At 43.4% G+C, this 57,671-nt stretch carries 51 protein-coding genes and 2 pseudogenes (1 of these 53 only partly in view); 20 read left to right on the top strand and 33 right to left on the bottom strand.

The window, feature by feature from the left end; all coding sequences use genetic code 11:
• Window positions 1–520, bottom strand: partial view of a fructose-specific PTS transporter subunit EIIC gene (locus tag ACXHJ1_RS07260; protein WP_457905847.1) — the beginning only. 1,478 nt of this gene lie to the left of the window's left edge; only the first 520 of its 1,998 coding nucleotides appear in the window; its start codon is at window positions 518–520; its stop codon lies beyond the left edge, outside the window.
• A 169-nt stretch (window positions 521–689) separates the two neighbouring features.
• A complete protein-coding gene (locus ACXHJ1_RS07255) occupies window positions 690–2,642 on the bottom strand; it encodes a BglG family transcription antiterminator (RefSeq protein WP_457905846.1) in 1,953 nt (650 codons plus the stop codon).
• 161 nt (window positions 2,643–2,803) lie between these two features.
• Here ACXHJ1_RS07255 and ACXHJ1_RS07250 point away from each other — a divergent pair, with 161 nt between their 5' ends.
• Window positions 2,804–3,688 (top strand): GNAT family N-acetyltransferase, encoded by an 885-nt coding sequence (locus ACXHJ1_RS07250; RefSeq protein ID WP_019689030.1) that lies wholly within the window; start codon window positions 2,804–2,806, stop codon window positions 3,686–3,688.
• Here ACXHJ1_RS07250 and ACXHJ1_RS07245 read toward each other — a convergent pair.
• Entirely contained in the window at window positions 3,669–4,226 is a 558-nt protein-coding gene (locus ACXHJ1_RS07245) for a GNAT family N-acetyltransferase (protein ID WP_107733889.1), read from the bottom strand. The genes ACXHJ1_RS07250 and ACXHJ1_RS07245 overlap by 20 nt on opposite strands.
• A 247-nt stretch (window positions 4,227–4,473) precedes the next feature.
• Here ACXHJ1_RS07245 and ACXHJ1_RS07240 point away from each other — a divergent pair, with 247 nt between their 5' ends.
• Together ACXHJ1_RS07240 and ACXHJ1_RS07235 are read left to right on the top strand one after the other, a co-directional pair.
• Complete coding sequence (locus ACXHJ1_RS07240; protein ID WP_457905845.1) at window positions 4,474–5,592, top strand: RDD family protein; 1,119 nt, start codon at window positions 4,474–4,476, stop codon at window positions 5,590–5,592.
• Window positions 5,593–5,869: 277 nt separating this feature from the next.
• Window positions 5,870–6,865 (top strand): CdaR family transcriptional regulator, encoded by a 996-nt coding sequence (locus tag ACXHJ1_RS07235; protein WP_049828229.1) that lies wholly within the window; start codon window positions 5,870–5,872, stop codon window positions 6,863–6,865.
• A gap of 175 nt (window positions 6,866–7,040) precedes the next feature.
• On the opposite strand, the gene ACXHJ1_RS07230 is transcribed toward ACXHJ1_RS07235, so the two are convergent.
• A complete protein-coding gene (locus tag ACXHJ1_RS07230) occupies window positions 7,041–8,183 on the bottom strand; it encodes a glycerate kinase family protein (RefSeq protein ID WP_457905844.1) in 1,143 nt (380 codons plus the stop codon).
• Between the two features lie 21 nt (window positions 8,184–8,204).
• Window positions 8,205–9,500, bottom strand: a complete 1,296-nt coding sequence (locus ACXHJ1_RS07225) for a GntP family permease (RefSeq protein WP_016822522.1) — start codon at window positions 9,498–9,500, stop codon at window positions 8,205–8,207.
• A 214-nt stretch (window positions 9,501–9,714) separates the two neighbouring features.
• On the opposite strand from ACXHJ1_RS07225, the gene ACXHJ1_RS07220 reads away from it, so the two are divergent.
• The 3 genes from ACXHJ1_RS07220 to ACXHJ1_RS07210 are packed head-to-tail and all read left to right on the top strand — an operon-like array spanning window position 9,715 to window position 13,350.
• A complete protein-coding gene (locus ACXHJ1_RS07220) occupies window positions 9,715–10,446 on the top strand; it encodes a GntR family transcriptional regulator (protein ID WP_457905843.1) in 732 nt (243 codons plus the stop codon).
• The gene (gntK, locus tag ACXHJ1_RS07215; protein ID WP_457905842.1) at window positions 10,439–11,977 is read left to right on the top strand and encodes a gluconokinase; all 1,539 of its coding nucleotides are present in this window, start codon (window positions 10,439–10,441) and stop codon (window positions 11,975–11,977) included. The genes ACXHJ1_RS07220 and gntK overlap by 8 nt, the downstream gene beginning before the upstream one ends.
• Window positions 11,978–12,003: 26 nt before the next feature.
• Window positions 12,004–13,350 (top strand): GntP family permease, encoded by a 1,347-nt coding sequence (locus tag ACXHJ1_RS07210; RefSeq protein WP_457905841.1) that lies wholly within the window; start codon window positions 12,004–12,006, stop codon window positions 13,348–13,350.
• Between the two features lie 107 nt (window positions 13,351–13,457).
• Here ACXHJ1_RS07210 and ACXHJ1_RS07205 read toward each other — a convergent pair whose 3' ends face one another.
• The 3 genes from ACXHJ1_RS07205 to ACXHJ1_RS07195 all read right to left on the bottom strand — a co-directional run bounded on the left by ACXHJ1_RS07205 (window position 13,458) and on the right by ACXHJ1_RS07195 (window position 15,525).
• Window positions 13,458–13,829 carry a DMT family transporter gene (locus tag ACXHJ1_RS07205; protein ID WP_017426039.1) on the bottom strand — a complete coding sequence of 124 codons (372 nt, stop codon included), beginning with the start codon at window positions 13,827–13,829 and terminating at the stop codon, window positions 13,458–13,460.
• Window positions 13,829–14,380, bottom strand: coding sequence for a TetR/AcrR family transcriptional regulator (locus ACXHJ1_RS07200; RefSeq protein ID WP_016324912.1), 552 nt, complete (start codon window positions 14,378–14,380; stop codon window positions 13,829–13,831). Before ACXHJ1_RS07200 ends, ACXHJ1_RS07205 begins: the two co-directional genes overlap by 1 nt.
• A gap of 188 nt (window positions 14,381–14,568) precedes the next feature.
• Entirely contained in the window at window positions 14,569–15,525 is a 957-nt protein-coding gene (locus tag ACXHJ1_RS07195; RefSeq protein ID WP_013373834.1) for an endo-1,4-beta-xylanase, read from the bottom strand.
• Window positions 15,526–15,674: 149 nt separating this feature from the next.
• On the opposite strand from ACXHJ1_RS07195, the pseudogene ACXHJ1_RS07190 reads away from it, so the two are divergent.
• Window positions 15,675–15,782 (top strand): annotated as a pseudogene (locus ACXHJ1_RS07190) (TetR/AcrR family transcriptional regulator); the annotation flags it as partial.
• A 145-nt stretch (window positions 15,783–15,927) separates the two neighbouring features.
• Here the strand turns inward: ACXHJ1_RS07190 and ACXHJ1_RS07185 are convergent.
• Window positions 15,928–16,338 (bottom strand): YjdF family protein, encoded by a 411-nt coding sequence (locus ACXHJ1_RS07185; RefSeq protein ID WP_016822512.1) that lies wholly within the window; start codon window positions 16,336–16,338, stop codon window positions 15,928–15,930.
• Between the two features lie 285 nt (window positions 16,339–16,623).
• On the opposite strand from ACXHJ1_RS07185, the gene ACXHJ1_RS07180 reads away from it, so the two are divergent.
• A complete protein-coding gene (locus ACXHJ1_RS07180) occupies window positions 16,624–18,069 on the top strand; it encodes a DEAD/DEAH box helicase (protein WP_457905840.1) in 1,446 nt (481 codons plus the stop codon).
• Window positions 18,070–18,131: 62 nt separating this feature from the next.
• On the opposite strand, the gene ACXHJ1_RS07175 is transcribed toward ACXHJ1_RS07180, so the two are convergent.
• The gene (locus ACXHJ1_RS07175) at window positions 18,132–19,211 is read right to left on the bottom strand and encodes an elongation factor G (RefSeq protein WP_243208174.1); all 1,080 of its coding nucleotides are present in this window, start codon (window positions 19,209–19,211) and stop codon (window positions 18,132–18,134) included.
• 241 nt (window positions 19,212–19,452) lie between these two features.
• Here ACXHJ1_RS07175 and ACXHJ1_RS07170 point away from each other — a divergent pair, with 241 nt between their 5' ends.
• Together ACXHJ1_RS07170 and ACXHJ1_RS07165 are read left to right on the top strand one after the other, a co-directional pair.
• Entirely contained in the window at window positions 19,453–20,043 is a 591-nt protein-coding gene (locus ACXHJ1_RS07170; RefSeq protein WP_107733660.1) for an RNA polymerase sigma factor, read from the top strand.
• Window positions 20,004–21,071: a DUF4367 domain-containing protein gene (locus ACXHJ1_RS07165; protein WP_457905839.1), complete on the top strand. Its 1,068-nt coding sequence runs from the start codon at window positions 20,004–20,006 to the stop codon at window positions 21,069–21,071. Before ACXHJ1_RS07170 ends, ACXHJ1_RS07165 begins: the two co-directional genes overlap by 40 nt.
• A gap of 115 nt (window positions 21,072–21,186) precedes the next feature.
• Here the strand turns inward: ACXHJ1_RS07165 and ACXHJ1_RS07160 are convergent, their stop codons facing one another.
• From ACXHJ1_RS07160 to ACXHJ1_RS07150, 3 genes are all read right to left on the bottom strand, one after another.
• Window positions 21,187–21,897, bottom strand: a complete 711-nt coding sequence (locus ACXHJ1_RS07160; protein WP_016822505.1) for an SDR family oxidoreductase — start codon at window positions 21,895–21,897, stop codon at window positions 21,187–21,189.
• Between the two features lie 79 nt (window positions 21,898–21,976).
• Window positions 21,977–22,555 (bottom strand): TetR/AcrR family transcriptional regulator, encoded by a 579-nt coding sequence (locus tag ACXHJ1_RS07155; RefSeq protein ID WP_016822504.1) that lies wholly within the window; start codon window positions 22,553–22,555, stop codon window positions 21,977–21,979.
• A gap of 364 nt (window positions 22,556–22,919) precedes the next feature.
• A complete protein-coding gene (locus ACXHJ1_RS07150; protein ID WP_457905838.1) occupies window positions 22,920–24,419 on the bottom strand; it encodes a malate:quinone oxidoreductase in 1,500 nt (499 codons plus the stop codon).
• A 543-nt stretch (window positions 24,420–24,962) separates the two neighbouring features.
• Here ACXHJ1_RS07150 and ACXHJ1_RS07145 point away from each other — a divergent pair.
• Entirely contained in the window at window positions 24,963–25,319 is a 357-nt protein-coding gene (locus ACXHJ1_RS07145) for a hypothetical protein (RefSeq protein WP_016822501.1), read from the top strand.
• 137 nt (window positions 25,320–25,456) lie between these two features.
• On the opposite strand, the gene ACXHJ1_RS07140 is transcribed toward ACXHJ1_RS07145, so the two are convergent.
• From ACXHJ1_RS07140 to ACXHJ1_RS07120, 5 genes are all read right to left on the bottom strand, one after another.
• On the bottom strand, window positions 25,457–27,019 hold the full coding sequence (locus ACXHJ1_RS07140) for a sigma-70 family RNA polymerase sigma factor (RefSeq protein ID WP_457905837.1): 1,563 nt from the start codon (window positions 27,017–27,019) through the stop codon (window positions 25,457–25,459).
• A gap of 93 nt (window positions 27,020–27,112) precedes the next feature.
• Window positions 27,113–27,976, bottom strand: a complete 864-nt coding sequence (locus ACXHJ1_RS07135; RefSeq protein ID WP_457905836.1) for a hypothetical protein — start codon at window positions 27,974–27,976, stop codon at window positions 27,113–27,115.
• Between the two features lie 94 nt (window positions 27,977–28,070).
• A complete protein-coding gene (gene araA, locus ACXHJ1_RS07130; protein WP_016822498.1) occupies window positions 28,071–29,495 on the bottom strand; it encodes an L-arabinose isomerase in 1,425 nt (474 codons plus the stop codon).
• Between the two features lie 40 nt (window positions 29,496–29,535).
• Window positions 29,536–30,231: an L-ribulose-5-phosphate 4-epimerase gene (locus ACXHJ1_RS07125; RefSeq protein ID WP_031462514.1), complete on the bottom strand. Its 696-nt coding sequence runs from the start codon at window positions 30,229–30,231 to the stop codon at window positions 29,536–29,538.
• Between the two features lies 1 nt (window position 30,232).
• Entirely contained in the window at window positions 30,233–31,846 is a 1,614-nt protein-coding gene (locus ACXHJ1_RS07120; protein WP_107733653.1) for a xylulokinase, read from the bottom strand.
• 290 nt (window positions 31,847–32,136) lie between these two features.
• On the opposite strand from ACXHJ1_RS07120, the gene ACXHJ1_RS07115 reads away from it, so the two are divergent.
• The 3 genes from ACXHJ1_RS07115 to desA all read left to right on the top strand — a co-directional run bounded on the left by ACXHJ1_RS07115 (window position 32,137) and on the right by desA (window position 36,517).
• The gene (locus ACXHJ1_RS07115; protein WP_263560964.1) at window positions 32,137–33,225 is read left to right on the top strand and encodes a GntR family transcriptional regulator; all 1,089 of its coding nucleotides are present in this window, start codon (window positions 32,137–32,139) and stop codon (window positions 33,223–33,225) included.
• 166 nt (window positions 33,226–33,391) lie between these two features.
• On the top strand, window positions 33,392–35,386 hold the full coding sequence (locus ACXHJ1_RS07110) for a serine hydrolase (RefSeq protein WP_457905835.1): 1,995 nt from the start codon (window positions 33,392–33,394) through the stop codon (window positions 35,384–35,386).
• A gap of 135 nt (window positions 35,387–35,521) precedes the next feature.
• Window positions 35,522–36,517 (top strand): Delta(5) desaturase DesA, encoded by a 996-nt coding sequence (gene desA, locus ACXHJ1_RS07105; RefSeq protein WP_107733650.1) that lies wholly within the window; start codon window positions 35,522–35,524, stop codon window positions 36,515–36,517.
• Window positions 36,518–36,803: 286 nt separating this feature from the next.
• Here the strand turns inward: desA and ACXHJ1_RS07100 are convergent, their stop codons facing one another.
• Complete coding sequence (locus tag ACXHJ1_RS07100; protein WP_457905834.1) at window positions 36,804–37,265, bottom strand: phage tail protein; 462 nt, start codon at window positions 37,263–37,265, stop codon at window positions 36,804–36,806.
• A 186-nt stretch (window positions 37,266–37,451) separates the two neighbouring features.
• On the opposite strand from ACXHJ1_RS07100, the gene ACXHJ1_RS07095 reads away from it, so the two are divergent.
• Entirely contained in the window at window positions 37,452–37,691 is a 240-nt protein-coding gene (locus ACXHJ1_RS07095; protein ID WP_457905833.1) for a hypothetical protein, read from the top strand.
• Between the two features lie 106 nt (window positions 37,692–37,797).
• Here the strand turns inward: ACXHJ1_RS07095 and ACXHJ1_RS07090 are convergent.
• Window positions 37,798–38,496: pseudogene (locus ACXHJ1_RS07090) on the bottom strand (SMI1/KNR4 family protein); the annotation flags it as partial.
• A 275-nt stretch (window positions 38,497–38,771) separates the two neighbouring features.
• Here ACXHJ1_RS07090 and ACXHJ1_RS07085 point away from each other — a divergent pair.
• Window positions 38,772–39,152, top strand: a complete 381-nt coding sequence (locus ACXHJ1_RS07085) for a hypothetical protein (RefSeq protein ID WP_107733647.1) — start codon at window positions 38,772–38,774, stop codon at window positions 39,150–39,152.
• Between the two features lie 72 nt (window positions 39,153–39,224).
• Here ACXHJ1_RS07085 and ACXHJ1_RS07080 read toward each other — a convergent pair whose 3' ends face one another.
• The 9 genes from ACXHJ1_RS07080 to ACXHJ1_RS07040 all read right to left on the bottom strand — a co-directional run bounded on the left by ACXHJ1_RS07080 (window position 39,225) and on the right by ACXHJ1_RS07040 (window position 50,151).
• A complete protein-coding gene (locus tag ACXHJ1_RS07080; protein ID WP_457905832.1) occupies window positions 39,225–39,752 on the bottom strand; it encodes a hypothetical protein in 528 nt (175 codons plus the stop codon).
• A gap of 121 nt (window positions 39,753–39,873) precedes the next feature.
• Window positions 39,874–40,515 (bottom strand): hypothetical protein, encoded by a 642-nt coding sequence (locus ACXHJ1_RS07075; protein WP_107733645.1) that lies wholly within the window; start codon window positions 40,513–40,515, stop codon window positions 39,874–39,876.
• Between the two features lie 33 nt (window positions 40,516–40,548).
• The gene (locus ACXHJ1_RS07070; RefSeq protein ID WP_457905831.1) at window positions 40,549–41,109 is read right to left on the bottom strand and encodes a DUF4303 domain-containing protein; all 561 of its coding nucleotides are present in this window, start codon (window positions 41,107–41,109) and stop codon (window positions 40,549–40,551) included.
• Window positions 41,110–41,214: 105 nt separating this feature from the next.
• Window positions 41,215–43,179, bottom strand: coding sequence for a GTP-binding protein (locus tag ACXHJ1_RS07065; protein WP_457905830.1), 1,965 nt, complete (start codon window positions 43,177–43,179; stop codon window positions 41,215–41,217).
• Window positions 43,180–43,404: 225 nt separating this feature from the next.
• A complete protein-coding gene (locus ACXHJ1_RS07060) occupies window positions 43,405–44,622 on the bottom strand; it encodes a DEAD/DEAH box helicase (RefSeq protein ID WP_457905829.1) in 1,218 nt (405 codons plus the stop codon).
• A complete protein-coding gene (locus ACXHJ1_RS07055) occupies window positions 44,570–46,474 on the bottom strand; it encodes an AAA domain-containing protein (protein ID WP_457905828.1) in 1,905 nt (634 codons plus the stop codon). The genes ACXHJ1_RS07060 and ACXHJ1_RS07055 overlap by 53 nt, the downstream gene beginning before the upstream one ends.
• Window positions 46,475–46,668: 194 nt before the next feature.
• Window positions 46,669–48,453 carry a M3 family oligoendopeptidase gene (locus ACXHJ1_RS07050; protein WP_457905827.1) on the bottom strand — a complete coding sequence of 595 codons (1,785 nt, stop codon included), beginning with the start codon at window positions 48,451–48,453 and terminating at the stop codon, window positions 46,669–46,671.
• A 632-nt stretch (window positions 48,454–49,085) separates the two neighbouring features.
• Window positions 49,086–49,454 carry a hypothetical protein gene (locus ACXHJ1_RS07045; protein WP_025679340.1) on the bottom strand — a complete coding sequence of 123 codons (369 nt, stop codon included), beginning with the start codon at window positions 49,452–49,454 and terminating at the stop codon, window positions 49,086–49,088.
• A 70-nt stretch (window positions 49,455–49,524) separates the two neighbouring features.
• A complete protein-coding gene (locus ACXHJ1_RS07040; protein WP_107733641.1) occupies window positions 49,525–50,151 on the bottom strand; it encodes a hypothetical protein in 627 nt (208 codons plus the stop codon).
• 146 nt (window positions 50,152–50,297) lie between these two features.
• On the opposite strand from ACXHJ1_RS07040, the gene ACXHJ1_RS07035 reads away from it, so the two are divergent.
• Together ACXHJ1_RS07035 and ACXHJ1_RS07030 are read left to right on the top strand one after the other, a co-directional pair.
• Window positions 50,298–50,456: a hypothetical protein gene (locus tag ACXHJ1_RS07035; protein WP_165082207.1), complete on the top strand. Its 159-nt coding sequence runs from the start codon at window positions 50,298–50,300 to the stop codon at window positions 50,454–50,456.
• 34 nt (window positions 50,457–50,490) lie between these two features.
• Window positions 50,491–50,913, top strand: coding sequence for a tetratricopeptide repeat protein (locus ACXHJ1_RS07030; protein ID WP_090737553.1), 423 nt, complete (start codon window positions 50,491–50,493; stop codon window positions 50,911–50,913).
• Window positions 50,914–51,707: 794 nt separating this feature from the next.
• Here ACXHJ1_RS07030 and ACXHJ1_RS07025 read toward each other — a convergent pair.
• Window positions 51,708–52,550 carry a helix-turn-helix transcriptional regulator gene (locus ACXHJ1_RS07025; RefSeq protein WP_457905826.1) on the bottom strand — a complete coding sequence of 281 codons (843 nt, stop codon included), beginning with the start codon at window positions 52,548–52,550 and terminating at the stop codon, window positions 51,708–51,710.
• Between the two features lie 142 nt (window positions 52,551–52,692).
• Between ACXHJ1_RS07025 and ACXHJ1_RS07020 the strand changes: the two genes are divergently transcribed.
• Both ACXHJ1_RS07020 and ACXHJ1_RS07015 read left to right on the top strand, forming a co-directional pair.
• Window positions 52,693–53,295 carry an isochorismatase family protein gene (locus ACXHJ1_RS07020; protein WP_107733639.1) on the top strand — a complete coding sequence of 201 codons (603 nt, stop codon included), beginning with the start codon at window positions 52,693–52,695 and terminating at the stop codon, window positions 53,293–53,295.
• A 1,004-nt stretch (window positions 53,296–54,299) separates the two neighbouring features.
• Complete coding sequence (locus ACXHJ1_RS07015; RefSeq protein ID WP_243208181.1) at window positions 54,300–54,731, top strand: hypothetical protein; 432 nt, start codon at window positions 54,300–54,302, stop codon at window positions 54,729–54,731.
• 252 nt (window positions 54,732–54,983) lie between these two features.
• Here ACXHJ1_RS07015 and ACXHJ1_RS07010 read toward each other — a convergent pair whose 3' ends face one another.
• The 3 genes from ACXHJ1_RS07010 to ACXHJ1_RS07000 all read right to left on the bottom strand — a co-directional run bounded on the left by ACXHJ1_RS07010 (window position 54,984) and on the right by ACXHJ1_RS07000 (window position 57,626).
• Window positions 54,984–55,940, bottom strand: a complete 957-nt coding sequence (locus ACXHJ1_RS07010) for a hypothetical protein (RefSeq protein ID WP_107733638.1) — start codon at window positions 55,938–55,940, stop codon at window positions 54,984–54,986.
• A 194-nt stretch (window positions 55,941–56,134) separates the two neighbouring features.
• Window positions 56,135–56,614: a 23S rRNA (pseudouridine(1915)-N(3))-methyltransferase RlmH gene (rlmH, locus tag ACXHJ1_RS07005; protein WP_013312768.1), complete on the bottom strand. Its 480-nt coding sequence runs from the start codon at window positions 56,612–56,614 to the stop codon at window positions 56,135–56,137.
• A 178-nt stretch (window positions 56,615–56,792) separates the two neighbouring features.
• Window positions 56,793–57,626, bottom strand: a complete 834-nt coding sequence (locus ACXHJ1_RS07000) for a DNA-binding protein (RefSeq protein WP_457905825.1) — start codon at window positions 57,624–57,626, stop codon at window positions 56,793–56,795.
• Window positions 57,627–57,671 lie beyond the last annotated feature (45 nt).

The following is a 57,671-nucleotide window of genomic DNA, read 5'->3' as shown; positions in this document are numbered from 1 at the left end:
GAACCGTCTTCCAAAATGAACCGTCCGGTATAACCAGACCGCCTGGTGTCTTCTCACCGCCAATCGTCAACGCAATGGCAATGAGCAATCCTCCAATGACGATAAAGGGTACCATATAAGATACACCATTCATCAAGTGGCGGTAGATAGGATTTTGCTTCGGTTTATTCTCCTGTGAGCTAGCTTCGGAGGTACGTGACTCTGCCTGGTACACAGGCACATTCCCCTTCATCACCCGCTGGATCAATTCTTCCGGACGGCGAATCCCATCCTGTACTCCAACGACCAGCAGTTTCTTGCCGACGAAGCGGTCTTTGACCACCGTCTTATCCGCTGCAATAATAATGCCATCCGCTTCACGGATCTCCTGCTCAGTTAGTTGATTTTCTACCCCAATGGAGCCTTGTGTCTCGACCTTCATCTCGATACCCAGCTTGGCTGCTGCCTTTTGCAAATTCTCGGCTGCCATATACGTATGTGCAATTCCGTTAGGACATGAGGTAATCGCTAATATCTTCATAGTCATTCCCCTTCTCTCTGGTGTTTCCGCTTACATTGATAGTATAACCGCCTTTTTTGCTGTTATCGGGCGAACTTTTTACCGGAACTTTCGGAAAAATAGAATAATACGGACAAAAAAACAGGACTTATCTATAAGTCCTGCTCCAAAGCATGGCTTTTAATTTAGTTTATCCCTTTAGCTTCCCTAATAGTCTCATCGCATCGGTCTCCTTGGATAAAGCATGAACTAGAGCTGGCTGCTCACTGATTAGGGACAACTCCTTAAATAACTGCCGCATTTCTTCCCGCCCATCCTGTTTTACCGCAAGCAAGAACACAAGCTCCACTTTCTCGGTTCCCCAAGTAAGTGGCTTCTTTAAAGTAGCGACTACAATGGCGGACTGCCTTATCCACTCTGAGCCGCCATGCGGGATGGCTATGCCTCCCCCGATCGTCGTAGCCGACATTTTCTCTCGCGCCAATACGCTGTCCACATAACCTGTTTCCACATATCCTTTGTCCTCCAGTATTTGCGCCAGCTTGGAAATCAATTGTTCGGGACGCTGCACTTCTTGCTGGGGAAAGACTAAAAAAGGTGTTGTGTACTTAAAAAATACAGATTCATCTGCGACTCTAGGTTCCGGCTCATCCATTCGTCTGATCACTTGCTCCAGTTGACGCTCATCCTTGGCATCTAGCAATGGAGAGACGAGAATATGCGGAACACTAAGCTCTGGAAGATCCACGGTTGTAATGATCAGATCCACTTCCCGGGTTGCGAGATAGTCCTGGACTTCTGCCTTCGAAAGAGTTGTCTCCACATGTACAGCCGGAAACTTACGTTCCACCTTTGTGCGCAATAGCTGGGACATACCGATGCCCATGTGACACACGATAATGGCCCTCTGAGGATGACTTTCTTTCTGGTGAAGTCGCTCCACAGAAGCCTGAAAATGTAGCGTTAAATACGCCGCTTCCTCCTCGGGAAACGATAACCGAACCAAATTCCCTACCTCTTCCAGCGTAATAATAACCCGGTCGAACATGTAAGGGTACATCTTCTTGATCTCAGTCAGCATAGGATTAGACACCGTCAACCCATATTGAAGCCGATTCAGGGTCGTATATAAGTGGACTTTCAACCCTTTCACCAACATCTTATCCTTGGAAAAGTCAATCATGTTCAGCTCCGACATCCGCCGGACTAACTGCTCAATCAGTTTAGGCAAAAGCGGATGGCTGTCTGCCAGATCGCTGTGTTTCCCCTTGCTATCCTCCTGCTGGTAACGGAACTTTCCGCCCAGCAAATGCAGGGTTAGATAGGCCGTTTCTTCCTTGGAGAAAGGTACGGAAAACAGCTTTTGCAGCTGCCGTAAAAACGCAGTAGCCCATGTAAACTCAACCTTCTCCTGCAAAAAGGCAATGTCTTGTTCGGAGAGAGAAATGGGCTGTCCCAGCTTGGTTCGTTTGACCATTAAGAGAATATGGAGCATGAGACCCTCAAAGGCTTCATCCGTAAAGCTGAGTTCATGATGCTTTTGAAATACTTTTAATTCATGATGGATGGTGGCAATCTCGTGTGGCTCAAACTGCTTGCGCATCATCTGTCCCGTCAACTCAGGACTATCAATCAGCTGATTCATCCGCGCCAAAGCGATCCGCTTGTTTTTCTCAGTGCCTTGAATGGTCAAGCCTACGCGCTGCTTGGTAATCAAGGCAAGATCAAAGCTGTGCAGCCAGTCATCAATCTTTTCCATATCTCTACGGATCACCGTCTTGTTCACATAATACTGAGAGGCCAGATCTTGTATCGTTACAGGCTTGGCATCCATCAAGAGCCGATAGGCGAGATGCAGCACCCTCTCCTCATCCGATTCATGCTGGGCTGTACTATCGCCTGCATACAGCCGGTGAAATAAATCAGCCTGCTCCGCTTCACTGATCTCCAAATAAATGCCACGTCCTGGTCTTCTCACCAGATTGGCATTGGAGTGCTTGACTAAATATTCTTCAATTACTTTTAGATCGTTTCGAATCGTCTTTTCTGAGCAATCCGTCTGATCGGCCAGATCCTGCACTAACCACAGTCGGTTCGATTCAGTTAACAACTTGCGAAAAATTTCTACTTGCCTTTTGTTCATTCCAATCTCCTATCTTCCAAAATAAAGAATGTCCAGGCATACCGGGTTATATTTTGTTAGCCTTATATTAGCTTATCGATATACTCATTGTAACCCTACAGCAACATACGGAGTGTATAATAAGACAATCCCAATATACTGGATTTTCAGGAGGAAGAACAGTGATCACCTATTTGAGATGCAATGAAGTCAGCATGGAGCACATTTTCCAGGCATTTTCGCTCGGATTCTCAGACTATTCCATTCGCCTGACCATGGAACAAGACGATTTCGCGGCACGTTTTTTCGGTCCAGAGGGTAATTCACGGAGCCACTCTTTCCTTGCCATGGATGAAGATCAGCCAATTGGCTTGATTCTAGGCGGTATCCGGCAGTTTGACGGGTATAAGACCATGCGTTGCGGCACGCTATGCATCGGTCCAGCTTACCGTGGCCAGGGTATTAGCAACAGGTTGCTCGAATTGCATAAACAAACGGCCATCTCCGAGAACTGTCAGCAGCTATGGCTCGAAGTCATTACGGATAATGATCGGGCTGTCCAGTTCTATAAAAAGCACGGCTATGAGGTACGCTATACGCTAAAATACTACAACGGTACTGTCCCATCAATCTCTCCCGCTCCCTCATCACCGTACATGTTTAAGAAACTAACATTTGATGATGTCGCAGATTTTCGTACAACTCTTACCGACTGTCACATCCATTGGCAAAGTGACACACCTTATTACGCTAACAGCACACAGGAAGTTTTTCTCGGCATCTATGCAGTGAATCAAACCCGAGTCGGTATGATTGCTATGAGTGCTCAAGGTAAAATCAACTTTCTTTGGGTCGATCCCAAACATCGAAACCAAGGCCTTGGACGTACCCTACTTCATAAAGCGGCAGAAACCCAAAAGGTCGAGAAGGTATATATCTGCCTGTCCGACAATAACTCTCTTGAAGGCTTTATCCAAAAAACAGGCTTCTCGAAGGACCCTATTGAGCAATATGAAATGTGTATACCCCTTGATCCAACTACTTCTCTCATTTCTGAGAACGATTGATATATTCTGATTTAACGAGTGCGCACATGCAAAGATCATCATATTTCCCGGATGTAAATTCATACTGGGACAGGATTCCTTCCTGCCGAAAGCCTGCTTTTTCAAGCAAACGCAAGGATTGTGTATTCTCCGGCTCTACTAGCGCCTGAATGCGGTTCAACGGTAGGGTATGAAATCCATAGTCGATTACAGCTGCAAGTACCTCTGACATTAACCCTTTGCCCCAATAGGCTCTGGACAATTCATAACCCATTTCTGCTCGGTGATGACGTTGATCCCAGTTATGAAATCCGCAAGAACCGATGATTTTACCTTCCTTCGTTTGAAGAGCCCAGCGGATTCCCTGGTCTGTCTCCAAAATCCGATCATACCAACGGATCTCATCCAGTGCCTCCTGTTCAGACTCAAATGGGCTCAGCCCGTAAAACTTCATCACCTGCTCATCTGAAAAGTATTCAAACATATCCTTGCTGTCCGTCGCTACCATTTTTCGTAATACAAGACGTTCGGTTGTTATAACCGGAAACTCACGTTTCATATTTTCACCGCCTTCTCCGTTGTTCACTTTCGCAAGCTTTTCCTTGCATACCTATGCCGCTAAGTTCAATATTCGATGATCATTACTTTCTTCTTCCAATTATAATGTAAATGAAAGAATACCTCTAAAGGGATATTTATAATTAGTTCTTTGTTTATAGAATGTTTTCCTAATCATGGATGATAAAAAGACCGTTATATAAGGAGTGTGTTTTTAAATTATGGATTATTAAAATGAGGTGTACGATTTGGAAGACCAGCACATACCACAGAATTCACAAGTAGCAGCAAGAGAGAAGTACATTCGGCATGGGCAAAACTATGGGGAAACAAACAGAATGGCCGAAATATCAAAAACCTACGGTTCGTCTATTTTGTTTAGACGTTGGGGAGCAACCCTTTTTGATTTTATATTTTTTATAATCGGGTATATTTGTTTCTTTATCTCGGTCATTCAGATAACAGACAGATGGTTGTTGCCCTTAGCGATTGCTTCCCGTTGCATTCTGATTATAGCTTTCTTCTGCTATTATTTGCTCTTGGAAGGTTACACAGGCTATACGCTTGGCAAATTCGTTTTTCGTATTAAGGTGGTTACCCGAGAAGGAAGACCTCCTGGTTTTCTTAAATCACTCATTCGTACGCTGCTCAGGTTAATAGACACCAATCCATTGCTAATGGGTTCACTACCTGCTGGTATCAGCGTGTTAGTAACTGCCTCTAGACAACGAATTGGTGATTTAGCTGCAGGTACATATGTGGTAAAGGTGCGGGACTTGGAGCCGATTAGCAAAAGGACAATGAGACGGTCGCTCTTCATATTTTTTACCGCAATGGTGATCTTGGGAGCCTCGTTTGTAAATGCTATTTTTGTACTGGCAAACAGTTACAAGTCCAGTGAAGCTCCGGTAAGCAAGCAGGAGCAGAGTTTTGTAAGTAGAGATGGACATGTTCAGATCTCCGCTCCGTTAGATTGGTCAACAGACCCGGACCGGGAAGGAAAAGCAGATATTGCGATATTCAATCCCTACATTGAAAAGTCTGTTATCGTACGATCCAATTCGAAGGAGAAATTGGGTAATGTAACGCGCCAGTACTACACAAAGAAAATTCAAAACAACATGACCAAAGAGTTTAATCTCTCTACGGTAGGACCTTCATCCAACACCACGATTCAAGGATATCCTGCCACTCAGTTCACGATTAAAGGGCAGAAAGATATAAACCATTATGTCACCCATGTAGCCATTATTGAGACTGATAATAATTTCTACCAGATCATCGGGTATACGCCTGCATCAAAATATAGCCGTTTAAAGAAAGAAATTCATGATATTACCTATAGCTTTCGTGAGGTTCGACCTTAGACAGCGTGACGGACCAGGACGAATGATGAAAGAATAAGACGCAAAAGACAGGTGCTCCTCGGAGCCCTGTTTTTTCGCATACAACTATTCTTGATATCTATGATAAAATAGGCTGACATGTTCGGCGCCCTGTTTTATTATATTGTTCAGATGCACAACGATTTGAAAGCCCTTTCAATTAATGTGATACAGTAAAACACCTTACATCACTAGATAAAGGAGGAATCCTGATCTGTTTCCGCTCTCCGAAAGACAAGCCCAAGACATCGTAGACAAAATGATGAAGGATATTCCATACAATATCAATATTATGAATGAACGAGGCATCATCATTGGCAGCGGCGAGAGTGAACGAATCGGAACCATTCACCAAGGGGCTGTTCAGGCGCTCGAAACCGGGAAAATGATTGAAGTGTGGCAGGACGGACATTACGAGAAAAAAGGAACCAATGAACCGATAGTCATTCATCATGAGCTAGTCGGTGTCATTGGTATTTCAGGCAATCCTGACGAAGTTCGTCCTTTTTGCAACATTGTTAAAACTACGGTGTCTCTCCTGATTGAACAGCGTATTTCCTTGGAGCACTTGGCCCATGAGGCCAACCGCAAAAAATCCGTACTGGAAATGCTGTTAAATCATCAGGGAGCCTATACCCAAAAAATAAAAAAAGAAGCTGCTCAATATCACATTGATTTGCTTCTCAAAACTTCGGCCGTATATGTAAAGCATCTTCCTTCCGATCCTGCTCATTTCGCCGAATTATCCAATATATTCATGCAGCATCCATCCTTTCGTATGGAGGAAGACAGTTATCTCATCCTGATGCAAAATCAGGAACCAACGACCAAGCTACTGGAACCACTTGTACGCAGCCATCCTGATGTGCTGATTGCCATCAGCAGACAAGAGCACAGCATTGCGGATGTTTATATGCAAGCCAAGTCCGCTATGAATGTTGTACTAGCTCTGCGTCCACCTGTGCAGATTGTCTCTTTTGCAGAAGTCGAATTCTTGGTCAAATTAAGCCAAACCAACCTGACTAACACAATCCACCTGGTCAGCAAGCTGGAAGATACCGTGGATTTGCTGGATACGCTGCGGAGCTTTATTAATCATAATGGCAGTGTCTCCTTCACCGCAGATGAATTAAACATTCACCGGAATACACTGCAATACCGTTTGAAGCGCATCCATACCTTAACTGGCAAAGATCCCCGGAATCTCCTTCAGCTTTTTGAACTTACGCACGGCTTATTGGCGCTGTATCAATGAACAACCGGATCACGCCAGAACATGCTGCGATTATATCCTATTTTCGCTCGCCGTCACTCCCGAATTTCTCCACCAATCTCAGTTGGCTAAAGAAAACCGGGGTTACAGGCGAGCGCTCGTATTCCATTGTAATTATATTATGCCGTTTTATGTTCCTCGCCTATCAATCCGATCATTACTCACTGATTTGAAGCACTCTTGCGATATTCTCGCATGTGCGCTCTACGTTTTGTGGCCCTTCGGCCAGCAACTTACCCAGCTCCGAAGCTCCCGGCACGATGCCAAACACCGCATCTATTCCTTCCTTGTATAGCGTGTCGATCCCTTCCCCGATATAACCTGCAACCGCAATGACCTTCTTGCCCGATTGTTTGGCTGCCTGAGCTACTCCGTACGGAGTTTTACCGAATTTGGTCTGAAAATCAATGCCGCCTTCTCCCGTCAATACGATATCGGCCGTGGCGAGTTTCTGTTTTAAATCGGTGTATTCAATCACAATTTCAATGCCTTTTTGCAGCGTCGCCTGAGTAAAAATCAATAACCCGGCACCTAATCCGCCTGCTGCACCCGCGCCTGGAAGATCGCGCACATCCTTGTCCAGCTGCTGCTTCACCACATCCGCATAATGGGCAAGATTAGCATCCAATTGCTGCACCATTTCCGGGGTTGCCCCTTTTTGTGGGCCGAATACACGAGATGCCCCATGCTCCCCACACAACGGATTTGTTACATCACAGGCTACAATCAATTGTACCTGCTGCAGGCGGTCATCCAATGATGAAATATCAATGCTGTCCAGCTCGCCCAAACTGCCGCCGCCGCGTGGAAGAGTATTGCCTGCCGCATCCAGAAATCTAGCCCCCAGCGCTTCCGCCATACCTGTACCGCCATCATTCGTCGCACTTCCGCCAATGCCGATGATAATTTTTCGAATTCCCTGGTTCAGACACTCACGTATTAACTCACCCGTACCATAGGTTGTTGTCTTTAACGGGTTTTTATTGTCCTTATTAACCAGATGGATTCCGCTGGCAGATGCCATTTCGATTGCCGCAGTGGTGCCGTCTCCCAGCAAGCCATATGCCGCTTTTACAGGTTCTCCAAGCGGTCCTGTCACCTCCATGTAACGAAGCTGCCCGCCTGTCGCATCCACCAGTGACTGCACTGTTCCTTCACCACCGTCTGCCATCGGAACATGGACATAATGGGCTGTCGGATAGACCTTGCGCAATCCTTTCTCCATTGCAATGCACACTTCCTTTGCCGTCATGCTTTCTTTAAAAGAATCCGGTGCCAGTACAAATGTTTTCTCTCTCATTTTGTCACCCCATCGTGAATATTAAAGTATGAATCCATACAATATGGTTGCTACAATCGCCATAGTCCCGCCCACAATAGCTTCATAAGGGATTAATCCCATCCGTTGCTTAATGCTCATTTTCATGCTGTCTGCCGTAACGTGGAAATAGTTGCCCTGTGGTAAGGAATCAATGACGGTAGCTCCTGTATGCACCATCACAGCGGCAGCTAACGGGGCTGTCCCCATGTTCAGAATGGCTTCCCCAAACGAGCCAGTCGCCAAAATAACGCCAGTTGAAGTCGATGCTGTGGCGGCCGCCATCAGAATCCCTGCAAGCGGTGCCAAAAATGTGCCAGAAACTCCCGAAGCTTCAATCAAGCCAACTACCTGAGCAGATAAATTAGACGCAGAAATCAGACCCGCAATCCCACCTGCACCGATCAAGATAAGCACGGTTGCCGTCATTTTATTCAAACCGGAAGCCGAATATTTCAGGATATTGCGCCCTTGTCCCATGGCCAGCATACCTACAATCCCGGCGATCGGCAAAATGTACATCGCGTCGACCTTGAAGTTCGACAGTGCTTCAATGCCAGAGATGGAACCAATCGGGTTAATCATCAGCAAAATAACGGCTACCACCGGGGCTACAATCGCCCGTCCCAATGCTGGGTACTTCGACGTATCGACATCACTATCCATAATATCCTGTTCGGATACCTTCACGCCCTTGTTTTTCAACATAGACGCCACCAGAACCGTCATGATTAATCCGCATATCGCAGGTACCACACCCGCCAACATAACGTGGCTTAAATCCAGATTAAACCCACGCGCCGCCGCAATCGTATTGGGATTCGGAGAGATAATGTTCCCCGCCTTTCCGCCTCCAGACAAGGCCAGCAGAAGAGCCAGCTTGGAAATCCCCATTTTGTTCCCAACCGACAAGGCAATAGGTGCCACAATGAGCACGGCCACGGGAATAAATACGCCTACTGCTGTAATAATCATCGTCGCTAACGCTAGTGCAAGGATCGCTTTACTGCCACCAAACTTCTTTACAATAGCCTGTGCAATTGTCTCCGCTGCCCCAGACTCCATCATCACGCCTGCCAATACACCTGCCGCGAGCACACGAATGACCGTCCCCATCACGCTCTGCGTACCACTAATTAGCACGCTGATCGTCTGCTCCAGATTGGCTCCGCCCAATAAAGCGCCTACAATAGCTCCCAAAAATAAAGCGTAAACCGGATTCAGCTTTCTCAATATCAAAATAATTGCAATAGCCAGCCCTGCTAGAGCTCCTATCCAACTGATCGTTAACCCTTCCATCTGTCTAACCCCCCGGGCAATTTTTGATTACGCTTTCATTATATCGATTGCAGTGTGTGAATTATATTGAAGAACAGACGAAATTGATTGTGCATTTGCACAAAAAGGACCGAACAGGCTTACAAAATCAATTTAATGAATACGCTTGCAAATTTAAAATTTTAGATTATAATACTTGTATACAAGTATACTTGATTAATGAGAAGGTGAATTTATGGTTCTGTCCAGTGAATTCCTATATCCCTCCAAATGGCTTCTTAAAGCCTCTGCTGGGGATCGTGTAACATCCGAGCTTAGAATGCGCATCATTTCTGGCGCAATTGAAAGCGGTACCATACTATCTGAAAATAAATTAGCTGCTGATTTTGCTGTAAGTCGCTCACCTATTCGTGAAGCGTTAAAAATACTGGCCTCCGAAAATATCATCCGACTCGAAAGAATGGGTGCGGTCGTTATTGGTCTATCAGAGAAAGAAATAGAAGAAATTTATGATGTTCGTCTACTTATAGAATCCTTCGTATTTGAACGTCTTATAAAGATGGACACTCATGATTTAGCAAAGGAACTTAGTAAAATACTCGAAATGATGAAAGTCGCAGTCAAATATAGTGATGCCGATGAGTTTTCATATCAAGATGTCTTGTTCCATGAAACGATTATTCGTGCAGTTAATCATTCATACATCCTGATGATCTGGAATAACCTAAAGCCCGTGATGGAAAGTCTCATTCTGTTGTCGATGCGTATGCGCTTCAAAGAAAAGTATGAAGACTTTACACGGATTGTATCAAATCATGAGCTTTATATTGAAGCAATCCAGGCAAAAGATAGAGAACTTATGATTAAGTCTTTACATGAAAACTTTGATGATGTTCAAGGTAAAGTAGAAGACTTATGGATGTCCCAACAACTGCTGTCCAAAGGAGTCGTGCCACAAAATGACTAACTACATGTTAGGTATAGATATCGGAACCACCAGTACGAAAGCCGTTTTATTCAGTGAAAAAGGTGAAGTCATCCAACAAGAAAATATCGGGTACCCGCTTTATACACCAGATATAGCGACAGCTGAACAAAATCCTGAGGAGATTTTTCAAGCAGTCCTACAAGCGACTTCGAATATCATGAAACATCACTCACAAAAAAAACTATCGTTTGTTTCATTTAGCAGTGCCATGCACAGTGTCATTGCCATGGATGAACATGATCAACCACTTACGCCTTGTATCACTTGGGCAGATAATCGCAGTGAAGCGTGGGCACATCAAATAAAAGAGGAGTTGAACGGCCAAGAGGTCTACAGACGAACAGGAACACCCATTCACCCCATGTCACCCTTAACTAAAATAGCTTGGATTGTGAATGACCTTCCTGAAATCGCTATCAAAGTTAAAAAATATATCGGAATTAAAGAATACATTTTCAAAAAATTCTTTGATTTATATGTTGTTGATTATTCCCTGGCTTCAGCCATGGGCATGATGAATCTCGAAAAGCTGGATTGGGATGAAGAAGCCTTAAAAATTGCGGGTATAACCCCTTCTCAACTATCTGAGCTCGTGCCCACAACCAAAATATTTACCGACTGTAATTCAGATTTAGCAAAAAAGATGGGGATCGATCCACAAACACCATTTGTCATTGGGGCCAGCGATGGAGTTCTCTCTAATCTAGGTGTCAATGCGATACGAAAAGGCGAAGTTGCCGTCACTATTGGGACAAGCGGTGCCATTCGAACCATCATAGACAAGCCGCAAACAGATGAAAAGGGAAGAATATTTTGTTATGCCTTAACGGAAAAGCACTGGGTCATTGGCGGACCGGTAAACAATGGCGGGATGGTTCTTCGCTGGATTCGTGACGAGCTTGCCTCATCAGAAGTAGAAACAGCGAAACGACTAGGAATTGATCCATATGATGTGTTAACCAAAATTGCTGAACGCGTAAGGCCCGGGTCTGATGGATTGTTATTCCATCCCTACCTAGCTGGTGAACGTGCACCCTTATGGAATCCAGACGTACGTGGCTCATTCTTCGGTTTAACGATGTCGCATAAGAAAGAACATATGATTCGCGCAGCCTTGGAAGGAGTCATTTACAATTTATACACCGTATTTTTGGCCCTAACCGAATGCATGGATGGTCCCGTGACCCGAATCCAAGCTACAGGAGGCTTTGCAAGGTCAGATGTTTGGCGGCAAATGATGTCTGATATATTCGCATCTGAAGTCGTCGTTCCAGAAAGCTACGAAAGTTCTTGTCTAGGAGCTTGTATTTTAGGCTTGTATGCCGCTGGAAAAATCCAATCATTTGAAGTGGTTTCTGAAATGATTGGCAGTACCAACAAACATGCACCCAAAGAAGAAGCAACCAAGGAATATAGGAAGTTGCTACCGATTTTCATTAACCTATCCAGAGTATTGGAAGAAGATTATACACGGATTGCTCATTACCAAAGAGGCTTAATTAAACACTAAAAGGATAAATACAGGGGGTAATTACAATGCCATTAGTCGTTGTAGGGATTGGAATTTTAGCATTACTCGTTTTAATCATGGGCTTCAAATTAAACACCTTCATTTCCTTAATCATTGTATCGTTCGGTGTAGCCTTAGCCCTTGGAATGCCATTAGAGGAAATTGTCAAAACCATTGAAGCTGGATTGGGCGGAACATTGGGTCACTTAGCGTTAATCTTTGGACTCGGAGCGATGTTAGGGAAGTTGATCGCGGATTCTGGTGGTGCCCAAAGAATTGCCATGACCCTCGTTGACAAATTTGGTGAAAAAAATATTCAATGGGCGGTCGTAGCTGCTTCATTCATTATCGGGATTGCGTTATTTTTTGAAGTAGGATTAGTATTGTTAATTCCAATTGTATTTGCCATTTCAAAAGAATTAAAGGTTTCTATCTTATATCTCGGTATTCCGATGGTCTCTGCTTTATCCGTAACACACGGTTTCTTACCCCCACATCCAGGACCAACCGTTATTGCTGGTGAATATGGCGCGAACCTGGGTGAGGTTTTACTTTATGGCTTCATTATTGCTGTTCCAACCGTCATTTTGGCTGGCCCTGTATTTACGAAGCTTGCCAAAAAACTCGTACCTGCCTCATTTACGAAAACCGGTAATATTGCTTCTTTAGGAGAACAAAAAGTATTTAAGTCTGAGGAAACTCCTGGATTCGGAATCAGTGTATTTACGGCAATGCTTCCTGTCATCTTAATGTCGATTGCTACGATTATTACTTTGCTTCAAAAAACAATGGGGTTTGAAGATAATAGTTTACTGGCCGCGATCCGATTTATTGGTGATGCATCCACTTCCATGTTGATTTCCTTACTGGTTGCCGTTTACACCATGGGGATCGCAAGAAAAATTCCAATCAAAGATGTAATGGCATCTTGTACAACGGCTATTACTCATATTGGGATGATGCTCTTGATCATTGGGGGAGGCGGAGCCTTCAAACAAGTACTGATTAATGGCGGCGTAGGTGACTATGTAGCCGATTTATTCAATGGAACTACATTATCACCAATTCTGCTAGCCTGGATCATCGCTGCAATCTTACGTATTTCCCTGGGTTCTGCAACTGTTGCAGCCTTAACAACCGCTGGTTTAGTGATTCCGATGTTAGGACAATCTGACGTTAATCTTGCTTTAGTCGTGCTTGCCACGGGAGCGGGTAGCTTAATAGCTTCACATGTTAACGATGCCGGGTTCTGGATGTTTAAAGAGTATTTTGGTTTAAGCATGAAAGAAACCTTTGCCACATGGACATTGCTTGAGACCATTATTTCTGTAGCCGGATTAGGATTCATCTTAATACTAAGTTTATTCGTATAAACCATGATTTCAGGGCGGTAGATCCCCCACCTATCTTTCTTAGAATCTCTAAGTCGATAAGTGAGGATCTACCGCCTCTTTACAAACTGGAGTGATATTATACTTTTTCATTTTTGGACGATTGAACTGGTTGCTTCTGTTGTTCCTTTGGCCTCACCATGTCCTGCACCAAATAGGTTCAATACCACCACGCCAATAACAATTAAAGCAATCCCTACCATACTCCCTGTATTGATTTTCTCCTTCCAAATCAATACTGAAATCACCGTTGTAGCAACAGCCCCCACCCCTGACCAAATGGCATACGTCATATTAAGAGGAAGTGTCTTGAGGGTTAGTGAAATAAAGAAGAAAGAGATTACAAACGCGACAATCGTGAATAGAGTCGGATACAGTCTCGTAAAACCTTCTGAAGCTTTAAGCATTGAAGTACCAATAAGCTCACTAGCAATAGAGATTGCCAAGAAAAAATAAGCCATCATTCATTCTCCTTTATATATGTCTTTAATTCTTCTATAATTTTTTGCTTCAATTCTTCATTGGGAAGAGCGAGTCCGAACATTTCGGCAAACCACAAACCGTCTATAGCTAATCGGACAATCGTAGAACGGACCGGGTCCAATTCGTCGTTTTCGATTTTATTTTGGATATTTGCATACTCATCCTGAAGCAGCTTGAGCATTTGAGGGTTCGTAAATTGTGCTGCCGAGAGAGCGGTAAATAGGTCACTTGCGTCCTGATCCCCGGAAAATGACGTATTCATATAAGCACGAGTCCATCTACCTTGGGAATGTGTATCGTTTTCTGCCCTTTCATTAAATTCGGTGATAAAGCTGGTCGATAGCTGTTCAACCATCCCCAGAATCAATTCATCTTTATTCGGAAAATGGTAAAGCAATCCTCCCTTACTTACTCCCGCCTTCTTAGCCACCGCTTCTAACGTTAATTTTTCTACTCCTTCTTCTTGTACAATTATAGAAGCTGCTTTAAGGATTAATTCTCTTTTTAATGTTTTTTTAGTTGTATTCATTCTGATCACCACCCATTTTACTATACCGTCCAGACGGTTTTATTTCAATCAAAAGATACGTTTAAGCTAAATAAAAAGAAGCCTTGGGCGTGTAACATTTCAGCCAAGACTTCTTTAAATAAACAACTACCCAGCCCGGATATTTAGCAAAAGTCCGCATCTGTTGGGTTTTAAGTGCCACCTATAGCTTATCTCTTCAGATACTGTCTCAGCCATTGGAGCGCAGGGCGTTCCGTGCCGTTAGAGTTCAGCAGATGTGTACCATCTTTCCAAGTTTGTCCTTGGATATACCCCCAAAGCGTAACTCCCTTCACTGAGGGGTTTTGCCAAAGGACTGGAAACTTCTCTTTGTATCTGGCAAGTTGGGTGTTATCATCCCCAGTTATATCCAGTTCCGACACATAGATCGGTAACCCGGTCGCCGACAGCTTATTTAGTACAGTATTCATCGTGTTGACTGAGACGTTGTCCATACTGAAATGGTGGCATTGAATGCCAATACCGTCAATCAGGCCTCTACTCTTGAGCTGATTAATAATATTGACATATTGGTCGGCTAAAGAAGGGTCGTTGATAATACCATAATCATTTATATGCAGTTTGGCATTCGGGAAAGCTTGTCTAGCCTGTTGAAACGACCATATGACCCAATCCCATCCGGTCGACCCGTCACCACCAATGGCATTGCGGTAGGACGGCTTCTGATGCAACGGCTCATTCACCACATCTACAAACGCCGCATTCGGATAGCGTTGACCTGCTGCTTTAATCCACTGAGTCACTTCCGCTTTCTGATCAGCAGCCGACAGTCCTTTAACCCATCCTGGCTCCTGGGCACCCCATACCAACGTATGGAACTTGAACGGGAAACCATTGCTACGGGCATAATTGTAGGCGGTATCCGCCTGCGACCAGTTCATGTTGTTACGACTGCCTTCAACCGATTCCCACTTAGTCGAGTTCTCCGGCGTCACTTGATTCCAGTATGTCCCGTAACTAGGAGGGACACTGCCCGCAATGATATTCCCCAGAAATTTGCTTCCATTTGCCAGGCCAGCATCAGCCTGGTTGACCAGAACAGATGATAACAACACACCCGCCAACGCCAAACTGCTCACCAGCTTGCCCACTTTAGTTCTTAACATAAAATCTCCTCCTCACACGTATAGTTTGATAATACTCATCCCTTAATATTTAAGCGCTTATATTTCCAATTATAAGAATGAATAGTCGTTTTCTGCTACATGTGAAAGTATAGAATTAACCCGAAAAATCTTACATCATTGCAGGGCAGCAGGCATTAGTTGTATCGTTAATTGGTCTAACCGTCATGATAAAGTCTCGTCCAGAACGATCATTTATTGATAATACAGTAGAGGTAACACTGACACTGCTTAAGTAAGTTGAATGGATTCTTTTAGCGGATAACAATCTCTATAAGACAGTTTAAAGGGCACCCAGTCGGGTGCCCTCTGTGCGTAACACATGTTTTCACATATGTTGATATAAAACATGCATTACAATTGCGGATAAGGATGGAGGTTTTATTAATGTCCACGATGTTTTTCTTTCGCTTTTTTCTCCTTTAATTCCCTTATCCGTGCCTTCATAGATTCCTTTTGTTGTTTGGAGTAAGTACGTTTCTCCAACTTACGCTTCTCATACTCTAACTTTAAGGCCTCTTGTGCGTTGGAAGAGACTCCCTTTCGCCTTAATTCATACGCTGCCTGCCTTGCTAGCCGCTTTGGATTGATCTTCTTCGTTTCAGACCCCTTTACAGCCACCTCTTGTGACAGCCGACTAACAAGTTCACACATTTCCTCACGGATAAAATGGAGAATTTCTTCGTCTTTAGGCTCTGTACCAAAAATGTACCTGGCTGCCTTCAATTTCCCTTGGTCCTGCTCCTCCACGACTCCAACCCAATACTGTCCATCATGATAAATCGTAAGCTTCATTTGAATCCCCCTCATTTTAAATCGAAACGATGGACATCCCGAGGGGGAAGGTTACTGACATGGCACTCTTGCTAATATAGAGTCGTCCATGCGTCTGGACTACCAACCAGACTGTGTTTTTTCGTCTCAGAAAAAGTATAGTTGCCTTACTGGAAAACAGCAAGTTAATCGCTAATATGTATTAGAGCGAATCTGGATATAGAGTATACTAGATGAGTATAAGTTCGATACACGATGACATGATATATGTAATGGTACTTAAATACAGCGCAGAAGAGGTTGAGAATGAGTCAGAAGCATTTTGCAGATTATCCATTAAGTGAAGAAATTGTGAGGGCTCTGAATAGCTTGGGCTATGAGACGCCAACAGAGATTCAAACGGAGGTTATTCCCGTTGCGCTTGCGAAGAAGGATCTTGTGGCCAAATCGCAAACAGGCAGCGGCAAAACAGCAGCATATGGTATTTCACTTTGTGAGCTAGTAGATTGGAATGAGAATAAGCCCCAAGCTTTAATCCTGACACCAACTCGTGAACTCGCATTACAGGTTACTGAAGACATCACGAATATTGGACGCTTTAAGCGGATCAAAGCAACGCCCCTTTATGGGAAACATCCTTTTCATATACAAAAGGCCGAGCTAAAACAAAGAACACATGTGGCTGTAGGTACGCCCGGACGTGTACTGGATCACATTGAACGAGGCACGCTATCCTTAAATCGAATTGCCTATCTCGTGATTGATGAAGCTGATGAGATGCTGAATATGGGCTTTATCGAGCAGGTTCAGTCGATTATTCAGGCGTTGCCTAGTGACCGGGTTACGATGTTGTTTTCCGCTACTTATCCCGAAGATGTAGCCAAACTATCACGTAAATATATGAACGATCCTGCGGAAATTGAGATTAAGGCGACGGGTGTAACCACAGCCACGATTGATCACTCTCTTATTCAGGTGCGAGAGGCAGACAAGCTGGCTCTGCTACAGGATCTGCTCATTGTTGAGAACCCTGACAGCTGCATCATTTTCTGCCGTACGCAAGAGCATGTAGATACACTATTCAGAGCATTGGCTGACCTCGAATATCCATGTGATCGCATTCATGGCGGCATGGAGCAGGATGAGCGATTTGAGGTAATGAACGCATTCAGAAGGGGACAATTTCGTTACTTGGTCGCAACGGATGTAGCCGCCAGAGGGATTGATATCACAAATATCACCCATGTCATCAACTACGATATTCCCCTTGAAAAGGAAAGCTATGTTCATCGTACAGGCCGTACAGGACGTGCTGGCAAAACGGGGAAAGCCATTACTCTAATCACTCCTAAAGACAGCAACCGATTAGCTGATATTGAAGCATATATTGGATTTGCAATTCCGCAAGTAAAAGCCCCCTCAAAAGAGGCTGTAGATCTCCGCAGAGAAGATTTCGAGCGGAATCTACATGTAAAAACTGTCCTCAAAAACGACAAGCGCGAGCAATTAAACCAACAGATTATGAAGCTCAATTTTAACGGCGGTAAGAAGAAAAAACTTAGAGCTGTCGATTTTGTGGGTACCATCGCTAAGCTTGACGGGGTAACGGCAGATGATATCGGGATCATTACGATTCTGGATAATGTGACAGATGTTGAGATTCTGAATGGCAAGGGCCCACTGGTGCTTGAAATTATGAAGAATACGACCGTAAAGGGCAAGCTGTTAAAGGTACGCAAAGGGCATAAGTAGAAGGTACGCTGCATAAAAAGAGTGAGGCCATCCCGTCCAGAACAGCCGAAGGTTTTTGTAAGCTATACAGGCGGGATGGCCGAGTTCATCTCTTGCTCCTCTAATTCATCTTTCCATTTAGCGATATTATAAATGACTTTGAATTTCTCTTTTAACTGAGTAACACCTTCAACTGGCACATAGCTGTCCAATTGTAGATGGAAGTCTGAAATATCTTTTTTATGGTTATACATCTCTTCTAGAATATCAATGATTGTGGAAAGTCTAGATTTAAACGATAACTTATAATCATCTTCGTCCTCGAGTATACATAGATTTTCTACCCCTCTAAAAAAGGAGTTCTCTTCAAAATATAGCTTGTTACAGATCATATGGGCCTGCATCAATGGTTCGCATATTTGCCAATCTGCTTGCTGCATGGCGGTTTTGAGTGATATATGTGCTCCACTAATGTAATAATAATCTCGATAAAAACACATTGAACAAGAGGCCTTCATTATTTTAATTTTAGAATCTACAGCAGGATACCCTAATACAAATCCTTCAGCTAACAATTTCTTGGAAAAGTAATCTAACGATTTTACGAATAATTGGTATCCAAGCTCCTTACCTTCCTCATCATCTTTATGACAGCAATAATGAATAATATCTTCATTCACTTGTATATTTTCATATCGATATCCCATTCCAGCCTTTAAACGATCAATATGAATTTCGACTCCTGCAAAGAGGTCATTCAAACTTGTTATTCTGGAATGATTGCCTTTCAAATTTATGTTTAAGTCAGCAGTACATTCTCTATAAAGTATGCAGGTGTCTTTGATATTCAGGTTAACGTCTTGTCTATTCATAAAATTAGCAATTCTCTTGAGATGCAAGTAATCCATTCCTATAAAAATTATGTTCTCATATTCAATAGCCCCAGCATCAGATTGATTAAAATGAACAGCAATACAAACGTCCTCATCGTGTGCTATCAATGTCTCAATACTCTCAATCATCCTATTCCGTAGTGCAGCTTGTCGAGGAAATGGCATGGTTAATCCAATGTATTTTGATTCCAGGTTAGGCAGCAGCTTCATTTGATCATGAAGGTAAAGCATCACACGATCAAAATTATATTTCTTAGCACTTTCATTCATTAGAAACCGTAGACCTCCTTCTTATCAATTCTTAATTTCATTTTACCATCCCCCCACTTCCACAATATACCTTTAACTCTATAAAACTAACTACGTGGGTGATAATTGTTCTGCTTTATCGTATTCTCTTAAAGAGTCGCTAGAACACTTAAAAAAATTTTAGACAAGGTGTCCCTTTTGGTCATCTTCGTTTGTTATACAGATATAGTTTGCTTTTTGATCAGAGGGGGTGCCTAAATCCTTGAATGAGGACATCGAATACAGAATCAAACGAGTTCAAGCCGGCGAAATCCAGGATTACGCCTACATTGTAAAGGAGTATCAGCGTCAGATTTTTGTGTACTGCTGGAGGCTATTAGGAAGTGAGCAGGAGGCAGAAGAGGCTGTGCAGGATATTTTCGTCAATGCTTTTGAGAAAATCAGCAGGTACAAGCCGACAGTGGGCTTTTCCTCATGGCTGTATAAAATGGCCTATCATCACTGCCTGAACCTGATTCGCAGGAAGAATCTACAGCGCAAATTTAAACTTACCCTGTTCACCTCAGCTGACATGACTTCAGACAGTGCAGCGCAGGTTATGGAACGTCAGCTTTTCAGTGAACCGCTGAGCCGAGCGTTGAAGCAACTGAACGCGGAGGAGCGTAACCTGCTGGTGCTGCGCATTTTTGAAGAAAAAACGTTTGGAGAAATCGGGGAAATCATGAACAAAAGCGAGGACGCTATCAAGAAAAAATACGGCAGGACAAAAACAAAGCTCAAAAAAATAATGGAGCCCCTAAAGGAGGACCACAAATGCGTGAGTTACAAGACAGAATTCAAAAACAAAGCCTGAAATACACCGATCTGCAAGACAGGGGATTAAAAAACATGGACAAGCTAACCGAGCCAGAGAACGCTTTGAAAATTCAGGCTTTTGACGTCTCTGACAAAGTGATGGAACAGGTCTACCAAAAGGCGATGCCCAAAAAAGGAAATATCGGAAAAATCCATTTTCAGCCTCGCTTGACTGTCCCCATCATGATTTTGCTTTTTGTAGTAGGGGCCTCTGTGACCGGATACGCAGCTTCACAATATCTTGAGTTCCGCAACAGTAAGGGCGCCGTTGTATTAAATACCGCCAAAACACCTACCGAAACGGACGCCTCCAAAACGTATACCTCCACCTACGAACGGTGGAACGAAGAGGTGAAGCGCCGTTTGCAACCAGGAGAATATGCTGCTTATTACGTCAAAGACGATTCCATGAATCAAAACAACCTATCTAATCCGGTCCTGTTTGCGTACAAACCGGCTGAACTTTCAAGTTTCAACAGCTTACAAGATGAAATCAAGCGGACTGAGGCTCCTTTATTCAACAACCCTACTCACCTACCGGATGGCTATCAGTTTGAATTTGGATACGTCTATCCAGTCGCTGCATATCCTGGAATGATGGATAAAAAGGAATATCGCGCTTTAACCGATCAACTGATGCAACAGGCCAAAGCTGCACCGGAGGGTGAAAATCTGTTTATTCAAAAGCTAAGCTGGGACAAGTCAGACTCCTCCTTTGCCCGGTATGCGAGAGGAAACGACTATGTAAACATTACCGTCACCAAATACACTCCTGAAGTCACGAAGACGACCATCATGCAAAATGAACAGGATTCGGCTGAGCAAGTGACAATCAAAGGAACCAAGGTCTATTACATCAGGGCAAGTGAAGCAAGCAAGCCCTTGGAAGCAGGAAAAAACCGACTGGGATGGCTCGATGAAAAAAGACATTTACACTACAACATATCCGATAACCAAGACAGCCCGCTGACCAAAGAAGATTTGGTTAAAATAGCCGAAGATTTGCTTAATGGTTCACCACAATAGCTGCAACGGTAAGATTTAAAAAGAGACTGCCCTTCGCCAAGGGTAGTCTCTTTTTAAAGAATAGTCCCTATACCTTTCCTCACAAACCACTACCGCATACACCATAATCAACGCTTTACCACGGAAGCTGATCATCCATGTAATAGAATCCGCCTGTTGGACCATCCTCTGGCAGGGTCGCCAGTCGGACCGCCGTTTTTGCTCCATCCTCCACCGACAGTTCCGCCTTTTCCCCACCCATCTGCGTTTTGACCAAGCCGGGGTGTACGGAGTTAACCTTCAGATGCGTCCCACTGTTTTTTTGCGCCCAGTAGGCCGTCAGCATATTCAAAGCAGCTTTAGATGCGGCATAAGCCGGGGTAGCAAGCCGCTGCACCCGTTCATTGGAAAGTTGGAACTGAATCGAGCCTATAGCGCTGCTTTGGTTGACGATTCTGCCTGCTTCGCTCTTTAACAGTAATGGCAACAGTGCTTCTGTAATCAAATAGGGTGCGAATGTGTTCACCTCAAAAGTATCTCTGAAAGCATCCCCGTCATAACCCGCTTTTTCTGCCAAAATGCCTGCATTGTTGACCAAAATGTCCAGCCGACCGTAAGTCTTCTCAATGAATTGCGCCAATTCCGCGATATGTGCAGAATTCGTAACCTCCAGCTTCACGCCGACTGCCTGAATGCCATCTTGCAATAGCCCGGCCGCTGCTTCATCTGCTGCTGTTTTTGTGCGCGCAGCAACCAATACCGTTATCCCTTGCCGCCCCAATTGTCTGGCAATCTCCAGTCCGATTCCTTTGCTTGCTCCGGTAATTAACGCGATTTTGTTTGTCATGATTTATTTCCTCCTCATTTTTATAAAATTGAGAATGATCGTTCTAATAACACGAAAAAAATTTGTTTTCGTGTATCGTCTATGTCTCTAAAATACGTAGATTTAACTCGGCTATCCGTTGCAGCTTTTCTTTCGGAACGGAAGTCCGCACCATCACCCTCAGTCCCGCTAAGGCATTTTGCAGATACTCAGCCAATTCCTTCGCTTCGTACTGCTGTGTGAATTCGCCGTTTTGCTGTCCCCACGTTACGATTTCTGCAAGCAGCTCCTCCGATTTTGCAAAGGCCTTCGTCGCTATCGCATCAATCTCCTCATCCCGAGCTGCTAATTCGACAGCCGAATTCACGAACATGCAACCGGGCGGTACGTCCTCTTCACCATTAATGATAAAGTCGAAAATGAACTGAAGTGCCTGCTTAGCCGTCTGGGATTGCTTGATCCCTGCCGACCATCTACCACTAACTCGCTCTCCGAATCGGTCCATCACTTTAAGAAACAGGGTGTGCTTGTCGGTAAAAGTATCATAGATACTTCTTCGATGGATCCCCATGTGCTCGACAAGATCATTCATCGAGGTTTTCTCATACCCCTGCTCCCAGAACAGCTTCATAGCTTTTTCCAGAACAACGTTTTCCTCAAATTCTTTGCTCCTGGCCATCGTAGCTACCCCCTGACCACTTAGAATAGGTTTGGATTAATTTGCATGACCTTTTGGAAACGATCGTTCTACATTGGTCGCTGATATGTCTTTCTTCTCTGTCTGGCTTTATCCTAACATATCGGGAACGATCGGTAAAGAATTACTTTTCCCCCTTTATAGCCCGCTCCATGATTACTGTAATCACTATAGCAAATACCAATAAACACAGAAGGATTACAAAGTTTTGCACTCGTAAGCAAGCATTTTAGCGGTGGGAGCTTCCCACCGCTTCACGTTGTTGCTTATGCGACTTGAATACGTATCGTAAGATTACTTTGTATTTTATAAATATTTGGATGATCGAGTTACTAGCCATGTAAAATTAACGATGCAGCGGTTCTTTTTCGCCCAGACCCAGCACCTCTGTAGTGGTATTGTGGATCTGTTGGTAAAGCTCTGGGCTTTCCGCTAACGACAATCCATAAGAAGGAATCATCTCTTTTATTTTTGGTTTCCATTTTTCCATATGTTGTGGGAAGCATTTCTCTAATACCTCCAGCATAACGTGGACAGCAGTAGAAGCCCCCGGAGAAGCACCGAGCAATGCAGCCACCGAGCCGTCAGCGGAACTAACCACTTCCGTACCAAATTGAAGGGTTCCTTTACCGCCCTCTGTATCTTTGATCACCTGCACACGCTGACCTGCTACCACGATATCCCAGTCCTCAATTTTGGCGTTGGGAATAAACTCGCGTAATTCCTCCAGGCGCTTTTCATTCGATAACATCACTTGCTGAATCAGGTATTTGGTCAATGCCATCTCTTTTGCCCCTGCCGCCAACATCGTGATGAGGTTATTGGGTTTTACGGAACCAATCAGGTCCAGATTTGAACCCGTTTTCAGGAACTTTGGTGAGAAGCCGGCAAACGGTCCAAACAGCAGCGCTTTTTGGTTACCGATGTATCTAGTATCCAGATGCGGGACAGACATAGGTGGAGCACCGACCTTCGCTTTACCGTATACTTTTGCATGATGCTGGGCGACCACTTTAGAATTGTTACATACCATAAATAGTCCACTTACCGGGAATCCCCCGATATATTTGGACTCAGGAATGCCAGTTCTTTGGAGTAAAGGTAGACTTCCGCCCCCACCACCGATAAAAACGAATTTGGCAGTATGATATTCGATTTTTCCGTTATCCAGATTATGCACTTTGACTTTCCACGAGCCATCACTCGCACGTTTAATATCCTTTACACTATGCTTGTATTTAATCTCGACGTTTTTGCTTTTTAAATGGTCAAACAACATGCGTGTTAAAGCACCAAAGTTGACATCTGTTCCAGAGTCGATTTTGGTTGCCGCAATCGGTTCATTCAATGTACGACCTTCCATAATTAGCGGAATCCATTCCTTCAGCTTTTCAGGGTCATCGGAAAATTCCATGCCTTGAAATAGCGAAACACTTGAAAGCGCTTTAAAGCGCTTTTTTAAAAAAGATACGTTTTTTTCACCCATTACTAAACTCATATGGGGTATGGGCCTGATAAAGTCCTGTGGATTACGAATCAAATTACTGTTGACAAGAAAAGACCAAAACTGTCTTGAGAGCTGAAACTGTTCGTTGATATTAACCGCTTTACGAATATCTACAGATCCGTCCGCTTTTTCGGATGTGTAGTTCAGCTCGCACAGTGCAGCATGACCCGTGCCTGCATTATTCCATTCGTTAGAGCTTTCTTCTCCTGCACTTGCCAGTTTCTCAAACACTTTAATTTCCCATTCCGGTGCTAACTCTTTCAGCAATGATCCCAAAGTCGCGCTCATGACTCCGGCACCAATTAAGATAACGTCTGTATTTTTCTGAATACTATTCATAAAAACCTTCCTTATCTCTTATATTTGCAAAAAAGAGCAGGCCCTCCTGCTTAACTGACTCAAGAAGCAAGGCTCCACTCAGGAACATACCTTTTCTATCTCCATTATAACTTAAATATAATCATTTAAAAATTATATCTACTTTTATCTGATAATTATAAATCATTTCTGCTAAAAAGTGAGAATTTTCTTGCGAAAATAAAAATTGAACTCAGCTTTTTATAAGAAACATAGCTGATTTTGTTACTCTCGTGGAATACAGCTTCCCAATAATTAAATCAACAGTTTATGTATATGAATAACCAGGAATTGTTATGTAGGATTTCAAGAATTAATGCGCGATCCATCTTGGGACTGTACGCAAACTGTACAATGCATAGAAATCAAGTAAAATAAGGGACATAAGGCGAAGATCCCCCATGACCTGGGCTATTGTTGGAATATTTTCTTTTGTCAGGGAAGAACGGTTTTCGGACTGAAATGCTGAAGAAGCAGAATCTGTAATGATTCTGTAAACCTTGTAGGAATGGGGACTAGAGTGCTATGAGGAAAATAGTAGTTAGTGGGAATACGTACTTGTGGAGTTATAAAACAGTCAGAGATATTTACTGTAGATCCAAGTTGACTATTATTTCTGAAAATAAAGATATAAAATTTATAATTCAGTTTACTACTAAAGATACAATTGTCACTGGTAGCCCTTTGAATGAGGGATTACGTGTGATGAAAGAGGGTAAACAATATTCTATTAATCTGAACCAACCTAAGTATGTTGCTGAAGTGTTGCAGTATATACTTGATATGGAGTTAGATGTGACAGTGAAGAAAGTGCATGAGCTAAATGGTAATGAATTGTTGGTTAGTATGGGGTATCAGGATGTGACTGGACTTTTGATATGAACTAAGCCTGTTCCACATTCTAAATCAAGCAAAAGGCCTTCCCCGAAGGAATGGCCTATTTGTTATGGAAAGACACCTCATTTTTCATGCCTCACTCTTAGTCACTTTATAGAGAACTTGCTGTTATTTAGGATAAGTTACGTATACACCAACTGCTTTCCCTCTGAATCCCAACGCCATGCCAAATCACCTTGTAGCCATAAACCACCATAGCACTCGTCTATTCCCTTTATCTTCACCCAGTCATGTACTCCCGCCACTGTATTCCTCCCTACTTCCGTTAATGCAACAACGCATTGCTCAAAGAATGGAGTTGTTTTCTTTTGATGATCAGGAAATGAGTGGCGACCTTGAATCTCCAATAGTGCATGTGGTTGCTCCGACATATTCCTCAAACGGTACCAAAATTCCAAATCACCCATGCCCAAACCACTTATTCGGTTCCCGATCTGCTTAAACAATTCATGTGGAGTATTTACTCCTTGCTGGATGAGTTCCAAAGTTGTCTGCTCTACGATGCCCAGCCCATTGACGGTAGAAGGTAGACGAGATAGGTGCAGTTCAAGTGCCGCATGAGCAAAAGGCAGGGCAGATGTGTCTTCGTGCAAAATATCAATATACCGCGTTATATCCGGGGAGGCATATGCTTCCCAGATTCTTTTGCCCATCTCAAGCTCCTGCTGGCCAATCTGCTGCCACGTGCCTGACAATTTTTCTAACTGCTTCGTTGTAAGCTGTCCCAAGCCCCTAAACGGTTCAATACCTGGGTAGTTGCCGATGCACAGCAAGCTCAGTTTGGTTTGGCCTAGGGTTTGCATTGAAAACCAGTACAACAAGTAACTTAGCATCAGCTGGTCGAACAAATCGTGCTCAAACCATAGCACGACTTCGTCGTACTTATGAAAGTTATGCAGAGTCTGCTCCTGAGCCTCGCAATTGGATACATATTCTTCTGCTGGAATCCCGAGAGTTCTCTCCAAATATTCCACTCTTGCTGCTCTAGATGAGGGCTCGCCCATTTCAAGGAAAACCGGACCTACCGGATACACCTCTCTCCAGACCAGGATATCTCCGCGAATGTTCCCTTTCCTCAGCTTGTCACCAACATGGTCTCCGTTGACTATATGTAGCACCGATTCCCCTCCTTCGTAAATATCGTTAAACATGGATACAAAGTCGCTGACAAGCAGCGAGGCTCTCAGCTTATTGCGGGCATCGAACAATCGTTTTTTCAGCACGGATGGAGATACACATAGATAGCTTGATATTTCACCGATTGAATACCCTTGAAAATAGTACAGCTGAACCGCCAGTTTCAACTTGTCAGATAAACCCTCGACGGATTGATGAAGCTTTTGGTGCCATTCCCTTCTTTCAGCGATAAGCTCCACATCAAATTTCTCTACATCCATGACTATAGTTTCGTCCAACGGCATCATCGTGGGCTTCTTCCGGCGTAGAAGACGATGACATTGACGTTCGACAATGATCTTGAACCATCCAGGGAACGCCTCTGCTTCCTGTAATTTATGGAGATTGGCAAAAGCTTCAGCGAACGCCTCCTGAACTGTATCCTCAACCAGACCCCAATCCCCCAACCTCGTATATGCTACTGAAAAAGCCATCCCACTGAAATGCTGTACAATTTGCTCCCATGCGATTTGATCGCCTAGCCGGGCTTCCTCAATCCAACGCTGCACCTCTTGCACCTCCTCTGTATGTAAATTCTATATATAAGTGCCGGTAAGGCTGCAAATGGTTACTTTGTCTAATTAAACTATCGTTTCCCGAGATTATAAATACTTCATCATGATGTTCGAAACAGTCTGCTGTTGATTCTCCCAATCATAATCGGAGTTATCCATTATAAAAGTTTGAAAAGGAAGCTGCTCAATAATGTGCAATTCTAGCTCTCGTCGATGTTCAAGGAACTGTATATATCCATCGTACCCGTGCAACCCCTTATTTTTTCCATAATCCTGCTCCGTATGGTACCAAATCACAAAATCTAGCCACTCTTGAGGCCTCATCGTTTTCACTCGCTCAATCGTCTCACGGACACTAGGTTGCTTCAGATAGAACAAAATTGGATTAAGGTCCTGAATTTGCTCCGCAATCTGTAATACGTGCTGAACAAGTCGATCATCTCCAGCATCATGTCGAGCGAGTAATGCACACCCTGGGTTCTGTAAAAAACAGCATTCGAGTATGACCAGCTTATCCTTTTCTCGCTGATTCTTAGCAAAAGAACTCCAACGTTGAACCATCAACTCGCAATATTTTTCTACAGGTATTCCATCGTAGATTTCATAGCGCCGGATTTCCTCATACAAACTAGAAGGAATTTCATTTTGAGCTAATTGCTGCGCAAGCGCGTATGCGATTAATGAGTCGTTACCGCTTAGCGATACAAATGGATCAATATCATGAAATACATCGGCATAGCTAGACCGGAGCCTATCAAGTTCCTCATTCGGCACACATGCAACCGATTCATAATCAGCGGGATGTCGTAAGTTCCCTTCTAAAAATAGCTCCGATTCTATTCGATGCGTGTTTAAGGTGTCCTGTATATATTGGGATAATGTAGATTTTCCAGAGCCAGGTATACCTTCAACCATAACCAATTTTGTTGCCGCAGATGGTAAATTCGCCATAGTATCACATCCTTAAGAATTAAAATCCTCTGAGAAACAATAAAAAGCATTGGGTCCTGAGGACTGACCCAATGCTTTTATAGATGATCTATAATTATTTAATAATTACGTATTCCAGGTTAACCAGTTTTGCATAAGCAACAATTTGGTCTGTAGTTAGATTCAAGGAAACTACAGTATGGTGACCGCCGCCGTTCTCAATCCATGCTTTAACTCCATCTTGGAAGTTTGGCTTCACGTTCCACAGTACACGGGCCACTGGAAGTTTGGGAGCAGGAACTGTTGGTTCAAATGCAGTAACCTCATTGATCAGCAGTTTATAATGTGTGCCAAAGTCAGCCATGGAAACAACCACACCGTCTCCTGCCTTACCGTCAAATACCAGACGGGCTGGATCTTCACGATCGCCGATACCTAACGGAGAAACGATAATTTTAGGCTTGTTGCTTGCCAACGTTGGGTCAACTTCAAGCATATGAGATTGAAGGATCGATTCCTGACCAGCTGCTAATTCATAGGTGTAGTCTTCCATAAAGCCAGTGGATTGGTTATGGCTCATGACTTTAAGCAGACGATCGAGCGCTGCAGTCTTCCAGTCTCCTTCACCAGCGAAGCCGTATCCTTGTGCCATCAAACGTTGAACGGCAAGACCAGGAAGCTGTTTCATACCGTAGAGATCTTCAAAGTTTGTAGTGAAGGCAGTATAACCACCATCATCCAGGAATCGTTTAATAGCAATTTCATAGCTTGCTTGCACTCTTACGCTGGATTCCCAAGCTTCCTTGCTGTAAGTACCATAATCAAATTCATACAGTTCGGAATATTCCGCGAACAAAGCATCAATTTCTTCTTCCTTCACAGCATTGACGTACTGAACAAGGTCGCCAATTCCGAAGTAGTCAACGGTCCATCCAAATTGGATTTGGGCTTCGACCTTATCCCCTTCCGTAACACCAACGTTACGCATGTTGTCGCCAAAACGGGCAACTTTGATATTGAAGCTTTCGTTATAAGCAACCGCTACATCCATCCACTCTGCGATTTGCTTTTGCACTTCCGCACGTTCCCAATACCCTACGACCACTTTATTCTGTTTTTTCAGACGGGCATTGATAAATCCATATTCACGGTCACCATGAGCTGCCTGGTTGAGGTTCATGAAGTCCATGTCAATTGTAGCCCAAGGAATGCTTTCATTATACTGAGTAGCCAAATGAAGCAGCGGTTTTTGCAACAATTTAGTACCGCGAATCCACATTTTTGCAGGTGAGAAAGTATGCATCCAAGTGATGACACCAGCAACCTCATCACGATAGTTGACTTCTTTCATGAGGCTGGTGATTTTGTCTGCACTAACTGCCAGATCCTGCAATACGAGCGGATAAGGCAACACACCGCTTTTATTTAAGGCATCGGTCATTTCTTGTGCGTGTGCTTTCACTTCTGCTAATGCTTCTTCCCCATACAGATGTTGTGAACCTACGACAAACCAGAACTGTTTTGTACCTACTGTTGACATAACATTCATCCTCTTTTCTTCGTTTGTTAGTATAGTTGTCTTATTTTTGCCCGTAGTAAGCGTCTTTCCCATGTTTGCGCAAATAGTGTTTATCTAGAATACGCTGCGGCAATTCTTCAGCAAAATGATTCAATTCCCGTGCGAATAGGTTCATTTTCGAAACTTCTTCCAACACGACGCTATTCATAACTGCGGATTTCGCATCTTTTCCCCAAGTGAAGGGAGCATGACCCTTAAGCAGGACACCTGGCACTGCTAAAATATCCAGCCCACGCTGCTCAAAAGTTTCGATAATGACACGGCCTGTTTCGGCTTCGTAACCACGATCAATCTCGTCTTGTGTCAAGAAACGAGCGCAAGGAACAGAACCATAGAAGGTGTCTGCATGAGTAGTCCCCATTACAGGTACGTCCAGGCCGGCTTGAGCCCAAACGGTCGCCCAGGTCGAATGCGTGTGCACAATACCGCCGATTTCTGCATAGTGCTTGTAAAGTACGGCATGAGTCGGTGTATCCGATGAAGGTCTCATCTCTCCTTCAACAACATTGCCGTCAAAATCAACAACTACCATATCGCTAGGTTTCATCGTGTCATAGCTAACACCACTCGGTTTGATAACGAATAAGCTGCGCTCACGATCAACAGCACTTACGTTACCCCAGGTGTATTTCACGAGTCCATGTTTAGGCAAATCCAGATTGGCTTGAAATACTTCTTCTTTCAGCTGCTCTAACACGTCAATTCCTCCAGTTTTCCACTAGATTATCTACAGCAGCCTGCTCAATCGCCAGGCCTTGTGTGTAGCGTTCCAAGAATGTTTCGAATCCCTTAACATCGGAACCGTCGGGATGAATTTCTTGTCCCTCAACATCTCTGAATACTTTTTGGTCGAGGAAGTCTTCCAGACTTTCTTGCTGATCCTTGTTCATCATGTAAGAAGCCAGAATAGCCATACCCCACGCTCCGCCTTCTCCAGCTGTTGCCATCACGGACACCGGAACATCCATAGCTGCCGCGACAATTTTTTGTCCGACAATAGGGGTTTTGAATAAACCACCGTGGGCCAGAATGCTGTCAATTGCGACATTTTCTTTCTTCGTCAAAATATCCATCCCGATTTTCAAAGCAGCAAATGCAGTGAACAGATGAGTGCGCATGAAATTGGCCAAATTGAAACGGCTCTCAGGGGAGCGGACAAACAATGGCCGGCCTTTCTCTATTCCGGTGATGTTTTCTCCTGACAAATAGCCGTAGCTAAGTAAGCCGCCGCCATCTGGATCTGCTTCCAGGGCCTTATTCAGCAACACGCTGAATAATTGATTCGGGTCCGCCTTTTGCCCCATGGCCTCATAGAACTCACGGAACAAGCCCAGCCAAGCATTGAGATCACTTGAACAGTTGTTGGCATGAACCATTCCGACCGGATTACCATTCGGTGTGGTCACCAGATCAATTTCCGGATATACCGCCGAAAGATCCTTCTCTAATACGATCATGGCAAAAACTGAGGTTCCCACAGACACGTTGCCAGTACGTTTTCTCACACTATTCGTAGCGACCATTCCTGTTCCCGCATCACCTTCTGGAGGACAAAGCGGAATACCTGGTTGTAAATCTCCGGATTTATCTAAGATTTTGGCTCCCGCTGCGGTTAGTACACCTGCCTGCTCGCCTGAGATATGAACTTTAGGAATAATGTCTTGTAATTTCCAATCGTAGCCTTTGGCTGCAATGAGTTCATCAAATTGCTTAACCATCGACTCGTTATAATCATGTGTAGTCTCATCAATTGGGAAGATCCCCGAAGCGTCTCCGATGCCAATGGCTTTGTTGCCAGTCAGCAGCCAGTGAATATATCCAGCCAACGTCGTAATAAAATCAATATGAGGAACATGTTGTTCTTCGTTCAATATCGCTTGATACAAGTGAGCAATACTCCATCGCTCAGGAATGTTGAATTGGAATTTATCAGTTAAAGCTTTTGCTGCAGCACCGGTTGTCGCATTCCGCCAAGTACGGAACGGAACAAGCAACTCGCCCTTGCTGTCAAAAGCCATATAGCCGTGCATCATTGCAGAGAATCCTATAGAACCAACCGTATGAAGGGTGATTCCGTATTTTTGTTCAACCTCTTGTTTCATTTCACGATAAGCCTCTTGTAGACCTGTAATAATGCTCTCTAAGTTGTACGTCCAATATCCATCTACCAAGAGGTTTTCCCACTCATAGCTTCCAGATGCGATTGTTTCAAAACGATGATCAATCAGCACTGCCTTGATACGTGTGGATCCAAATTCGATACCAAGTGAGGTTTCTCCCTTAGTAATCGCTTGTTTAATGTCTTGATCCATGCTCACGTTACTCCTCTCTCTGAACAACTGTTATAATCGCAATAATTGAAAGAAGGCGCTTTCTTTTGTTTACAGCCTTAGTATATTTTTTGTGCGTACATTTGTCAACACAAAACCATAGTTATACTTACAAATGCTTTGACGAACCGAGTGTTTTTCTATTTTAACTTTAGTATTTATACAGATAGGACAATAGATTATAATAAACTCATAATTATGCTAAAATATGTACATACAAATATTATAGATACATTAATTAGTATTAGAACAACTTGGAAAGAAGGAATAAAGTGAAACCAAAGTATCAGGTCATCCTTGAGGATATAAAAAGCAACATTCTTTCAGGGGCATACAGCGTAGGAGAACAAATCCCAACGGAATTCGCTTTGCAGGATAAGTATAAAGTTAGTCGCCAGACGGTTCGAAAGGCTATTTTGGAACTATCTAACGAAGGTTTTTTAAGAAGTGAAAAAGGATCTGGCACCTATGTCAGCAACCAATTTCGGTCAAAAACCGGTGGCAATTCCAGCAATAAAACCATCGGAGTCATCACAACCTACATCTCTGATTACATCTTTCCCTCTATTATTCGCGGGATTGAAGCCAGATTGAACGAAGATAATTATTCATTACTATTAGCCAGTACCAATAATGATGTCGCACAGGAAAAGAAAGCTTTGGAGATGATGCTGTCCTTTGGTGTCGATGGTTTGATCATTGAGCCTACGAAGAGCAATCTATATAATCCCAATATCGCTTACTATCTGACGTTCAAGGAACAGGATGTTCCATTCATCATGATTAATGCCTATTATGAAGAGTTGGAGGTTCCTTACTTCTGTCTCGATGACGTACAATCCAGCTATCTGGCAACCAAAGAATTGATCGCTAACGGACACACACAGATTGGCATCATTGCCAAAATGGACGATTTACAAGGAAAGTATCGAATGAAGGGCTATATCAAAGCGCTTGGAGAAGCCAAATTACGGTTTCACCCCGAGCAAGTGCTCTCATTCTATACTGAGACAAAGCAGGAACTGTCCACCAACTTGAAGAAATTTCTGACCGAACAAAGAGACGATTTAACCGCAATTGTCTGCTATAACGACGAGGTCGGACTAGAAGTTGTACATGTATGCAGACAACTTGGTATATCCGTTCCCGAAGATTTGTCCATTATTGGCCAAGACAATTCCTATATTTCCAAAAATGCAAACATCAAACTAACAACATTGACACACCCACAGGAACAAATGGGCCGTGATGCCGCCGACTGGGTTATTAAGAAACTACAAGGGAAGAAGGATCTAAGCAACCAAACCTATTATCAGCCCGTGTTAATTGAAGGAGAGACGGTAAAGAAGAAATTGAAGTGAAGGGGTCCATAGCCCCTTTAAACCTAGTGCCTAATTGTCATATGACACTTTGGAGTGATTTGGTATGGTGGGTGACGAAATGTAACTTGTTGGTATGACAAATCCTTTGCCATACTTGGTTTTGCCGGACGATAAGGCAAAAATACATTTCAAGGAGAAACCATTCATGGAAAAAATGATTTACACCATTCTCGCGGTTCTACTATTATCTACTACGATAACTACCGCATGTATGGCACCCAACGGCGCGTCAGTTGCCGCACCCGTTAACATACCAGTTGCATCTGAAAAGGCTAGCTTGGAGGGGCCGCGAGATGCCAAGGAACTAGAGGCTTTTGCAGATGGTGTCTTTGCGGACAAAATGAAAAAGTTTAATACCGTTGGTTCTAATTTTGTGGTCGTCGCAGGTGGGAAAGTGATACTAAGCAAAGGCTACGGGTATGCCGACAAGGGCAAAAAAATCCCTGTTGATAAAAATACCGTTTTTCAAATTGGCTCTGTTACAAAGTCATTCACTGCATTGGCAGTTATGCAGTTGGTTGATAAAGGGAAAATGGATTTAAAACACGATATCCAAGAGTATTTAGGAGGAATAAAGGTTCCGAATAAAACAGGAAAAAAACTGACGATGTTTGATCTACTTACATATTCAAGTGGATTTGATGAACCAGATATTCTCATGGAAATGCATCCAGAATACGCGGACAAATATTTTCCAATGAAGAAGTACATTGCATCAAATATGCCAACTGTGGTCAGGTCTCCAGGAGAAGCGTACACTTATGACAATTTTGGTTTCATGCTAGCGGGATATGCAGTAGCAAACGTAACCGGTATGTCATATTCCAAATATATGGAAAAGAATATTTTCAAACCGTTAGGCATGAATTCGACGAGTGTGCGGTTTACCCCCCAATTGTTAAGCAGAATGGCTGCTCACTATGGACCAACAGGTGAACTGATTCCCTTGGACGGGTTTAAACCAACGGAAAAACCTGAAGGCGGTATCGTTTCAACAGCAGATGACATGGCAAAGTACCTCATTATGCACCTGAACAAGGGCAAGTACAAAGGTAAAGAAGTGGTGAGTCCAAAGAGCATAGAGCAAATGCACACATACCAATTATTCCCTGACAAGGAGTTCCCGGTTACAACAATCGGATTTGAAGGATACTTCAAAGAGAAGATGAATAATCAGCATGTGATTCTAAAAGGAGGGAATGTTACAGGGCATTCTTCCTTGATTGTTATTCTGCCTGAGAAGAATACAGCGATGTACATGTCCTACAATAACGACTCCATGATGAGTCTTGACGTGTATGAAGAATTTATGAATCATTATTATCCGAGAAAATCAGAAGTTCTAAAGTCAACCTACGCAACATTAAGTGAGCAGCAGGCCCAAGACTACGTGGGATTATACCAAAACACGCGTATCGCTGCCTTAAGGACGAAGGTTTCGTATTCGGACGGGAAATTAATAATGGAGACAGGAACATCAGGCAAACATACACTAAAAATGATCCACCCTTTATTATTTGAAGATGAATCAGGTAATAAATTGACGTTTAATAAAAATGAAGCAGGCCATATTGCATATTTGTATTACATGCAGCTCCCTGATCTCGTTGCTTATGCGCAAAAAATAAACATTGATTCACCATTTTCTGATGTACCTGCGAATAGTAAATATATTTCATATATAAACAACCTTAATGCTTTGGAAGTCATGAGCGGAAAGTCAGCCAACCTCTTCGATCCGAAAGGAACGATGACTCAGAGAGAATTCTCAGAAGTGCTGCTGCGCGCCCACGGGTGGTATAAACAACCTTTCATGATTGAACCGAATAAGAAGCAGATGATGGCCGGATTACGTAATTATCAGCCTAATTCTCCTATCACTAGACAAATGGCGGCGGTAATGATCCAGAACCTGAAACAGGTTGAGCCTGGAATTAAGGTTAAATTGAGTGGCGAAACGGATTCTTGGGCAGTTAAAGCAGTCACAGCTCTTGTTTCCCAAGGTATCATGGACCCGAATACCAAGATCAATTTAGACGGCTCCATAGACTTCCGCTCCAAACAGCTTTTGAAGCGTCAAGAAGCCAGTGCCTTGTTGGATCAAGCATTTAATTACTATACGTTGCCAATCAGTCACTAATTCAAAAGATTAAATAGAAAAAGGTAAAACAATAATCCCTAAAAGTATTCGTATGGTGAGTCTTTGTCAATACCAAGCAGGATCACCGCGGAAGCTGGCATCAGCAACGATGATAAAAAACATCAGGAGTAAATCATGTGTAACTCAAGCAAAAGTAATTTGAAAATAGACGTTTCGCCATACGAAAAATCCAATCTAAAAAACAGTTTACAGCAAATATTCAATACGATAGTGCCTTTCTTCCTGCTCTGGTACCTTGCCTACAAAAGTCTGGCGATTTCCTACTGTCTTACTCTGGCAATAACGGTCCTAGCTTCAGGATTTGTAGTCCGGATCTTTATCATTTTTCATGATTGCTGTCATCAATCCTTCTTTAAGAATCGGTTGGCCAATGAGATCTTAGGCACGATAACAGGTGTCCTGACTTTCTTTCCTTATCATCAATGGCAGAAAAGCCACTCAATCCATCATGCCACTAGTGGTAATTTGAATAAAAGGGGGATAGGGGATATATGGATCCTTACGGTATCGGAATATGTATCTGCGTCAGCCTGGAAACGGATGATGTACCGTCTCTACCGGAATCCACTTGTTATGTTCGGGGTTGGTCCAATCTATATCTTCCTTATCAAGAACAGGTTTAACAGGAAGAAGGCCAAACGGAGAGAGATCTATAACACGTATATAACGAATCTGGTCATCGTTGCCTTATCCACCTTGCTCATCTTCACCGTGGGCTATCAGGCGTTCCTACTCGTTCAGGGACCGATATTCATACTTTCGGGGAGTATCGGTATCTGGCTCTTCTATGTGCAGCATCAGTTTGAGGATACGTATTTCGAGCAGGAAGAACAATGGGATTACGTGAAAGCAGCCGTGGAGGGAAGTTCCTATTATAAGCTACCAAAAGTGCTGCAGTGGCTGACAGGTAATATCGGATTTCACCATGTGCACCATCTGAGTCCGAGAATTCCGAACTATTATTTGGAAAAGGCTCATGACAACACGCCACCTCTCCAGAAGGTAAATATGATTACGATTACTTCCAGCCTACCGGCAATTCGATTCAGGCTCTGGGATGAACGTAACAAGAAATTTGTAAGTTTCAAAGAGATTAGTTATTTGCTTTAATCTAATATTTTGTTGTTAACAGAGAATTTGGTATGGTCTCATATAATTAATTCTTACGCTATTCAGGAAGTTGTCTGAAAAGTGGATTTTCTACCATAAGGGACAGTACTTACTTCAGGATTAACGAAAAAAAGCGCGAGTGCGGGGGACTCTCCCAGTGACTCGCGCTTTTTGGTTCATCTCGCCCATTGAGTATGTTATGGGCAAGCGAAAGCCACCCGATAAGGACTTTATATAGGAAAATGGATATATTTACGGACGACTTCAAGAAGCTGACGGGTCAAGATTAATATTCTCCTTTAATTACAAAAAAAGAACCCCGAATTGTTCCAGCTAGCTTTGACTTCTGTCTAGCAAACTTAAACTTTCCTTCTAACTCCTTGGGTACCTCCATCCCCTCAGAAAGCTTAAAACCAACGGCCCGCTTCTTAGTGTCATCAACCGTATACATGACGTTGACCGCAAGACCATCCTCATAAAAGACGTAAGCAAATTTAATATTTTCTACTTGAAAACGTGATGTTTCTAAAGGTTTGGCCGCAAACACAATATCACGCTCTTTCAGAATTGGGTTCACATAATTAAGAGTCTCCTGACTTTCACTAGCTGACACAACCGTAAATTCATGCTTGTATTTGTTCATAAAGTAACGGGCTTCATTAGCACGCAAACCAGCAAGCGCCTCTACTACAGGTGAAGACTCTAAGCCAGCTGTAGACACATTATTAAAATCAACGATATAGGACATTTCCATCTCTCCTTTTATCTCATTATGCCCCAAAAAACTTGCCGCTACTTATGTTACGGTTCTGCGTCCACAACTTGCTGGTACACTCCTCCGCCGTTGTCACGTAGAAACCTTATCTCTTGACATTTTATGGAGAACACTGTATATATTCAAAGTCAATACGAAAGACAGGAAAGGAGGATCTGTATGCACAGAGTGATCAAAATCAAATTTACGCTCTTTTACGGTGAAATGCCTGAAGCAAAATGTTATGGGTACTTGGAGTTGAATCAGGATGGCAATATGATCGCGCTCTACAATAGGTACGGTGAGGAAATAGACATGTATGGCGGACATGAATTTGTTAGGGTAAGGACACTTGGCAAATTTGATGACCAAGACCGTGATAATTTTTATTCTTTGTTAGAAAGTGATGGTGTAGGATAATCTGCACGATAGGCTGACGATTCCGATGCCAAGGCACTACGAAAAGTCAGCCTTTTTGATTTTATTTGCCTTATAGAGTTGACCGGCATGTTATCATAATCCCCTAATCTAGCGCTTTGGCTTGGATTTCTTTGTTTGGAGCGCTCTGATAAATCTGGATCAGTGCATTCTCATCACCCGGCATTCGACTGCCAAACCACCCGATATCATAATCCAGAATAATTTCATCCAGCCAGCGCTCATACCAATCCAGAAAGCTGCCTTCATAGACAAAGAAAAAAGGATGATCGGGATGAAAATCAGAGGTGTACACAATTCTCCCCCTATATTTCCCTTCAAGTACGAGATACATGTCGTATTCGCAGCCTTGGGTACCTACGCACAACATGCCGCCCAACACCTTATTACAGGTGTCGTCATATTCCTCATCGGGAATGTCCTCGTCCCTGGTCAGGGGCTCAATCAGATGGTTCCATTCCTCTTTGGTCATCCCGGGATGCAGAACGGATTTTGCAAGGAGCACCTGGCGCTCGGTGTAGGAAGTTGCCTTTCCAAGTGGATAAATTCCATAGTAGGGTCCGGCGCCTCCGTTGCCGATTTTCATTAAAAACAGCGCGTAAGGCTCAGGAAGTGTGACCTGATTGAGGGTTTGCCAGTCCTCTAGCTCTTTTGCTGTAAGCTTCTCTTTAACCCTATATTGATGTGAGGATGCTCCAAACACCAAGAAGTCCGCGTTTTTGCGCATGGCTTGACTCAGTTTGTTTTTTATTCGATCCAGTTGCGTTTCTTTCTTCCTAAACCACATATTTGAACTCTCCTGTTGACCATAGCCAGGTTTCCTTGTTTGCTTATCCAGCAATTTTATTGTTTTTTCTATGGGTCGTACCTCTTTAAAATGATATGTATCTAGAGTACCACAGGAAAAATCCATATGAATGGAATCTATATGTGGATTAGACTATAATCACCTTGTTATTCATGTAAGCCACTCCTCATTTCTCGGAAATTAACGACATAATTATTTAATTAAACTCATTAAACGCAATTCATTTTAAACAACATAGAGTGAGGGAGAAAATAATGAAAAGCCAATTAAGAAATATTACGGTCGACGGTTATGCATTCGTTTATTGGTATTCAGGCGGGTCCCGCTTCGTCTTAAACCTATCTCCCAAAGAGAATAAAAACATCAAAGTCACGCTCATCTTCCAGGCAGATCCTCCCGATGAAGAGCCTCGTACTTATTGGGCCTTTTATGATATTTCAGCACAAAATAATAACATGGAAACTGTCCTCCATCTGGGTAAACCCAAGCATATCGCTGAAATTATCTCTTACTTGATGGCAAAACGACAAGAGCTTTTGACCCAGGGGAAACCTCAGGTTCTGGATAATGCCTGGGATTTATTAAAGGAGATGGGCTATTCCGAGCTAAATCCAATTTGGATTAGACAGTGGTAGTCCTAATGGCTTGTGGGCTAGCCCCCTTTGACCTGACCACTCAAAGGGGGCTTAAAGTCCACAGGGGTACGATTATTCGTTATTCGGCGTAGTCGGACTAGCCGAGGGCATCAAGCCTTTAACAGCGCCGAGAAACGGGCGAATGGACTTGATCATGCCGTAGCCCATCCTCACAACCGGGACAAATTTCTGGATCATGCCGAACAGTCGCAAGCCGCCGCCGAGCATACCGCCAAGCCCTCCTGCGCCTGCAGTGGAGCCGCCAAGGCCGCCTAACAGCGAGCCCATCATCGGCAGGAATGCCGACACCTTGGCGTCCGGCTTGCGAGAGCGCGAACGGCTAGACGGTTTACGTGCACCGCTTTTCCGGTTGCCGAGACGGACGCCCGGGGCATGCGAACTGGCTCTGCGTTTGAGAGATCGGGAATCTTGCTTCCTGGAAGGAGCACGCGGGGAAGCCCCAGCACTGGAAAGTACCAACCCGCCGCGATTAACGTCGGTGATGTAGCCGACATAAGTCTCTCCGCTGTGCAGGGTGACACAGACCGGACGGCCTTGAAACTTCTTAGCCCGTGCACGCATCTCTTTCGATTGTGCCATGGAAGTTCACCTCGCTCACTGATTATAATTCAGTTTACGCCAGGGGCGGGCTTCCTGCTTGTGCGAATGGGGCATACGCACGCCAAAAATCGCCTGACGTGCTCGTTAGCCCCACGCCAAATCAAGAGAATTGCCAAAAACCTGCTACTGGATGATGTATCTCAGTCGCCCCCACGTTGGCGAAAATATATAGTGATCCAAAACCAAAAGGATAATTGTAATCCTCCTGAAGTAACGTTTCGGGGTAACCATCTTCATCTACCTGCAATAAAAAGGAAAAGGACTCCTCTTTCAGCTTCGTAAAATAATAGTCTTCATTTTGAATAAGTCTCGGGTTTCCGCCCAGTTTGATCAAAAAAGGCTGATCCATCGATTTTTTGTCATGGCTTAATTCCCCATCTGAAATTGCATGCTTTACAAGCCCTGGGTTAGTAAACATATCTTTGACACTTTCAGTTGAAGTGGGATGCTCAATCACCTTGACCGAGCAATTAGGATAAATGTTGTTTTCTAAATACTCCTCATAGTCTTCAGGGATGAAGATCGAAATCATGCTCTCCGGTTTAAAGGGATGGACGAGGCTCAAGTAAAAAACATATTTTTGGTTATCTTCGTGGATGAGGTCCGATTGATTATCAAAAAATTCGGGCGCATTCCCGCCGATCCAGCCCGCACTATGCTTGTTCGATAGGATCGACCCCGCATAATAAAGGATACATTCCGTTCTCTCAGCTAAAATATTCATTTGATATTCATTAGGCATTTTACAACTCTCCCTCAAGAAATGCGAACCCCCTTACTCCGCTGCTTCCACCAGCCATGCTTGCATAGCTGGTGACTCTGCCTGATTCAAACGCAGGGCGATTTCGGTATTGATCTCATCTGGCGGCATGATCTCGACAAGGACACATACAGACTCTCGCGGTTGATTCAAGGCAAACACGCCTTCATCATCGAGCATTTCCATCGCCAGCTCCATGGCCTTCAGCCTCGAATCAAATTCACGATTCCATTCATCAGCTTCAAGCTCCGCAATGGAAGGACGCTCCATAAATAATTGTTTAACATCATCGAAGTCCTCATCCTCGTAACAACAATAGGGTGAATCGGCATAAGACCATTTGATGAGTTCCGCAATCGTTGACCCCGGCGTGTCACCTTCTTCTCCTTGCCTGGCCGCTTCCCTCTCCAAGGCCTCCCATGACCAGGCGGAGATGCTTGGCGCATGTCCCTCTCCAGTAGTAAATAGCGTGCAGTAATAGTAACATTCACCATTTTCAAAAAGAGTGCGAAAGGACGTCCTAGCCACATCAGCAATTTCTGCCGCCAGCGCCTGTATTTCATGCGTCGGTTCCATGACAATCGCCCCTTAGCCCTATAAAATATATATCTTATTTCCATTATAAAAGTTGTTCGTCCTAAATCTACCTACTTTTCGCCTGAATCCTGGAAATGTGTACGATTAAGGTTCTAATTCAAGGTGCATCTTGGCTTCCGCCTCATCCCATGGCACCGAGTAACCCGCCCCTTTGGCGCAAAAGATAGAGGAGGATGTATACAGTGGGTCTGCCCCTTTGCGGTAGCCCATCCGTTCTATGACTTCCTCCGTATTATGACAGCGATCGTAGCCGCTGAACACGCAACGGATACTGCCTCGTCCATGCGTAAAGGATGCAAATTCGGTACTGTAGTTCATGAAAGTCGACACGGGCACCCTGCCCGTGACCACCGCTTGCGTTCCGGTTGTCTGCGGTGGATTAAAAATACCCGAATCACGCTGAATATCGGACAGCACCCTGCCCATTTCATCGATAGCAACCTTGATTTTGAAATCGTAATAGGGCTCCAGCAGCACATTGCCCGCCTTCTCCAGCCCCTGCCGTAGTGCTCGAAAAGCAGCCTCACGAAAATCGCCACCATGGGTATGTTCTTTATGCGCGCGCCCCCTCAGCAGCGTAATGTTCACGTCGGTGACCGGCATGCCGGTCAGCAGTCCGTGATGCTCCCGTTCATAGAGATGATTCCGAATCAGATTCTGATAGCTGACATTCAGATCATCGGCATGACATCTGCTATCGAACATAATGCCGCTGCCCCTTTCTCCCGGTTCAATCAGCAGATGCACTTCCGCATAATGCCTGAGCGGTTCGAAGTGGCCGTACCCTTTCACAGCCGATTGAATCGTTTCCTTATACAAGATTTCCGGTTGTCCAAAAGAGATAGCAAAGCCAAACCGCTCTCTAACAAGCTGCACCAGCACTTCCAGTTGAATCAATCCCATGACGCGGATAGAAATCTCCTGCAATTTTTCATCCCAAACGACGTTTAGAGACGGCTCCTCCGCCTCCAGTGTGCGAAAAGCACCGAGCACCTTCTGTACATGTATCGAATTGTCGAATAATACCTTAGATTGTAACGTCGGCTCCGAATCGTAAGCTAACTTGTCTGATATCGACCCCAGGCCTTGTCCGGCCTCGGCGGCGGACAATCCGGCAACCGCAAACACATCGCCGGCCTCCACTTGTTCCACCGGCTGCGATTTAAGGCCGTTAAACAAGAAGAGCCGCGTAATTTTTTCGTCATATTGAACCCCGCCGCTCTCGTAACTAAGCTGTTCTCTCACCTTCAGCCGACCACCCAGCGCCTTAATAAACGTGAGTCTCACTCCGCCTGCATCGTGCCGAATTTTATAAACCCGCCCCTGGAACGAAGCATTCTCGTCATAAGTGGTTGTCGTCAGCAGATGCAGCTGATCCAGAAATTCAATGACGCCTGTATCCTGAAGCGCAGAGCCGTAAGCACAGGGGAAGAGAAGACCCGCCGCTATCATCCTCTGCAAGGCCTCCAGCCAGAAGCCGTAATCCTCTCTCCCCTGCAGGAATGCCTCCAGCAAGGCTTCGTCCCGCTCCGCCATGGCCTCCCGCAGCGGCTCGCCGACTATGCCGTCAGCCAAGCTCTGTGTAATGCAGCATACTTCCCCTGTCAACTGCTGACGGATATCTGCCTCGGTTCTGCCTGCATCCGCGCCGATCCGATCCGTCTTGTTGATAAAGAGGAACGTCGGAATCCGATGCTTGCGCAGCAGCTGCCAGACCGTCTCCGTATGGCCCTGGACACCTTCAACAGCGCTTACAATCAGGATGGCATAATCAATGACCTGAATCGCCCGCTCCATCTCTGGAGAGAAATCGACGTGTCCGGGCGTGTCTATTAAATAATAACTGTCTCCTTTATATTCCATTACCGCCTGATCTGCGAACACCGTAATACCCCTTGCCCGCTCAATGTCGTGGCTGTCCAGAAACGCATCCTGATGATCCACCCGCCCCCGGGACCGGATACTGTTCGTATGGTACAGCAGCTGTTCCGCAAAAGTCGTCTTACCTGCATCCACATGGGCGAACAGGCCAATCGTTAGTCGCTTCATAGAATCCCACTTTCAACGTTTCTTGTTGATACTACTCATTTTATTAAAGCATAGAAATCGGGAGAGTGGGTAGAAGTTGGTTTTGAGAGAGGGTCTTTTTTCATAGACAGAAGATAAAAATAACGAATTGCATTTATATTGAACGATTTCTCCAGATTAAAATATAATTAATATACTATTAAAGGAAACTACCCTTCGAATCTACTCCAACTTGGAGAACTTCGCCTAACCATCATTCCCGACCTTATTATTGTTATAGTCGTCAATAATTGACATCGTTTTATTTGCCACTTCACTACCGAGTGAGGCATACAATTTCTTATCGCCAATCACATAAAATTCTTCTTTAGCTCGCGTCGCTGCAACATTCATCATATTGGGATCAGAGACAGCCCATCTTGCTGCCCCACTGCTATCAGAATCCGCGCCAAGAACAAAGTAGACGACCTTGGCTTCTTTCCCTTGAAAAGTATGAACTGTACCAATATTCGTTGTCTTCCCGTTTTCTCGTTTTGTGAATTTAATTTCATCTAAAACCTGAACAAGCTTATAAGCCACATTTCTAAATGGGGTGATCACATAGATTTCATCCGCTAAATCCGGATCTTCCTGCAAACGTTTATCAATCATTTTTTTCAATAAATCAGCTTGTTCCTTAACAAATTTGTCATTTGCTTTACCAGTTGAATCATACCATTGTGATTTCCCTTGTGCCTCATCTGCTGATTTACCTTGTACCATCAATCCCTCATACGAAATTTCATTTGAAATTGTAAACATCGGATAGTTCGAGCGTCTGTGTACCCAAAGGGGTATGCCAATCCATTCATCCTCATTTTTCTGGAAACCATACTGACTTGTGGCATCCACAATGGTTTGAGTAGACGCATCAGCAGAAACAAATTTCTCATCGACTTCATAGTGTCTTCCAATTAAGGTTAAAACATTTGAACCTAGCGTCATTACGGGTTTTATTTGTGATGGATCCCCAACGACCATAACCTTTTTACTTCTAAAAATGGCACCAACACTAGCTTGTGGCAGCGCTTGGCCCGCCTCGTCTATAAACAGATTACCTATTGAATCTTCATTAAGATTTTTAAACATTCGACCAAAACTAGCAAAAGTAGTGCTGACAACGGGGATCGCGAAATTCAACCAATTCCATGATTCTGAAATTAGCTGCTGTCCATTCTCTTTTCCCAAGTATTCAGACTGCTTATTCCAAATATTTATCGCGGCTTTTAAATTGCTTTTGTTTTCATACAGGAATTGCTTTCTAACTTTTAAAGCTAAAATAAATAGCTCTGATTGTAATTTACGGAATTTCACTGTAAACCATGGATTAGACTTTTGCAGCTCATCATACGATTGTGAAAAATCTGGTTCCTTAATGCCACTTTGATACTTGAGTTTTTCTAACAATACAATTTCTTGTTCCACTCCTTGTGTCCTGAGTTTGTTTTTGGACATACTCACTTTTCGCAACATTTTCCCTTAACCTATTTTCGAGTCGCCTACGGTCATTTAACCATTTCGTTTTTTGTTTAGATAGATCATTTAAATGATCATTCACATTATTCAGATCTTTGAAGTACTGCTCAACTTTTGCCTTATTAAATATTTTCTGAAGCCACAAAAAACTTGGCTTTTGAGAAGTAACTACGTCATAATTCCTTTTAGCTTGAGTTTGTAGATCAATTAGGTTTTCTATCTCAACAGAAGCATTTGACCAATCCTCTTGGAGATTTTCAATTTCTTGTCCCAGTCTTTCTAGTTCACGTCTCGCTTCTTCTTCCTGTGAGATTAAATCTGTTCGTTTCTTTTTTTCTTCTTGTTCAAATGCAAACATTTGCTCTTTATGCTTGGTTTTTAATTCTCGAAGAGCATACATTTTCTCGCTATAGTCTTGCATTTTATCTCTTTCGATTTTTAATTCAGCATACAGACGGGAGAATTCTTGATATACACTTTCACCTGTATTCGCTTGATCATGATCCTCTAAATCTTTTTCGATTGCTTTAATGGTTAAAAGTAACTTAATCATGTTTGTTGACGCGCCGCCCTCTAACGAGAACACACCCCAATTTTCCTCATGTAAAAGCTCACTTTTAATCTCGCGATTCTGTCCAAAACCTTCACCGGTTAATTTAGAATTGGAAACCTCTTTAAAATAATCTGCTTCATCTAATAGCTTTTGAAAATCGCCAGCAATCGTTTCTTTCTTTGGTAACTCCTTAACAATATTTTGGACCGCCCCATTGTTTGAACTTGCAACAACAATGTTTTTATCTGAAATGGAATGTGGTAAAACACTAAGCTTAAAATCTTTCCAATAAACCAGACTCCCTTTAATCCATTTATCAGAAAGCTGCACAATTTCCGCTGCCTGTTGTACAACTAAATCAGCAAAAATATCTTTTAACAGTGTTGTTTTCCCTGTTCCTGGCGGGCCATTGACACTGCGAATATCATTTTTATCATTTAAAGCTAGATTCACCGCAACCTGCTGCATAAATGAAAGAGCGAAACCAGGATTACTTGGGAACCGCCCGAGCGGATAGAACTTAGGTTGTAAAATAGTTTGCTCGAAAATTCGGGGGTTATAATGAACGGACTCTTTATTGCCATCCAGATTGTGCCTATCTCCCGAAAAGCCATTAAAATATCGATCCAAATTTTTATTAGTGATTGTCTTTGCTTTGTTCAGATCTTCAATAAAGAACGAATGTAGATTTACATCTCCGTTATCCAGGTTTTTCACAAATGCATAGCGGAAATTTTCTACGGAAACATGATATTTATGAAAAAGCTCAGAGATGGTGGTATGAAAACCTTCTTCAAATTTGCTGTTCAAATCTTCTCTAAATGCGTTTTCAACTTTCAAAAAATCTTTCGGTAATTCACCATGTTGGCGGATATAACCGCTCATTGTATAAAACAATTTGTCTGCTAGAAAATTCAACTCGTTATCAAAATAGATAGAGAAGGTGAATTTATAAGATTTACTAACTTCCTCGTAGGTTTTAGCAATCTTGTATTTCTCCCTCAATAGTTCAACAACTTCTTGAAAATCAAAAATATCGAAATATAATGCTAAGCCCGATTTCTTAAAGAACTTATCTGATACTTTTTGTTGTTCTTTTTGCTTCATTAAAAAGTCTGAAAAAAACTGATTCCAATCCTCTTCCATTGTATGTATGAGCTTTAGCGATTTGTCCTTTCTATTAATAGAACCTTCGGATAGTTGTTCTATCGTAATCCAAGCATTTAAAATATCTTGCCGTTTATTCATGGTCTCCCCCCATTATCATCTGTAATTACTATTATAAAGTTCTCACCCTGTCATCTAAAGACAAAAAGAAAAGCTCCCCAACTTAGAGAGCTCACCAATGTACCATCCAATTATATAAGATTTCACTGCTTTTAACAGTGTATTATATTCTATTCTTATTCCAGCTCCTAAATGCTTGTCATTTCCTGTTGTTATTATTTTCCATAATACCCAACGAAGCGCTGAATATCTTCCCCAATCAAGGCCAGCGCATCTCTCCAGAACTCTGGTGAACGCACATCGATACCCATTAACTGCCCGGCATCTGCAACCATGGTGGTGCTGCTGGCGGCCAGGAAGGCTTGAAATTGCTCGGCGAATCCGCCTTCACGTTTCTTATACTGCGCGAATAGCCCCTTAGAGAACAACAGCCCAAACGAATACGGGAAATTCAGAAACTCATTGCCTGTCATATAATAACCAGCCTTGCTAACCCACTGGTAGGAATGAATAGAATCCGGGTCAATACTACTTCCATAGGCCGCAGACATGGCATCCTGCATCAGGCTGTTCAGTTCTTCCACCGTTAGCGAGCCTGATTTCCTATGCTCATAAAGCTGGCTTTCAAACAGATAACGGGCATAGAAATCAACGATATAATAACCGGCATCCGAGAGGCTCCGCTCCAGGATCGGCAAGACTTCCCCTTCCGATGCACTCAGCAGTAACTCTTGATTAATCAGACCCTCACAAAAGATCGACGCCGTCTCGGCAATCGGAATCGGATAATCTATATTGGCCATAGTCTTCCCGGCAAGACAGCTGCTATGGTAGGCATGACCAATCTCATGCGCCAGTACACCAACATCCATATAGCTCCCGGTGAAGCTGGTTATAATCCGGCTCTCTTGGATTGATGCGATATCAATGCACAAGCCAAAGTTCCCTTTTCCTGCCCGTGACTCCGCATCGATCCATCTGGAGATGAACACCTTGCGGGCGAACGCACCCAGTTCTGTACTGAACGAGTTAAACCCGGCAACAATAAGCTCTTGTGCCTCCGGGTAGCTAATTTTGACGGAAGAATCCTCGCCAACCGGAGCAAAGATATCATGGAAAGGGAGCGGTCCTGCGTGGCCCAGAAGCCTTGCTTTGTGAAGATAATACTGATGAAAGGCTGGCAGGCTCTCCTTAATCGCTTGCAGCATTGCTTCCAGCGCCTCCTGATCCATACGTGAGGTCTCCAGTACTTTATGCAGCGACGATTTGTACCCTCTTAGCTCATAGATTCCTATCGCCTCTCCACACACCGCATTAAGACAAGCCGCACTCTGTTCGGCAACACTGCGGCAAGCCTTGGCTTCCGCTTCATATGCAGCCTGCCTAACCTGAGAATCATGATCGTACACCAGATTGCGCAGCTCCGTCAAAGACAGCTGATGCACTGCCCCTTTCATCTCCACCTCTACACGCAAGGTAGACTGTATCTTCATGTACAGCCTCTCCCACGCTTTGGCGCCGGTAAGCTGCATCCGGGCAATGACCGCCTCAGCTTCTTCACTGAGCAAATACCTTGACTGCTGCTGCAGCTGACGCAAATAAAAAGCATGCCGACCCACATACTCACCCGAGCCAATAATAGTATCAAGCTCTTCCCCACTCATGCTTGCCAGCCATTTGCTGAAACTTGCTAGAGCTTCTTCGGAACCCGCGGCCATTTCTTCCAATGCATCCATCTGATTTGCTGCTTCTGTATTCCCGTTGTCAATGCTGAATACCAGTTCTGCATAGCTGAATAAGCACAGATACACGCTCCTGAATGCATTATATTGCCTAAGAAAATCTTCCGTTAGAATCGCAGCCTTCTCTTGAGTGTGTAAATGAAGCTTTGCCCTCGCACCAAGTTCATCTGCAAGCTCTGCTGCATGTTTATAATCCTTTTGATATTTCTCCGTCTGGAATGAGGAATACAGACTCTCCAAGTCCCATGTTAAGTTCATCGCCGTTAATCTCCTTATCGTAAACACAAGCGATGCTATACATATCCCGGCAACCGGCCATATCGAACGTATAGCAGGCTGCGTTATATTTTATTGGGATAATTCGAATATTGTATTCTGCGGCTAAGACTTACATGTTTCCACCTCTTCCGGTACTATGTTAAGCAAAGTTAATGTCAAGTATAACACGCCCACTTATTCCCTAATATGTGATAAATCGCTGACCAATCTTCTCCTTCACTCACACCAAAAAGCCCCGCATCCGCAGGACTCGTCTCATTTTATCTTATTCATACCCCTATGCGGTGATGGTCAGACCATCAGGTACTCCGCATTCTTTTCGCATTCCCGTCGCATTCAGCGCACTTGGTCGGCGGCCCCAATCCGAGAATTGGTAAGCGTACATCCTCTTTTCTGTTCAAGCTTACTGCAACGGCTTACGGAAATCCAATTTTGCTTAGGCGAGAACGCCTACATCGTCTTGTTTGAAGCGGGCGACAACGTCCACGACCTCGGTAACGTCGGGTTGAATTACGAAGACCCTATGTTTTCATATCATATTACAACCACTACTATCCTAATTAAAAATCTATTGATTCAGGTTCCTCAGCGACACCTCTGTAGGTCCCAGTCTACTTTTTCTCTTCTTGTAAGGTGGCTGCCCCGCCTATTAAACAGGGAATCTCAATATCATCAATGTCCATCATCTTATCTTTCTCTGCATCATAATATTCCCCGAACAAAAACAATGACTCATTTTTCCTATTCAATAAATAGGGGATAATTTTTTCACAAAATTCTGTAACACTTTTAAACATACACTCTGGAGCAATCCCCGATTCATCGATAACCAACAATTCCTTGTGTTCAATACGAGTAGGGTTGCGATTTAAATGATACAGTTGAAAAGAAGTACCCTCACGATACGCTTTATAAATTGGAACTTCTATGGTTTCGATGAAATCTCCATCCGTATAATTCAAAGTAAACTTTACGGTCATCTCTATTCTCCTTTCAACAAACCTCATCATTGTTATAGTCGTCGCTGCTTTTTAACTTCTTGGACTCAGCTTATCGAAGATTTCGTGATTCATAAAAACGATCTATCATTTGCTTTATTTTCATCGGAGTTCTCAACGAAACTTGCTTTCCATTTTCATCAAAGGTAAAATGCCCCCTAAATGCTTCTGGCATATCCTGATACTGTTTCTCGACTTGTTGATATACCTTTTCAAAACAGGAATACCCGTATTTTTTAATTAGAAGAGGAAACCCGAAAGCAGACCTTAGAAACTCATATTCATAGTAGTTATAAGGAGTAGTCTCGGGCCTCTTTATCAAGATCTTAAGAAAATGGTCCGTGACCTTTTCGATCTCTTCTTCTGGCGCATACTGTACTAATCCATGGATCGCGAGCAGCCTCTTATCCAAATATCGTTCTTTTTTATAGGCTTTCTGAAAGAAATCCTTCAGTTCCAAATGTCTGCACCGGATTAAACCATACAGAATCTTATTTCGTAGGGCAATAATCTTCATTTTAAAATACAGTTGCTCTATCAAACCTACTTCATCTGTTGTTAAAAATTCATAGGCTACATCACTTATTGCGCAGATAAACTTAGGATCATTTTCGCGAAGAGGGGCAGTCGTTAGGTACTTAATCGATTCCTTGTGAAGCTGTTGTTTATCATTTGGCATCTCTATCATCCTTTCTTCTAAATTATATCAAGCCATTTAAAATACTACATGCCATGCATGGCCCCTTTGAAAATAGTACTCACATAAACTAGAACGCGCTTTCAATCTATGAATAGGCTTAAAAATTTGGTAGACTCTTCATATGATTGCCTGAAGTCAAAGACTGTGTCGAGCGCATTCGCTTCATATTCCCGCCTGATCATGGAGAAGAATTTACAGATCATATCATTTGGGCGATAGGCTATTTATCGGCAATACTGGACGCCACCATTTTTGATGAAAGCCAACAAACGATCATTGGCTAAAACTCCTTAATCCAATAGAACAGGAGAGATCACTTTGCAGCTCTCAGATTCCACTTATTCCGCAATTAGGGCTCTATGTAAACAAGGCGATGACTTAGTGAAGGCAGGCGATCTTGATGCCGCCAAGCAAAATTATATTGCCGCCCTCCGTTTATTGCCTGAAAATCATCAAGAATGGGAGGCCGCTACTTGGATATATGTAGCTATTGGGGATGTCCACTATCGTATGAAGAATTACGATAAGGCCTTCAAGTGCTTTTTTAATGCCGTACAGTGTCCGAAGGGGTTGGGTAATCCGTATATTCACCTTCGGCTGGGGCAATTATATTATGAACAGGAAAACTTTGAAAAGGCGGTTGACGAGTTAACCCGGGCTTACATGGGCGCCGGTATTGAGATTTTTATGGAAGACGACCCAAAATATCTTGAGTTTTTGGAGACAAACATAGAGATTTGAAATTTCAGACTACGCAAGAGCTGATTACGGTACTTTTATATTTTTTCACCTTCAAACCATTCCATAATATTATTTTCGAATTCAACGGCGAAATCAAAAAAACTCACTCTCCATCGCTTTGGTAAAATTTCGCAGGTGCACGAATAAACATCCTGTATGCCATCCGGTGCAGACCTGTTGTATAAAAGTTCTGGTTAGCTATCGTATCCATTATTCTTCTGAACGGAGTTTCGCCCTATCGTTCTCTGGCTCTTTGCAAGGCGCTGTCAACAGCGGCTGGCGTCATTTCTAACGATTTCTACAATCTGTTTGGAGTCATGAATAAAAGGATAGTTAAGGCTGGTCAATGTGCCCTAACTGTCTTTTTACTAACTAAACCAAACTGTTACTGAAAATCCACCAACTAAGTATGTTATGTTCGTTTTTAGTAAGGTTGGCGGAAGCGTTGGGAGTCGACCCCCTGTCCGAAGATTAGGTCCCAAGTTTCGCATTATTTGTGATACGGTTCACCGTATCGGGTCTAACGGCAAATAAAAAGGGTCTCTTTACAGTGTCTCGCTTAAACAACCACTTTAGAGCAATCCTGTGAGTCATTAATCCGAACGATGAGACGACCGTTACGTTTGGCTAGGTCCATGCGCTGACGATTTTAGCCATATCCCCAACTCACCCACTTGAATTTTTTTACAAATTGGAATCACACTAACATCACGATGTTCGTTCATTTTCCATCCCGCTAAAGAAAGGTCACCTGCCAAAATGGAATAACTTCAACGGACGTGGCAAATGCTGAATTATCGATTAACCGCAGAAAGAAGTTTTCTCATTCTTTCAATTGTTGGGGTATCCAAAGGAATATTAACTGTAACCTGGAGGTCAACGGAGTCCATAGCCTGGAAGGAAAGATGACCAAAACGAAGGGAACCGACAACAGGATGATTAAGCAGCTTTTCACCTTCCGGCACATTTATAACTTGATGCAACGGCCACCATTCCTGGAACTCCTTACTTTGCTGGTGCAGGTCCTCAATAAACTCTCCCCACCAAGGATCCCCGACTGTATTTGCATAGTTGGCCCGAAACTGGGCTAACCGATGTTTGGCGTTCGCTTCCCAACTGTCACCCAGCATCCGCTTCGCATTATTCGTAGTGAATAGGCGCCATATCGAATTTCTGTCTCTTGCCGACATTGCTTCGTAATCTCCAAAAACAAGAATCGCGGCCTGGTTCCAGGCTACGACATCCCACCTTGAATTTACCACAAAGGCAGGGCTTTCCCCCTGTCTGTCCAAAAAATCCTGCAGTAGCCGGCTTACCTTGTTCTGTGGCGCTTGATTACTCGGGGGTAAGTGTCCTGCAGCGAGCAAGAAGAGATGTTTTCGCTCAATGTCGTTCATTCGCAGCGCACGGGACAAGCTATCAAGCACCTGGATGGATACCCGAATGTCTCTCCCCTGCTCCAGCCATGTATACCAATCCACACTGATACCAGTGAGTATGGCAACCTCTGCCCTTCTAAGACCAGGTGTCCGCCGTCTTTCACCGGAAGGCAAACCTACCTGCTCCGGAGTCAGACGGGCCCGTCGGGTACGGAGAAATTCAGCTAATTCTCCGGTCTTTACGCGTTCCTCCTGCATTTCATCTCATCCCTCCAGTATTTCTTTGTATTCTGGGAGTAACGCTCCTAGGTTAATTCCCTCTCTCGTTATTCTATATCATCGATTATATACTGATGTGGTCATCATTTTATTACAAGATAAGGTTAGGAGGAGATTCTATATGAATCAACTAAATGGCAATCATTTGAAGGGTGAGGAACGAGCACCGTTATTGGATTGGAACAAGACTTCTCTGGTCGTCATTGACCTTCAAAAATGGATTAGCAGTCAGTATGCTCCTTATTCTGCCGAGATGGTCATTGCAAATTCAGCTAAGCTGGCCAATCTTTTTCGTAACACGGGAGCTTTTGTGAATCTTGTACACGTATCCAGTAAAGACTTCAAGGACATACCCTCTCCCAAGCTCGATATCACGGCACCTAGACTGAACCTGATAGAGGGCTGGGATGAATTTGTTCCCGAGCTCGGAGTGACCGAGACAGACCATATCATCTCCAAAAAACAATGGGGGGCTTTCCATGGCACAGACCTTGATCTGCAGCTGCGCCGCCGAAATATTGATACGATCGTTTTATGCGGTATATCCTCAGGTATCGGAGTCGATACAACCGCAAGAGAGGCATTTCAGCACGGCTATCAACTTATTTTTGCAATTGACGCGATGACCGGGTTCACCAAGGCCGAACATGAGCATGTACGGGACGTTATTTTTCCGAGGATTGGCCGGATTCGCACAACGGAAGAGATTCTAGAAGGGATTTAGGTTCGCTTTAAAGGAAACCCGATTGTGTCTAGAATCAAAAAATGCTTTTAAAAATATGGTTGGCTATGGCTAGCCATATTTTCTGCCATTTATTCACCAAGTTCACACCAACCTACTCCGTCACAGTATGAGGTCGAATGTGAAGCGAATTTGCGTCATTTGTGATAGGGTTCTCCGCACTCTCTGTAACGGCAAGTTTTTTGTCTCTCTTATTCCTCGGGGTTATCGAGCTGCACGGCGGACATGACAAGAATTTGATTCGATAATTAAAAAAGCCTTCGATATGAGGACTTCATTTGGGCAATGTTCTTGTCACCTGACTTTCGGCGCCGCAATAATCAAAAACTCTGTCAGTACTGACAGAGTTTTTGATACACCTCATAAACTGCGAGCACCTGCTCCACAAAGCCTTTCTCGGCACTTTCAATCCATTTGATAAAAGCCATGTGAAAAATTTCAACCGCAAATCGTGCGGCAAGCTCTGACAGCTCGCTATCATATTTGACAGACAAGACGTTTGTGACAGACTCATTATGGTACGGTTCTCCATAACATCTATAAGGCGAAGTCGAAAGGCACCCATCGGGTGCCCTCTACTCCTTACTATATCATAACGAAAGGCTTCAGGCGCTTTTTGTTATACCTGTAAGATTATAATAGGATATATACAGGAACTAAAGGCTTGGAGACAAATGAAAATTGCTGTGTAGCTATACTTTTTTAGATTAAACTAAATAAGAAATATGGAGATGAAGCGATATGACAGATTATCCAACTGGCAAGGATATTTTTCGGGAATGTTGTTTCAGGATTGCCGCGGCCTGCGCGCCATGCGGTTTCAAATACTATAAATCCAGAAGAAGTATGATCAAACAAATCGGTTCCTTTACAGCTGAGATACGCTTTTTAAGTCACCCCTTCAATGTGGCCGGCAGTTATTTGGAGTTTAATACCAATTCCCGGATCTTAAATACGCACAGCGGAAAGTATACTGGGAGATCAGCTTGAGCAACTTCCGGGACAAAGGCAAGGTATGGAATTTGGCCAAGGAAGCCACCCGAGAGCGGGAACTGGCAGAAATAATCACGTTGATTCAAAATAGGGTCGCTCCATTGATGGATAAGTATGAGACTAATCTTGAGGAGATCCTTGAGGAGGTCCTTGAGGAGGTCATCCAGACTGGATGGTTTTTGCCGCAGACGAATCCAATGGAATTCTATGTGCTTGACGTTTTAGACCTGGTGGCTGATTTCGGCTCACCTGAACAAATACGTGAATGCGCGCATCGATACATCCGCCACTTATCGGAGGAAATGCAGGAAACCTTCAAGAACGATTATAATGCATATCAACGGGATGGACAGGCTGCAAGCACAATAGCATTTCGTAAATTAATCCCTTTTATGATCGAGTGCAACATTTCACTACCACTATAAAATGAAAATGAAAGGATACCGGTTAGCGCAAACTCTCATCTTTAGTGGCGTGGCTCAAATATCATTTTCTCTACTCCTTCCTTTTCTTGAAAATAAGATAACATACCGGATTTTTGATCTATTTTCCACATCTTGCTGTAATTTAGGGACGAAAAAATGCACCTCTCTCGAGATGCATAATCAAACTTTTCGCCCTATTTATGGTACGGTTCACCGTGCTTTCTGAAACGGCAAGCTTTATTAAACCTGGAGTCACACCAATGTTGACTCTCCTATCTCATAATTGTTTTTAAATTTCATATTGTCAAAATTTAGATCCCACTGTTTTTTAGCGGAGATTATAGTTTTCAATAGACTTATGAACTTATTCTTAGGGAAAATCTCATTACAACTATCTAATTCACTTTTATTGACGATAGGTACAAGATCAAGTTTCATTAGAATATAAGCCAACTCTTCACTTATATCCGAACTCTGGAATTCACCGTAAATACGTTTCACCAAATCGAGAAATAGCCTACCCTTAGCACTAACATGGTAGAGAGATGCACCAGGAGTTGGTCTCTGGAGGAAACCAGCCCCACAAAGGACTAATATTTTTTCCCTTAATGGGCCCGGGCTAACCCCTCCTAATCTTTTAGATAGGTCAGGAAAATTAACAAAGCCCACAGTGGCTACGTGATATAAAATTATTAAATTTAGCCCAGGAATCCCTGATACGTCTAGAAAAAAACTAATATTTTCCGATGTTAAGTTACCAAACACAATGTTGAATAGAATATCATCAACTATTTGATTCTTTACCATACTCTTCACTACTTGTTGATGTTTTATCTTATCTGCGTCAAAATCCGAAGGTATCCATATTGGCTTAATCTTAAATAAACCTTTACCAAATTCAGTTTGCTTGTAGTCACCTATGATTTCCTCAAAAATTGAGTGGTAGCTTGTGCTGTCTTTGGCCAAGTAAACTTTAATCTCAGACTCCTTATCTGTAATAAGTGTCCGTAAATCTTTTTCGATACCTCTTTTGTGATTCCAAAGGGTTTGTCCTACTAACGGACGGGCAAAGTCTCTCTCTATGAGGCAAGAGAGGTCAAACTTTCTCCTATCACTTTCTGTAAATCCATAGAGCTTCAACGCAGAGAAATTCTCCAGTACGTTTAAAAATTCAGCTTTTAAAAACTGGTGTTCAGCACTTTCGGGCATAAACTGGCTCCTCTGTATTTAAAATAAACACATATCTCACATTTATGATTCGGAAATCGAGTCATTGAAAGGAAATTCATCATAACTCGTAGAAATTAAAACTACATGAAGCAATCAATACGTCAAGCTTTAACCAATTACCAATAACGAAATCCTTTCGAATTTTGTGCTGGTGTGTAATAAAAAACTTGCTCCTACTTATGGTACGGTTCCCCCCGATTAATCTTCACCGCCCGATAAATCTGTTCCACCAGTACCAATCGCATCAGCTGATGCGGCAAAGTCATCCTTCCGAAGCTCAGCTTCTGCTGGGCTCGACGGAGGACTTCGTCAGAGAGACCATGGCTGCCGCCAATGACGAAGACAACATGGCTTGTACCGTAGGTGCCGAGCTTGTCCAATTCCTCTGCGAGTTCTTCCGAACTCCACAGTTTGCCGTCGATGGCAAGTACAATCACGTGTGCTTCACTTTTCACATGGGCTAAAATACGCTCGCCCTCTCGCTCCTTAACCTGTCGGACTTCCGCCTCGCTCAGTGTGTCTGGAGCCTTTTCATCGGCTACTTCGATCATTTGGAACTTGATGTATGGTCCCAGCCGTTTAGCGTATTCCTGAATACCCATGACCAAATATTTCTCTTTTAACTTCCCCACACCTATAAGCTGAATAAACAAATTCCATACCCCTATCTATGTCGAATAATAATGTAAAATCGTATTTACGATCATTAACTTAAAAACATATCTGTAACATAGCTATTTTAGCACCTGAAACGTCTCTTACCTATCTATTTCCTCTCCGTTACGAGCCTATCCCCTGTTCAGGTTATAGCGGATCATTCATTTACACTCTTCACAATGGAATGCTCTCAGTTCCGTATTCATCAAGACACTGCATTAGCATCTGTCGATATTCGCTGATTTGCTCCGCTGTCGCTGACTCCCGTAATGATTCAAACAATGCTGTACATTTCTTGAAATTACGATCGTTACCCGACTGATCAGCTAGTTGCATCGCCTGTAAAGTAAGTCCCACTGCATCCTGTAATCTATCGTACTTCCGATAGTACAAGGCCAAGTGATAGCAGTAGCTATAATAGTAAGATATGTTCTCTGCGTCTTCATAACTCTCGAATTCATTAATCTGCTCTGCAAACGTATGTAAAATATCTGCCACATCCAAATGGTACATAAGCGCTGCCTGTAATATGGTATTGAGCCCCGGTAATATTTCCTCTAGATTATCCTGCAAAAAGGCTACGTACTCCTCGATCAGCCCTATATTGCCAGACAAAATATCCACTGCATATAAATTAGTTTTGGCTAAAAACCTGAACTCCTCAACAACCTGATTGTCTTCTTCCTCTAAATCCTCCATCCACCCTAGCTCAGCATACTTATAGATGCACTCCCTTGCCTGCTCATATGCACCCTGGTGCTGGTGAGCCATTCCGCACATCAGGTGACTGAGCCCAAAATAATATACCAACGGACGTTCTAAATTCACATGCGGGATGGGTAATTTCATTGCTTTATGATACTGCCGTTCTTCGTAGATACGCTGGACACATTGGTACAAAATATCCGCCGTCTCCATCACCTTTTTCCAATTTTCAAAAGCCACAGCCATCTCCAACATTTCAACAATGATGTCCGGTTTGAGTGATTTCAGGATAGAAGTTTTCAAGAGTCGTCTCTCCTTATATTCCCATTTACAGCCAATTGTATAGAA

The sequence above is a fragment of the Paenibacillus sp. ALE2 genome (assembly GCF_054113385.1).
This window is presented reverse-complemented; position numbering and strand designations above follow the sequence as displayed.

What these genes read in the sequence shown, in the direction of transcription:
- ACXHJ1_RS07200 (WP_016324912.1), bottom strand. Translation starts at nt 14,380, where the DNA reads ATGAATACAACTAAAAAAACATTAAAAAGAGAATTAATCCTTAAAGCA.
- ACXHJ1_RS07065 (WP_457905830.1), bottom strand. Translation starts at nt 43,179, where the DNA reads ATGAAGCGACTAACGATTGGCCTGTTCGCCCATGTGGATGCAGGTAAG.
- ACXHJ1_RS07080 (WP_457905832.1), bottom strand. Translation starts at nt 39,752, where the DNA reads ATGGCACAATCGAAAGAGATGCGTGCACGGGCTAAGAAGTTTCAAGGC.
- desA (WP_107733650.1), top strand. Translation starts at nt 35,522, where the DNA reads ATGTGTAACTCAAGCAAAAGTAATTTGAAAATAGACGTTTCGCCATAC.
- ACXHJ1_RS07165 (WP_457905839.1), top strand. Translation starts at nt 20,004, where the DNA reads ATGCGTGAGTTACAAGACAGAATTCAAAAACAAAGCCTGAAATACACC.
- ACXHJ1_RS07185 (WP_016822512.1), bottom strand. Translation starts at nt 16,338, where the DNA reads ATGAAGCTTACGATTTATCATGATGGACAGTATTGGGTTGGAGTCGTG.
- ACXHJ1_RS07075 (WP_107733645.1), bottom strand. Translation starts at nt 40,515, where the DNA reads ATGCCTAATGAATATCAAATGAATATTTTAGCTGAGAGAACGGAATGT.
- ACXHJ1_RS07235 (WP_049828229.1), top strand. Translation starts at nt 5,870, where the DNA reads ATGATGAAGGATATTCCATACAATATCAATATTATGAATGAACGAGGC.
- ACXHJ1_RS07085 (WP_107733647.1), top strand. Translation starts at nt 38,772, where the DNA reads ATGAAAAGCCAATTAAGAAATATTACGGTCGACGGTTATGCATTCGTT.
- ACXHJ1_RS07120 (WP_107733653.1), bottom strand. Translation starts at nt 31,846, where the DNA reads ATGGATCAAGACATTAAACAAGCGATTACTAAGGGAGAAACCTCACTT.
- ACXHJ1_RS07045 (WP_025679340.1), bottom strand. Translation starts at nt 49,454, where the DNA reads ATGACCGTAAAGTTTACTTTGAATTATACGGATGGAGATTTCATCGAA.
- ACXHJ1_RS07095 (WP_457905833.1), top strand. Translation starts at nt 37,452, where the DNA reads ATGCACAGAGTGATCAAAATCAAATTTACGCTCTTTTACGGTGAAATG.
- gntK (WP_457905842.1), top strand. Translation starts at nt 10,439, where the DNA reads ATGACTAACTACATGTTAGGTATAGATATCGGAACCACCAGTACGAAA.
- ACXHJ1_RS07025 (WP_457905826.1), bottom strand. Translation starts at nt 52,550, where the DNA reads ATGCAGGAGGAACGCGTAAAGACCGGAGAATTAGCTGAATTTCTCCGT.
- ACXHJ1_RS07155 (WP_016822504.1), bottom strand. Translation starts at nt 22,555, where the DNA reads ATGGCCAGGAGCAAAGAATTTGAGGAAAACGTTGTTCTGGAAAAAGCT.
- ACXHJ1_RS07160 (WP_016822505.1), bottom strand. Translation starts at nt 21,897, where the DNA reads ATGACAAACAAAATCGCGTTAATTACCGGAGCAAGCAAAGGAATCGGA.
- ACXHJ1_RS07205 (WP_017426039.1), bottom strand. Translation starts at nt 13,829, where the DNA reads ATGGCTTATTTTTTCTTGGCAATCTCTATTGCTAGTGAGCTTATTGGT.
- ACXHJ1_RS07255 (WP_457905846.1), bottom strand. Translation starts at nt 2,642, where the DNA reads ATGAACAAAAGGCAAGTAGAAATTTTTCGCAAGTTGTTAACTGAATCG.
- ACXHJ1_RS07055 (WP_457905828.1), bottom strand. Translation starts at nt 46,474, where the DNA reads ATGAATAAACGGCAAGATATTTTAAATGCTTGGATTACGATAGAACAA.
- ACXHJ1_RS07210 (WP_457905841.1), top strand. Translation starts at nt 12,004, where the DNA reads ATGCCATTAGTCGTTGTAGGGATTGGAATTTTAGCATTACTCGTTTTA.
- ACXHJ1_RS07135 (WP_457905836.1), bottom strand. Translation starts at nt 27,976, where the DNA reads ATGGCGAATTTACCATCTGCGGCAACAAAATTGGTTATGGTTGAAGGT.
- ACXHJ1_RS07225 (WP_016822522.1), bottom strand. Translation starts at nt 9,500, where the DNA reads ATGGAAGGGTTAACGATCAGTTGGATAGGAGCTCTAGCAGGGCTGGCT.
- ACXHJ1_RS07220 (WP_457905843.1), top strand. Translation starts at nt 9,715, where the DNA reads ATGGTTCTGTCCAGTGAATTCCTATATCCCTCCAAATGGCTTCTTAAA.
- ACXHJ1_RS07040 (WP_107733641.1), bottom strand. Translation starts at nt 50,151, where the DNA reads ATGCCAAATGATAAACAACAGCTTCACAAGGAATCGATTAAGTACCTA.
- ACXHJ1_RS07050 (WP_457905827.1), bottom strand. Translation starts at nt 48,453, where the DNA reads ATGAACTTAACATGGGACTTGGAGAGTCTGTATTCCTCATTCCAGACG.
- ACXHJ1_RS07180 (WP_457905840.1), top strand. Translation starts at nt 16,624, where the DNA reads ATGAGTCAGAAGCATTTTGCAGATTATCCATTAAGTGAAGAAATTGTG.
- ACXHJ1_RS07195 (WP_013373834.1), bottom strand. Translation starts at nt 15,525, where the DNA reads ATGTTAAGAACTAAAGTGGGCAAGCTGGTGAGCAGTTTGGCGTTGGCG.
- ACXHJ1_RS07100 (WP_457905834.1), bottom strand. Translation starts at nt 37,265, where the DNA reads ATGTCCTATATCGTTGATTTTAATAATGTGTCTACAGCTGGCTTAGAG.
- ACXHJ1_RS07230 (WP_457905844.1), bottom strand. Translation starts at nt 8,183, where the DNA reads ATGAGAGAGAAAACATTTGTACTGGCACCGGATTCTTTTAAAGAAAGC.
- ACXHJ1_RS07145 (WP_016822501.1), top strand. Translation starts at nt 24,963, where the DNA reads ATGAGGAAAATAGTAGTTAGTGGGAATACGTACTTGTGGAGTTATAAA.
- ACXHJ1_RS07010 (WP_107733638.1), bottom strand. Translation starts at nt 55,940, where the DNA reads ATGCCCGAAAGTGCTGAACACCAGTTTTTAAAAGCTGAATTTTTAAAC.
- araA (WP_016822498.1), bottom strand. Translation starts at nt 29,495, where the DNA reads ATGTCAACAGTAGGTACAAAACAGTTCTGGTTTGTCGTAGGTTCACAA.
- ACXHJ1_RS07245 (WP_107733889.1), bottom strand. Translation starts at nt 4,226, where the DNA reads ATGAAACGTGAGTTTCCGGTTATAACAACCGAACGTCTTGTATTACGA.
- ACXHJ1_RS07070 (WP_457905831.1), bottom strand. Translation starts at nt 41,109, where the DNA reads ATGGAACCGACGCATGAAATACAGGCGCTGGCGGCAGAAATTGCTGAT.
- ACXHJ1_RS07020 (WP_107733639.1), top strand. Translation starts at nt 52,693, where the DNA reads ATGAATCAACTAAATGGCAATCATTTGAAGGGTGAGGAACGAGCACCG.
- ACXHJ1_RS07150 (WP_457905838.1), bottom strand. Translation starts at nt 24,419, where the DNA reads ATGAATAGTATTCAGAAAAATACAGACGTTATCTTAATTGGTGCCGGA.
- ACXHJ1_RS07110 (WP_457905835.1), top strand. Translation starts at nt 33,392, where the DNA reads ATGGAAAAAATGATTTACACCATTCTCGCGGTTCTACTATTATCTACT.
- ACXHJ1_RS07175 (WP_243208174.1), bottom strand. Translation starts at nt 19,211, where the DNA reads ATGAATGAAAGTGCTAAGAAATATAATTTTGATCGTGTGATGCTTTAC.